We start from the raw sequence: 42,234 nt of genomic DNA, 5'->3' as shown, positions 1-42,234 counted from the left end.
CCGTCGTACTCTCAGAGGAGCCGTCTGATGCGCCGGCCTTACCTTCTAGCAACAGCCGCAGGACTCGCCCTTGCCTGTTCGCCGCTCATCGCTCATGCACAGTTTGCTCCCGCAGGGGCTGGCGGCGGAACCTTCCTCGTCAGTTCCTGGGCCAGGAAATGCGAGCGAGCCCACCGAAAACTCTCCGAAAAGTCAGAGCTACTTCGCAGGACCGTCGCCCTATATGCCCCGCAGGCTCCTGGCGTAAACGCAGCCAACCTGCCGGACATTGAGTCAATCGATCCCTCGCAGGTCCCGGCCATGGCTCCGCAGCAGAGTGCCAATCCGGCACGTGGAGACTGGGTTGCTTACGGACGTGACGATCATCAGACGCGATACTCTCCGCTTTCGGAAATCACGCCTGAGAACGCAAGCAAGCTCAAGGTCGCTTTCGTCTACCACACGGGGAGTTATCCGCGTCCGGGACAGGTGAACAAATGGGCCGCCGAAACCACGCCGATCAAGGTTGGTGACGGTCTCTACACATGTTCCGCCATGAACGACATCATCAAGCTGGATCCGGCTACGGGTAAGCAGATCTGGCGTCGGAACGTGGATGTCAAATACCACTCCATTCCCTATACCGCTGCCTGTAAGGGTGTGACGTATTTCACGTCCTCCGTGGTGCCGGAAGGCCAGCCCTGCCACAATCGCCTTATCGAAGGCACGCTGGATATGCGTCTGATTGCGGTTGACGCGGAGACAGGGGATTTCTGCCCTAATTTCGGTCATGGTGGTCAGGTCAACCTGATGCAGGGTCTGGGTGAGTCTGTTCCGGGCTTCGTCTCCATGACGGCACCTCCACCGGTCATCAACGGCGTCGTGGTTGTAAACCACGAAGTGCTCGACGGTCAGCGCCGCTGGGCTCCGTCCGGTGTGATCCGTGGTTACGATGCTGAAAGTGGCAAATTCGTATGGGCCTGGGACGTCAACAATCCGGACGATCACAGCCAGCCTACGGGTAACCGTCATTACAGCCGTGGAACGCCGAATTCCTGGGCTACCCTGACAGGCGACAACGAGGAGGGTCTCGTTTACGTCCCGACAGGGAACTCTGCTGCTGACTATTACAGCGCCCTGCGTAGTGATGCTGAAAACAAGGTGTCCTCCGCTGTTGTCGCCATTGACGTCAAGACGGGTTCTCCGCGCTGGGTCTTCCAGACGGCTCATAAGGACGTCTGGGATTATGACATCGGTTCACAGGCGACCCTGATGGATATGCCTGGCCCGGATGGCCAGACGGTTCCTGCTCTCATCATGCCGACCAAGCGTGGCCAGACGTTCGTGCTTGACCGTCGTACCGGCAAGCCAATTCTGCCGGTTGAAGAACGCCCAGCTCCGTCCCCTGGTGTTATTCCGGGTGACCCGCGTTCTCCGACGCAGCCATGGTCCGTCGGGATGCCGGCCCTTCGCGTGCCGGATCTGAAAGAGACAGACATGTGGGGTATGTCCCCCATCGATCAGCTCTTCTGCCGTATCAAGTTCCGCCGTGCGAACTATGTGGGTGAGTTCACACCACCGAGCGTTGACAAGCCGTGGATTGAATATCCGGGCTATAACGGTGGCAGTGACTGGGGCTCCATGTCCTATGATCCGCAGTCCGGCATCCTGATTGCGAACTGGAACATCACACCGATGTACGACCAGCTCGTAACCCGCAAGAAGGCAGACTCCCTCGGCCTGATGCCGATCGATGACCCCAACTTCAAGCCAGGTGGCGGTGGTGCCGAAGGTAACGGCGCCATGGACGGAACGCCTTACGGTATCGTCGTGACACCGTTCTGGGATCAGTACACGGGCATGATGTGCAACCGTCCGCCCTACGGTATGATCACAGCCATCGACATGAAGCACGGCCAGAAGGTTCTGTGGCAGCATCCGCTCGGAACGGCTCGCGCCAACGGTCCATGGGGTCTGCCAACAGGTCTGCCATGGGAAATCGGCACTCCGAACAATGGTGGTTCGGTTGTGACCGGTGGCGGTCTGATCTTCATCGGTGCGGCAACGGATAACCAGATCCGCGCGATTGATGAACACACTGGCAAGGTTGTCTGGAGCGCAGTCCTCCCCGGCGGCGGTCAGGCCAATCCGATGACGTATGAAGCCAATGGTCACCAGTACGTTGCCATCATGGCTGGCGGTCATCACTTCATGATGACGCCAGTGTCTGACCAGCTTGTGGTTTACGCACTGCCGGATGCCATCAAGCAGTAATTAAGTCCTGTGGCGGATGTGTCATGCATATCCGCCACACTCCATCGTCAGAAGGAGACTTTCGTGCTAGCCATGCAGGGAAGTCTCCTTTTGACGTTTTTGGCTCTTTCCAGCGAGCGGGCAGTCTGAAACGGGGCTTCGTCTGGCTCGTACTTTCAGAATGGCTCGTCGCACCCTCATGACTGCCCACTCCCCCGTTATCTTGCAGGTTCTGCCAGCCCTCAGCACGGGCGGCCTGGAGCGGGGAGCTATTGAAATTGCGGCTGCCATCACACAGGCTGGTGGCAAGGCCATTGTCGCTTCGAAGACGGGTCCTCTTCTTGTGCAACTCCGCCACGTCGGAGCAGTGCATGTGCCGCTGGATCTCAAATCGAAATCGCCGTTTTCTGTTCGGCGCCGTGCCCGTGAACTCCAGAAACTGATCCGGGAGCAGCAGGTTGATCTGGTTCACGCCCGGTCCCGTATTCCGGCATGGGCCGCCTGGCTCGCCTGCCGCCGCGAGAACATTCCTTTCGTGACAACGTGGCATGGCGTCCACGAGGCTGGCTGGTGGGGCAAGAAATTCTACAATTCGGTGCTGGCCCGGGGTGCAAGGGTCATCGCAATTTCGCACTACATTTCCGGGCGTCTTTCAGGGCAGTACGGCGTTCAGGCAGATCGTCTTCGAACCATTCCGCGTGGTGCCGATCCACTCCTCTTCAATCCCGCAGCCATCTCGGGTGAGCGCATCCAGAAGCTGGCCGAAACATGGACCATCCCGCATGGTGCCCATGTCATTCTGATGCCTGCGCGTCTGACGGCATGGAAGGGTCAACGCGTTCTGGTGGACGCATTGGCCCTCTTGAAGCAGACGGCTCTTGAACCCTGGATCTGTGTTCTTGCCGGGCCAGAAACGGACCGGAAGTTCGCACGCTCGCTTGGGCAGCGTGTAAGGGAACTGGGCTTGGAAGAGTGTGTCCGTTTTGGTGGAACCTGTCAGGACATGCCTGCAGCCTATGCGTTGGCAACGGTTGTGGTGGCTCCTTCCCTGCGTCCGGAGCCTTTTGGCCGTACTCTGGTTGAAGCCCAGATGATGGGAAAGCCTGTGATCGGGACGGCACAGGGCGCCATGATGGAGACTGTCCTTCCCGGCCAGACCGGGCTGGTTGTCCCGCCAGACAATCCAAAGGCCCTGGCGGAAGCTCTCGCGGCCACGCTTTCGATTGATGACGAGACACGGGCATACCTCGCCGAGAATGCCCGCCAGCACGTCTTGCAGAATTATACGATCCGGCAGATGCAGTCCGCGACGCTCGGTGTATATGACGAGTTGCTTGGAACGCACCTTCGAGCGTCTTTCGATGGACAGAATGATGACACCTGACAGCTCCGAAAACGATAAACAGCCCGTCCACCTGACGGACAAGGCAAAGGCCGCCCGGGATGCCCGTGCAGAGCGGGAAGCCAAAGCTCTTCGTGCCAATCTGCTGCGCCGTAAGCAGCAACAACGTATCCGTCCGGCAACGCCTTCGTCCTCCTCAGAAAACTGAGCCTGAGGGTGAAATTTCGTCTGGCAACTCCCACGCCGCAGGAACTGGCTCTGACAGGGGTGACGGCCCTGTGGGGCGGAACGTTTCTCGTTCTGCATCTCGCCATGCAACATAGCGGACCACTCTTCTTCGTAGGTGTGCGGTTTCTGATGGCTGCTTTTATGGTCGCCTGCCTGGCGGGAAAGCATATGGCTGGTGTGACCCGACGGGAAATCCGCTCCGGGTTCATCATCGGTATAGCGCTCTCGGTTGGATATGTGTTCCAGAGTGCTGGCTTACAGTTTGTCAGCAGCAGTCGATCGGCGTTCATTACGGCGCTTTATGTTCCCCTGGTGCCTCTGTTTCAGTGGGCAATCCTGCGCAAGCCTCCCCATTTCATGAGCTGGATTGGTATAGGTCTGGCTTTTGCTGGCCTGATTGCTCTGGCTGGTCCGGAGGCTCTGAATCTGACATTCAGCCATGGTGATCTTCTGACGGTTCTCGCAGCCTGCGCGGTTGCAAGCGAGATTGTGCTGATCAGTCTATTTGCTCAAGGCGTGGATAGCCGCCGAATCACGGTGTGCCAGCTTGCCGGAGGCGGTTTGTTCGCCCTGTTGCTCATGCCGATCATGGGAGAGCACGTCCCGGCTTTCTCGTGGATCTGGGTTGCGTGCGCCGCAGCGCTGGGGAGCCTCAGTGCATTGGTGCAGCTTGTCATGAACTGGGCCCAAAAATCCGTGCCCCCTTCAAAAGCCGCTATTATTTATGCTGGCGAGCCTGTCTGGGGCGGTCTGGTGGGCTGGATTGCGGGGGATCAGCTTCCAGCCACGACTCTTCTCGGGGCGGGTTTGATTGTCTGTGGGGTGCTGGCCAGCGAAATGAGACCGCGTTGGCTTGTCAAAAGGCAACAGCACCTCACGGAAAATGGCTGAACCGACACATTGCGTGATCGGGCTGCTATCGGTAGAGCAGATCGATCCCCACGCGTAGGAGTTAATGCGTCCATGCCGATCATGCCTGATACCTGGATCCGCCAGATGGCCAAAGAACACGGCATGATCGAACCGTTTGTGGAAAACCAGAAACGGGAAGGCGTTATTTCCTACGGTCTGTCGTCCTATGGTTACGATGCTCGCGTCGCTGAAGATTTCAAGATCTTCACGGATGTTGACAGTGCCATCGTGGACCCGAAGAATTTTGCAGCAAACAGCTTCGTAACGCGAACGGGGGACATCACGATTCCCCCGAACAGCTTCGCGCTGGCGCATACGGTGGAATACTTCCGCATCCCGCGGGACACGCTGGTTGTCTGCCTCGGCAAGTCCACCTATGCCCGCTGCGGCATCATCGTGAATGTCACACCGCTGGAGCCGGAGTGGGAGGGGCAGGTCACGATCGAGATCAGCAACACCACGCCGCTGCCAGCCCGCATCTACGCCAATGAAGGGATCTGCCAGTTCCTGTTCTTCCAGGGCGCGAGCCCCTGTGAAGTCAGCTATGCAGATCGTGCCGGTAAATACATGCGCCAGTCTGGCGTAACGACGCCTCGCCTGTAAGGAGCGCATAGTTATGGATCGTTTCATTATTCGCGGTGGCCGTCGCCTTGTGGGCGAAATCGAGATCGGCGGTGCGAAAAATTCCGGCCTCAAGCTCATGGTGGCCGGCCTGCTGACGGCCGAGCGCCTCGTCCTGTCCAACGTGCCGCAGATTGCCGACATCAAGACGATGCGCAACCTGCTGACACGTCTGGGCATTGCGGTTGACGATGCTGGTCCGCGCACGTTGTCCATTGGTGGCGAGATTGCCTCTGTCGAAGCGCCATACGACGTCGTTTCCAAGATGCGCGCCTCCATTCTCGTGCTTGGTCCGCTGCTGGCGCGTGCGCGTGAAGCCAAGGTCTCGCTCCCGGGCGGCTGCGCAATTGGAACGCGTCCGGTGGACATGCATCTCAAGGGTCTTGAGGCGCTGGGTGCTGAAATTCGTCTGGAAAATGGCTATATCAACGCGCGTGCTCCGAATGGCCTGAAGGGCGATCGGATCGTCCTGCCGTTTGCCAGTGTGGGTGCGACCGAGAACCTGCTTATGGCCTCTACGCTGGCCAAGGGGCGCACCGAGATCATGAATGCCGCGCGTGAGCCGGAAATTACCGATCTGGTGAACTGCCTGAATGCGATGGGCGCAAAAATCACGGGTGCCGGATCGGGTACGTTGATCATCGAAGGTGTTGAAGCCCTTCACGGTGCAGAATATGCCGTCATGCCGGACCGTATCGAATGCGGCACCTATGCCTGTGCTGCGGGCATCACCGGAGGCGATCTGCTGCTGGTTGGCGGCTGTGCAGATGATCTTGGCGCTGTTGTTCGCACGCTGGAAGAAACCGGCGTGGAAGTGACGGAAGAGGCTCGTGGTCTGCGCGTGCGTCGAACGGGCCGTCTTCAGGGCGTGGACATCATGACGGAGCCGTATCCTGGCTTCCCGACAGATATGCAGGCCCAGTTCATGGCCATGTTGTCCGTGGCTGAAGGCGCTTCCATGATTACGGAAACGATCTTCGAAAACCGCTTCATGCATGTTCCCGAACTGAACCGGATGGGCGCGCGGATCAATCCGCATGGCCGTTCCGCCATTATCCGTGGGGTGGAAAAGCTCTCTGGCGCGCCGGTCATGGCGACCGATCTTCGGGCGTCTTTCTCTTTGATCCTTGCCGGCCTGGCGGCTGAAGGGGAGACGCAGCTCAGCCGTATTTATCATCTTGATCGCGGTTATGAGGGTGTGGATCGCAAGCTTGCAGCCTGCGGTGCAGATATTGCTCGCGTTTCAGATTGATCTGACTGTAGCGTCTCAAAAAGGCCCCTATCCTGAAAAGGACAGGGGCCTTTTTTTTGTTTCTGACGCGCGGAGGTGCATGCACAAACATGCATCGGCATGAAACGTCTTTCCATCGTCATGCGTACTATTCTGACCAGACAGTCAGAAGGACCAGAATATGCCGATCCCGACACTCACCCTAAATGATGGTACCACGTTTCCAGCCATGACGTTCGGAACATACAAGCTGAATGGTGCCGCGGGTGTTGAGGCGATGAAAAGTGCCCTGAATGTTGGCTATGACGCGCTGGATAGTGCTTTTAATTATGAAAACGAAGGAGCCGTTGGTCGTGCCGTGAAGGAAAGTGGGCGTGACCGCAAGACGTTACGGATCGCTTCAAAGCTACCCGGGCGACACCATGCCTATGACGAGGCTCTGACGACGATTGAAGAGTCCCTGTATCGCGCGCAGGTGGACTATTACGACCTGTATTACATCCACTGGCCGAACCCGAAGCAGGGCAAATATGTGGAAGCCTGGAAAGCCCTGATTGAGGCTAAGAAGCGGGGGCAAATCCGCTCCATTGCCGTGTGCAACTTCCTGCCAGAGCATCTGGAACGCCTTGAAGCTGAGACGGGCGTGCTGCCGTCCATCAACCAGATCGAACTTCACCCCTATTTTCCGCAGGATGAAATGCGGAAATGGAATCATGATCATGGGATCGTCACGCAGGCTTGGAGTCCATTGGGGCGTGCCAATGATCTGCTGACCAACCCACTATTGGAGAAGATCGCAAAGAGGGTTGGAAAGGGTGTCGGTCAGGTCATCCTGCGCTGGCATCATCAGCTTGGGTCTGTTCCGATTCCCAAATCGGCAACACCGAAACGACAGATAGAAAACAGGTCCATTTTTGACTTCACCCTGACGGATGAAGACATGGCAGCGATTGCCACGCTGGCTCGCCCTGACGGGCGCCTCAAGAATCAGGATCCTGCTGTTTACGAAGAGTTCTGAGAACATGCGGGCTTCCAGAAACGGAAGCCCCTTTTTTGTTTTATCCGCGTGTCAGGGCGCGTTGAAACAGATTGTTCGTCCAGTTCATGGCCTGAAGGAAGAGGGCAGCATCAAAGCGCGGTGCGCCGTCGCGCAGGAAAGCATGTTGACCGTTGACCTCATGCCATTCCAGCGCAACGCCAGCGTCTTCCAGTCGATCCCGGATAATCCGGCGCCCCGCATAGGGGACATGAGGGTCAGACTGACCCCAGACCATCATCAGCTCACCCTTGATGTCCGTGGCCCTGGCAAGGGAATCATCGGACTTTCCTGCGCCGAGCGTTGCTGAGTGTAGATCCGTCGCATAGAAACAGGCCGTCGCGCGAATGGCAGGGTGAAGCGCTGCACGGTAGGCAAGATGACCGCCAAGACAGACGCCGAAAGCCCCGATGGCACCAGTGCAGAGAGGATTTTCCTGTAACCATGCAATGATTGCTGCCGTGTCACTGTCGAAGGCAGAAACTGGCTTGGTATATTTCAGGTTATTCCCCCGGTCCGTTCCTTCCTTGTCATAGGCGAGGGCCGTCCCGGCGGGTTCATACTCATGATAAACTTCGGGAATGGCGACGATATAGCCCTGACCCGCAATCATGGCACCAAGCCGTTCGATGGGGGCTGTCACCTGATAGATTTCTGAATACAGGATGACAGCGGGAAAACGCCCTTCCTGAACAGGGCGGAACACATGTACGCGCATGGAGCCGGTTGGCGTCTGAAGATCGACTGTTTCGTCAGTTTTGATGATCATGCGGCAATTCCGGTCCTGGAGATGGTTTCAGACAATCATGACCTGCTGCCAGGATATCAGGCAACAGGCCAGATCCTGTTCAGCGTGGAGAAATGACGTCTACCAGCGTCGCTGCTGTTCTACGATCCTGAAGGCTGATGCGCATTTCAACGAAGAGGCGCACGAACTCCGGATTGTCCGTCAGGCCCCAGCCTGCGAACACACTCATATCAAGCGCCTTGGCAGGGTCCGAAGAGCCAGCCAGCGCGCGGTCTTCTTTGCTGAGACGAGGCTCCGTGACCGGGAATTCCGTTCCCTTGTCATCAAACCCGCCGAGATAAGTGCAGTAGCAGGCCAACAGGAAGGCAATGCGGCGCATGTCGCCATTGTCTTGCACAACGGTCTCTGCTGTTGGGCGCACAAAGACGGGCAGCTTTGATGTGCTGTCAGAGGCAATTCGCAGAAGTTGGTCACTGACGGCCTTGTTGCGGAAACGCTGCAACAGGAGAGCGCCATATTCCGGCAGGCTCATCCCCGGCGGGGCGTTGAGCTGCGGTTCGGAATCGAAGCCGAGGAACTGCTGCAACAGGCGGAAGAGGTTCTCGTCCTCCATGGCTTCACTGACGAAGCGATACCCCATCAGCACGGCCGGAAGGGCCAGCATGGAGTGAGAGGCGTTGAGCATCCGGAGCTTTACCTGCTCGTAAGGCTCAACGTCATCCGTGAAGAGGACTCCAGTTTCCTCCCATGCCGGGCGACCTTCCGGAAACTTGTCTTCCACGACCCACTGAATGAAGTCTTCGCAGAAGAGGGGCGCGCGGTCTTCAATGCCGCTTTCCCGATCAAGGCGCTCGATGTCTGCCGGACCGACAGCAGGCGTGATGCGATCCACCATGCAGGACGGGAAGGCGACATTGCGTGAAATCCAGTCTGCCAGTTCGTCGTCTTTCAGACGTGCAAAGGACAGAACTGCGCGACGGGCTATCTCGCCATTGGAGGGAACGTTGTCACAGGACAGGATCGTGAAGGCATTCACGCCTGCCTCGCGCCTCAGGCGTAGGGATTCTGTCAGAATACCGAAGACGGTTTCCGGCACATCGCGCTTGAGATCATCGGTGATGGCGGGGTGATCGGTCATGAAGTGGCCGGCCTCATCCATGTAATAACCACCTTCCGTAATCGTCATGGTGACGATGCGAATGGCCGGATCGGTCAGGCGCTTCAGCGCTGCTGCACGGTCTGCGGGCGCGTGAATATATTCTACGAGAGACTTCACGACCCGGACGACATCAGCTCGGCCAGCCGGGCATTCCCGAAGCGTATAAAGACCGTTTTGAGCCTGAAGAGCCTCGGCTTTCTGCACTTCGGAAGGCACGTCCATCAGGCCGATGCCAACAATGCCCCAGCTTTCCTGACCGGGAAGGGCCAGGGCGCGATCCGTATAGACGGCCTGATGCGCACGATGGAAATTGCCGACACTGAGATGGGCAATCCCCGCAGTCACCTTCTGGCGATCATAGGGGGAGGTAAGAATGGTCTCTGGAAGATGAGCCAGAGTTTCCGAAGTCAGTTTCATGATGGTTCTTCCGAACGAAAGGCCCACCTCTTTTAAGAAGATGAAGTGATGAGGAAACTCTTTTTATTGAATATAAATTTTTTCTAATAATTCTCTCTATCTTGCGAGAATGATTTGAAAATAAATACTACTCAAATGCCACCTTCAGGTGCGTGCGGCATCGAAACAAACCCCGGAAGTGCTTCCACATTGTCAAGCCATTTGCGAATATTGGGATAAGGCTGAAGAGAAATTCCTCCTTCAGGAGCACGGGCCGTATAAGCGTAACAGGACAGATCCGCGAGCGTCGGTTGGTTGCCTGCCAGAAAAGACCGGTTGGCCAGTTCGCTTTCCATGAAAGGAAGGAGCTTTCCAGCTTTGGCCTGTGCGGGAGCAATCTCCTCCGGGCGCTTCCAGATTGTTGCAGCTCTCGCTATTGCCGGGCCATAGCGCAACTCCCCGGCCGCAATCGAAAACCATTTCTGGACATGCGCTGCACCCAGCGGGTCCTCTGGCAGCCAGTGACTGTCAGGTGCATAGGTTTTAGCCAGATACACGAGGATGGCATTGCTATCTGTGAGAATGATGCCCCCATCTTCAAAAACGGGAATCTGTCCCAGGGGATTGAGGCGCAGAACTTCCGGAGACTGCATGCTGGCCTCAACGAAGTCGTAGTCCAGCTTCAGAACAGACAGGAACAGCCTGACACGATGCACATGACCGGAAAGCGGAATTCCATAAAGGCGTCTGGTCATGATCTGCTCCTGCGTGTGAAAGAGCTGTAGTCTGCTGATCATGACGGATCAGTGCAACGGCTCTATGGTCTGCGTTCCTTTTTATGATTCAGGAGAGTCCAGCGTGAGTGCGCCTATCCATCGTCTGACCGTGGAAGATCTTCTGCCAACCGTGGAATCCGTCGTGTCTGCGGAAACGGACATGATTGCCAATATGGCCAACATCGCGGCCTTGCTGTTTGAAGCATTGCCGGACATCAACTGGTCAGGTTTTTATCTCTGGAAGGAAGATCAGCTCGTGCTCGGGCCATTTCAGGGGCGGTTGGCCTGCACGCGTATTCCGCCTGGGAAAGGTGTCTGCGGGACAGTCGCTCAACAGAAGACTACGCTTGTGGTCCCGGATGTGCACGCCTTTCCCGGACATATTGCCTGTGATGCCGCGTCAGCATCCGAAATCGTAATCCCGGTTCTCAAAAATGGTGCACTTGTGGGGGTTTTGGATATCGACAGCCCGATCAAGGACCGTTTTCAGGATGCCGACCGTATCCTGCTGGAAAAGATCGTCAGCGCCCTCGAAAAGACGCTGACAGCCTGATCTCTCAAGCCGGGACGTTTTCGCGCAGATGGCTCATCAGTTCGGGAACGTCTTCCACAACGGTGAAAAGTGAAAGCGTGTTCGAAGACGCAAAACCCTGTTCGACGGCATCGGTCAGGGTGCGGACAAGAGATTTCGCCCAGCCGCCGATATTGACGATGTAGATCGGGTCCTGATGCAGGCCGAGCTGCTTCCAGGTCAGGATTTCCATCAGTTCATCGAACGTGCCGAATCCGCCGGGAATGATGGCATACGCATCAGACAGCTCGAACATGCGGGCCTTGCGGCTATGCATGTTGGGGGTCACTTCAAGCTCCGTGACGCCCTTATGCATGACTTCCCGGTCGTGCAGGAAGCCGGGAATGACACCGATGACCTCCCCGCCGGCGTTCAGGGCTGCATCAGCCACCGTCCCCATCAAACCGACATGGCCGCCCCCGTAAATCAGCTTGATACCGTTCTGCGCCAGAGCTTTTCCAAGTTCGGATGCACCTTCTGCATAGACAGGGGAGTTGCCGAAGCGGGAGCCGCAGAAGACAGCGCAGGAGCGGATGGTCATGGAAGGCAGATCCTGTAACAAGCGGGCAGAACGCTCAGACGGCAGGCTTCCCTCTGAGCGAACGGCTGATGAGCACACCGACCAGACAGCACACCGCAGTCGTGCCGAACATGGTCTTGTAGCCAGCAAACTCGATGACCTGCCCGAGCACAAGGCCTGAACATGCAATCGCAAGATCAATGAAGATCGAATAGGCGCCCAGTGCCGCGCCACGGTTCTGCGGTCCAGCACTGTTAACGGCCAAAACGCCCAGTGCCGGGAAGAGCAGCGAGAAGCCGGCACCCGTTAGAGCAGCACCGATAAGAGCGGCACCCTGAGACGTGAAAATCGCCAGACAGGCCAGTCCTGCCGCCTCAATAAGCAGCGAGACAATGGCCACGAACACGCCACCACGTCGGGCAATCTGAGAGGCGAAGAAAAAGCGGATAACAACGAAGACGATGCCAAACACGGATAAGGCTGTTGCCGCACCTTCCCAGTGCAGAACGGCATAATAAAGCGCGAGGAAGGACGAGATGGCCCCGAATCCAATGGAACCGGCGGCAAGTGCCATACCATGCGGCAGAACCAGACGCAGGGCGCGGCTGAACGGAATTGGCTTCTCCGTCGTGGCCACGGGCTTCACCCCCTTGTAGAATCCGATCAGCGCCAGACCAATCAGCGGCAGGATGGCGGACAGGATGCCAACCGAGACGATCCCGCCATAGGGATGCGGCAGCAGGGACAGCTTGGCCCCGATTGGTGCGCCCAGCGCAATGCCACCGTAGGAACAGATTCCGTTCCAGGAAATGGCAATCGCTGTGTTCTCGGCCCCCGCGCGACGGATGTTCCATACAATCACACCGGTGGCCGCCCAACTCTCGGCCCAGCCGAGGAACAGACGGCTCAGAAGCAGAATTCCCAGCGAAAGAGCGGGAGTTTCGCCTGCCCATCCCGCGCCGAACATGAGAACACCTGAAATGAAACAGGTTACCAGACCACCAAGAACAACGGGCTTGGGGCCGATACTATCTACCAGTCGTCCCGCAGAGGGGCGGGCGGCAAACGTTGCCAGATACTGCAGGGAAAATGCCATGCCTGCGATTGCCGTGCTGTAGCCGAGAGTATGATGCACGAAGATCGTCAGGACGGCATTGGGAAGACCGATGACAATGTAGACCAGAAGATTGAAGAGGACGACGGTAAGAACTCGCTTCGTCGGTGAACTCACCGGCGTTTCTTCCGCACTCATGTCTTCAATCTCCTGTTCTGTTAAGTAACCAAATGGTTACATTACGTCCGACATAAAACAGTCTGGACCATTCGTCACGGTCAATGGACCCCTTAGGTCCAAAAAACAACATGATGTGATTCTGCAGGCGTCTCTACCCGCAGGATGTGCGTCTTAAAGCATGCCTTGCAGGCGGCTGGAGACCGTAGAGCAGACTTTCCGGCGGAGGGGCTCAGCCAGAGAGGACAGGGAATACTGCTGCGATGTGCTGGTCTGGTTGCTGATAGCCTGAAGAATGCCCTGCTGACCTGCACTGTAATCCGAACTTCCGGTCAGGCCCGGCTGCTGACTCGCCGTGGACAGGAGGCCTGAGGCTGCCCCGCCTGACGTGAGATTGTTCGTCACGCAGTAGTTCAGCACGCCGGCCAGATTGCCGGTGGACGTTGAAGACAGGTTCGGAAGACCCAGAGCCCCCGTGAGACCACCTGTTAGCTGAGAAGCGGTGCTCTGTGCAGCTGCTGTTGCAGCAGCCGTAGCGGCGGCCTGCGTTTCCGGGTTCTGGGCTGCGGATGTTTCAGAGGCACACCCTCCAAGAGACAGGGCGGCGATCGTCGCCAGCGCGCCAGCGGAGAGAAGAGCAGGCAGACGGAACGGAACCATGAATTTTCAACTCCTGTAAGAACAGCCAAGGAGCGCGGACAGGCCCCTTTTGCGTTCTAACAACGCTCAAAACAGGGAAAGTGAGCGAAAAACCTCAGGATTTTTGATGACCTCATTCTGAGGCTGTTCAAACAGAAGCTGCATTTGGGGAGTGGAGTCAGGAAGGGCGTCGTCCGTTCCTGCAAGGCTGGACATCGTCAGCCCCAGCAGGCGCACGCCCGGGGTAAGTGGGAAGAGGGGTGTGAACAGTGACTGTCCTACGTCAGCCAGAACAGCTTCGGAATTTACGGACGCAGGCAGGGTGCGAGCACGGGTAATCTGCCGGAAATCTGCGTATTTGACCTTGAGTGTGACTGTTCGGCCCGTGATCTGTTTCCGCTGGGCCTGCAGCCAGAGCTTGGTAGCAATCAGTCCGAGGGCCGTACGGGCTGCGTTCTCGTCCTTCAGGTCGCTCAGATAGGTCTGTTCCGTACCCAGAGACTTGCGTTCACGATTGACCACAACAGGCCGCTCATCAATGCCGCGTGAGATTCCATGATAGAACAGGGCCGATTTTCCGAAATATCGCGTCAGGGTCGGGAGGTCCAGCTTCCTTAGATCAGCTCCCGTTTCGATGCCCAGGGCCCGCATTTTTCGGGCAGTTGCGGGACCGATGCCATGAAATTGGTCTACTGCCAGACCAGCCACGAAGTCTGGCCCCATCCGCGGTGTAATCACGAACAGTCCGTCAGGTTTGCGGTAATCGGAGGCCAGTTTGGCTAAAAACCGGTTGTAAGACACGCCTGCTGAGGCGGTTAGCCCGGTTTCCTTGCGGATGTCTGTACGGATACTTTCGGCAACCAAAGTCGCTGATCCATACGCGCCCAGATAATCCGTCAGATCAAGATAGGCTTCATCAAGCGACAGCGGCTGAATGAGTGGCGTGTAGCGGGCAAAGATTTCATGGATCTGGGCGGAAACGGTACGGTAAACGTCAAAGCGTGCCGGTACGAAAACCAGATCCGGACAGAGCCGCTTCGCCGTCAGGGACGGCATGGCCGAGCGCACGCCGAAAGGGCGCGCCTCATAACTGGCGGCCGCAACAACGCCACGCGCTTCGCCTCGCCCGACCGCAAGGGGGCGACCTCGCAGGGACGGGTTATCTCGCTGTTCGACAGACGCGTAAAAAGCGTCCATGTCGATATGCACGATCCGGCGGGACTCCATCCCCATAGTGTCGCCGATCAACAGGAACGAAACAAGATCGGATCAGCCCATGAGCATCGAAGACGCCCGCCGCGCCGCCGGCTTCCAGACCGTTTCGACCCGTCTTGCCTACAGCAATCCATGGACGGCTGTGCGTGAAGACATCATCATTCATCCCAACGGCAAAAAGGGCCTGTACGGCATTGTTGAGCGGGGAGAGTTCGTCGTGATCCTGCCCATGCACGCCGATGGCCGCATCACGCTGATCCAGCAGTTTCGCTATCCTGTCGGGGAACGTTTGCTCGAACTGCCGATGGGCATGTGGGAGACGAAAGAGAACGTCGATCCCGTGGAGCTGGCTCTGGGTGAACTCAGGGAAGAAACCGGCCTGCGTGCTGGCGAGATGATCCACGCGGGAACGATGTATCAGGGTGCAGGCTATTCCAACCAGAAAGGCCATGTCTTTCTGGCGTCCAATCTCACTCGGGGCGAGACAGAGCTGGAAGAAACCGAGCAGGACATCACCACACAGGATATGACGCTGGCGGAGTTCGAAGCTCTGATCGCTCGGGGCGAGCTCAAATGCATGGTGTCCCTGGCGGCCTTCGCGCTGATTCGCGCGAAGGGCCTGATTTGAAAACCCGGTCTGAAAACCGGCTTCAGATCACGGGATCAAGGAACACGACCGTCGAGCCGCCGCCTTCAACCAGCGTCTTGATGGCCTGATTGAAGACGCGGCCATGCTCGGTCCCCATATGAGCCTTGAAGGCGTCTTCGTCGCGGTAGGTTTCCTCGACGTGAAAGACGTCCGGGTTGTCTGCCAGTGTGTGAACGACAAACCGCTCACATCCCGGTTCTGCCCGGACATCTGCGGCCAGGCCGACGAGAAGGTCACGGACTTTTTCGCGGTAGCCGGGGAGGGCTTTCATCGTAGCGTACAGGGATTTCGGCATGGATCTGGATCCGCTTCAAATGAGTGAGGCGCCTGTGGGCACGCCTCCTCAATGAGCCGCCTGCGTTCATCCTTCAAGACTAGACGCGTTCAACCTTTTTCGATCAGCTCCTGACAGCGCATGAACGAGAGTTTTTCGCGGAAAATGAACAGGACATAATAGTCCAGTTCACGGCTGCGGGTTTTCGTGGTGCGGGTATAGAATGGATACACGTCCAGCGGCCCCTGTAGCCCTGCGGGGGGTGGGTCCGCTTTCAGGATGCAGTCCACCCGGAAGAGCGGCATGTAAACCGCATCCTCGCCGGGGTTGCGGCGGACGTGCCAGAGATTGCGCCGGAATTTCTTCAGCCTGTCCGGCAGCACAAAAACCATGGATTTTTCAATAAAACCGGGCGGAAAGACATCCGGCCGGTAGTACTGCATGTCGTCTGGCATGTTGCAGAAGTAGGGGTAGTCCTGAACAATCATGACCACCCCTTAAGGCATCTGATCAGGCAGACGAAGGGGCCTCAGTTTTCTGAAGGCTTTTCGGCGTCGGCTTTACCGCTGATTTCGTCAGCAGCCCGGTGCAGGATCGTCACGATGCGACGAAGTTCGTCTCCACTCGCCCCACGACGGGACTTCAGGGCCATTTTCAGAGCCAGACGCGCTTCATGAAAGTCCTGTCCCAGACTCGGATCGAGGTCATTCACACCGCTGAATGCATCCCGGACTTCCGACATCCGGGCGCCGATCCGGGCCAGAACCTCGAGAATACGAGTCGCCTGTTCCCGATTGGCTTCGTAATGCGCACGACCCTCATCCGTCAGGCTGTAGAGCTTGCGATTACCGTCCTGTGTAACGGCCGTCAGACCAGCTTCTTCAAGATAGGTGAGGGATGGGTAAATGACGCCGGGGCTTGGCTTGTAAAAACCGCCTGAATGCTCTTCAAGGCGCCGGATCAGCTCGTAACCATGGGCAGGCTGGTCGTGCAGCAGGGCCTCAATCACAACCTGAAGCTCTTCCGCTGTCAGCTTGCGACCACGGCCAAAGGCTTCATCGCCGAATCCTCCGCCAAAGCGGCCACCGCCACCCCGTGAGCCACGGCCGCCGAAAAAGCCTCGTCCACCCCGTCCGCCGAAGCGTCGGTCTTCATGTCCCTGGCGGGAGCGTTCTTCACTGGACTCCGGGCGACCGCGCATTTTTTCTTCGTCACTGGCTGTTGTTTCGCCACGGATTTTTCTGCCTCCGTGATGCGTGTGTCTACCGAAGCCGAAACCCCGGGAGAACTTGGAGAAACCGCGCTCTGCACGGTGAGTATCATGTTTGAACATTCTGTTTTCTTTCATTCGATATGTCGTACGATATGATATCTTAAGATATATCTTCAAGAGATTCTTTTTCAAATTCTGGCGGCGCCATAGCCGCGGGCCGTTTCCGCTGGTATCCGGCGGAGATGGGTAGCCCGATCTCCACCCCTCCTGATCCCGGATTGCGACGCACGTTCCGTCAGCTCGTGCCGTGGCGCGCTGCCCTGACCATTGGGGCCATGCTGGTGTTCGTAGCCCTGTTGCAGCGCCTGCCTGTGATCCATCGTTTGCTGGAGAATGCACCCCACTGGCACGAGACGCCGTATGCTCCGCTCTGGTTTCTGTTGCTGGCGGTGCCGTATTGCGCGTGTGGCCTGCCCAGGCAGGCGCTTTGTATTGCGGCGGGTCTGGCCTTTGGAGTCTGGGGCGGTCTGGGGTTGTGTTCCCTGGCGTATATGATGGGGGCAATCGCGGCATATGGCTGGGCACGGGCACTTTCACCCATAAAATTCCGCCAGAGGTTGCATGATCGACTGCAAAAGAATTATGCAGCGCTGGCAAGAACGCTACATCGCAAGCCGTTCCGCGCAGTTCTGACCCTTCGGCTCATGCCTGTCGGGTCTGCGTTGCTGGTGTCCATGGCTGCGGGACTTTTTGAACTTTCAGTACCGGCCTTTGCGTTGGCCACTCTTCTCGGCGGCCTGCCCCAGAACCTCGTGTTTGTTCTTGTGGGGGCGGGAACCCGGATTGGTCATGTGGTCCAGCTTGGTCTTGCCGGGGGACTGTTTGTGGTCTCTGGCGCTCTTGGGGCGATGCTCCTGCGACATGCAGATGAATAAGCGTTCAGAAAGCGCAGAATTCTGAACGATTGGCCAGTTCTATCCGTTCGCGAGAAACAGGTTCTCTCTACATTTTCTGAACATCGCTTTTCACAGGCAGAAACGAATGACAGAACAGAGTATGGCGTTCCGGCGTGGAGACTCCATCCCAGGATGGTTGCCGCTCATGCTGGGTATTTTTACGGCTGTAGGCCCGGTTTCCACGGATATTTACCTGCCAGCCCTCCCCGAAATGGAACGCCAGCTTCATTCTGCTCCCGGCTCTGGCAGTATCACGATGGCTGCGTGGGTCATTGGTCTGGCAATTGGTCAGATCAGCATTGGCCCGATTTCTGACCGGTTTGGCCGTCGACTGCCGCTTCTGATTGGCATGATCGGCTATACGATCGGTGAGGTCGGCTGTGCTTTGGCCCCGAACATGACCGTCATGTGCATCTGGCGGGTCTTTTCTGCGCTTATGGCATCCGCCGGGCTGGTCGTGCCCAACGCCTGTCTGCGCGATCTGACGGAGGGCGATGCGGCCTCGAAGCTGATGTCCCGCCTGATTGTCGTTCAGGGTGTGGTACCGATTCTGGCACCGATGCTGGGTGGTTTCGCCCTGAAATTTGTGGACTGGCGCGCCATCTTCTGGGCGACGGCCATTTATGGGGCAATCTGTACCGTCATGCTTCTGACCGTCTTTCCAGAAACCCTGCCCGCGCAGGACCGGCGAGACATGCGGCCGCTCTCCATCATCGAGCGGTATATTTACATTCTGCGTACCCGCAGCTTCATCACGAATGGCCTTGTTTGGAGTTTCCTTGGTTTCGTGACCTTCACGTATCTGACGGCCGCACCTACGCTGTTTGAAGAGCGCTTCGGCATGTCGCCGTTCCATTACGGCATGCTGTTCGGTCTGTTTGCGATTTGCATGATCGGTGCATCCGCTATCAACGGGCTTGTGGTGGGCAAGGTCAGTACAACCCACATGCTTTTCAGTGCGCTCGGTATCAGTGTGACGGGAAGTGTACTGTTCCTGGCTCTCGCCGTGATTTCCGCGGTGGATCTGACGTCTGGGGGACAACTCCGGCCGTTCTTCCTGTGGCCACTCATCATTGCGCTGGTCATCACAATGGCGCCAACAGGCATCATTGGACCCAATTCCATGGTTGGCATTCTGTCCGAACAGTCCGAACGTGCAGGTTCGGCCTCTGCGCTGGCAGGAACAATGCAATACCTGTTCGGAGCGGTGGCCAGTGCGCTGTTCGGGCTGATGCCTGCGGGGACGGCTGTTCCGTTCGCAGGCTTTCTGGTCTTTGCCTTCTGTGCGGCAACATTCTTTGCCCTGCTGAGGCCAAAGCTTCCCCCTTCAGCGCTCTGATGGGAGTTGAGAGCGATGCAGGTTCTACTGGTTGAAGATGATGTGGCCGTGGCCCTCGTGGTGAAAACGGTTCTGCAGCGTGAAGGCTGGGACGTTCATCAGGTTGAGGACGCGGAAGCTGCCTTGGCGTGGGACGGGACGGCCGACCTTCTGGTGACGGACTATAATTTACCCGGCGTTCTGAATGGTCTGCTGCTCGCCCGGAAACTGCGGGAACAGAATGCCTTGCTGGCTGTCGTGCTCATGTCCGGTGACTTTGAGGAAGGCCAGTTGATGGGCGAAAGCGTGGCTGTTCTGCCAAAGCCGTTTCGCAGAAATGCCCTTCTGGAAGCCATTGATCAGGCCCGGAACGCAATCCGGGCTTGAGTTGAAGGGGAAGAGTCCCCTACATGGCGCGCTGTTTGTCATGCCCAGAAGAAAGCAGTGCCGTCATGTCGTTCAAGGAACCCCAGCCGCTTAACCTCAAGGACTATATCAGTGAGGTTCCGGATTTCCCGAAGCCGGGGATCCTGTTCTACGACATCTCCACGCTGATCCGTTCTGCTGAAGCCTGGCAGGTCGCAACAGGCCGGCTGGCCCGTATCATTTCCGCATGGCAGCCTGATCTTCTGGCCGGAATCGAAAGCCGTGGCTTCCTGACGGCCGCTCCGCTGGCGCAGCGCCTCGGCTGTGGCTTCACGATGCTTCGCAAGCCGGGCAAGCTGCCGGGCAAGACGATTTCCCTGAAATATGGCCTCGAATACGGCGAAGATGAACTGCACATTCAGGCAGACGCCATCAAGCCGGGCCAGCGCGTTGTCGTTCTCGATGACCTTCTGGCTACAGGCGGCACGCTGGCGGCGTCCATCGACCTGTTGCGTAAGGTTGGTGCAGAAGTTGTGGGCGCCAGCGTGCTGATCGAGCTTGCAGGTCTCAAGGGACGTGACAAACTGGATGTTCCGCTGAACGCACTCATTACCTACGAAGACTGAGGAACCCCCATGTCCGGCATTTCTTCCCTGTGGCAGACCCGTTATCGCACTGATGCCCCGAAAGACCTGCCGGACAATCCGGTTCTTGAAACCCTTCTGAAACACCATTCCGTCCGGGCCTATCTTCCGGATGCGCTGCCTTCCGGCACACTGGAAGCCGGAATCGCGGCAGCCTCCTCGGCGGCGACGTCCAGCAACCTTCAGGTCTGGTCCGTCGTCGCGGTTGAAAATCCCGAGACGCGCGCGAAGCTGGCCGAACTCAGTGGCAATCAGAAGCACATTGAAGTCGCGCCTCTGTTTCTGGCCTGGATCGTCGATCTGGCCCGTCTGGAGCGGATTGCAGAGCGTGCTGGAAAGGGTAGTGAAGCGCTGGACTATGAGGAGATATTCCTCATGAGCACGCTGGATGTCGGTATCGCTGCCCAGAATGCCGTGACGGCTTTTGAGTCCATGGGGCTCGGCACTGTCTATATCGGCGGTCTGCGGAACCATCCGGAAGACGTCGCCAAACTGTTGAACCTTCCTCCGAAAACGGTCGCGGTTGTGGGCATGTGTGTCGGTCGTCCAGATCCTGCCTACCAGAACGGGTACAAACCCCGTCTTGGTCAGGATGTGGTTGTCCATCGGGAACGGTATGACGTGACGCAGGAGCCGGAAGGCATTGCCGCTTACGATCACGTTGCCGATGCCTACCAGCAGGAACAGGGCCTCCCGTCCCGTGCATGGTCCGAGACTGTTGCGGCCCGCGTGGACAGCTATCGCGGTCTGAGCGGGCGACACGTCATGAAAGACGTTCTGAACCGGATGGGCTTTGCATTGAAATAACCGGTTCTCTGGCTATCCATCTGTCTTTCACGGGAGTTCAGTCCTGAGCGCGTTTTTTTCTCCGGACCTCCCGGTCACGGCCATTCTTCCAAATCTGCTGAGCGTTCTTGAACAGCAGCCCAATGCTGTTCTTGTTGCCCCGCCGGGTGCCGGTAAAACGACCCTGACTCCTTTGGCGCTGCTCGATGCGCCATGGCTTGCCGGGCAGAAAATCATTCTTGTCGAACCGCGTCGTGTTGCCGTGCGTGGTGCCGCGTCCCGGATGGCCAGCACACTCGGCGAACGTCCCGGCGAAACCGTCGGCTTTCGAACCCGCACGGATTCTGCTGTTTCCAGCAGAACACGTATCGAAGTCGTGACGGAAGGGTTACTGGTTCGCCGCCTTCTGGCGGACCCGACATTGGATAGTGTCGGGGCCGTTCTGTTCGATGAAGTTCATGAACGGTCTCTGGATCTGGATGCAGCGCTGGCTTTCTGCCTTGATCTTCAGCGCGAACTGCGGCCTGATCTTCGTATTCTGGCGATGTCCGCAACGCCGGATGGTCGCGCTTTTACAACACTGATGAATGCCCCACTTATAGAGAGCGAAGGGCGGCAGTATCCGATTGATGTTCGGCATACCCGCGACATTTCGCACCCCAGAGATCTGCCGGAGGCCTGTGCCCGAGCGATCCGACAGGCCTGGTCGGAAGAAGAAGGCGATATTCTCGCCTTCCTGCCGGGTGTTGGTGAGATTCGCCGGACGCTGGCGCTGCTTGGGGACTCTGTGCCTGTTTTCCCACTTCACGGCGAGCAGACAACGGAAGATCAGGACCGTGCCATTGCGCCATCCAGCGTCCGTCGCGTCGTGCTGGCAACGTCAATTGCGGAAACATCCGTGACGGTTTCGGGCGTCAGGATTGTCGTGGATGGGGGCCTTCGACGTGCGCCCCGTCTGGACCCGAACACTGGCCTATCCCGTCTGGAAACCCTGAAGATCTCCCGTGCGACGGCAACCCAACGGGCGGGACGTGCAGGCCGACAGTCGCCCGGTATCGCGATCCGGCTCTGGTCTGAAGTCACGCAGCGTGCGCTCCGTCCACAGGATGCGCCTGAAATCCTTGTCGCGGACCTCACGGATTTTGCCCTTGTGACCGCTGCCTGGCAGGACGTTATGGGAACGTCCCCTGATGCTCTGTCTCTTTTGGATGCACCGCCTGCCGGGGTTCTGAAGGGTGGCCGCGAACTGCTCCGTGAGCTCGGGGGCATCGACGTCGCAGGGCACATCACACCCCTTGGAAAACGGATGGCCGGATTGGGAACCCATCCGCGCCTTGCCGCCATGCTCTGTGCGGCAAAGACGATTCCGGAACGTGTTACCGGCGCCTGCCTTGCCGCGCTTCTGGAAGAGCGCGATCCGCTTCGCCCAAGACCGAACACACCCGCAGGTGCCTCGGCTGGAGCGGACATCCGCACGCGTCTGGCTCTTTTCGAACGCGATGACCCCCGTGCCGATCGCGCCAGCCTGTTTCACATGCGCCAGTCCGCCAAGCGCTTCCTGCGCCGGATGGGCGGGAAAGAACTGCCCCTCAGCCCGATGCCTTCGCACGCCGGCCCCCTACTGGCGGCCGGTTTTCCAGACCGTGTGGCGCAGGCCGCTGGCGAACTGGGGCGCTTTCGTCTTGCAGGCGGAGGAAGCGCGCGGATCTCGGCCAATGATGGTCTGGCGCGGGAAAAGCTGCTGGCTGCCGCTGCCTTCCACACCCGGACGTCCACGGAAATCACGCTGGCCGCGCCTCTGGATGCAGAAAACCTCCCCCAGACGCTGCTGGATCGGACGACTGAACAGGTGGAGACCAGTCTGGATGGTGCCTCCGGACGCATCATTGCCAGACGCAGACTTCGTCTGGGCGCGTTGATCCTGCGAGACCGCAATACAGAGGTGACGCCCGAGGAAGCGCAGATTCTCCTGCTCCAGCAGATCCAGTCTGATCTGCCCAGAGCCCTCGAATGGTCCGACGCGATCCAGCAGTTTCAGGCGCGCGTCGCCTATGCCCGGGCAACCTATGCACCACATTTGCCGGATCTGTCCGTGGAGGCTCTGGCTCAAAGTCTGGAATGGCTCGAACCCTATCTGGCGGGGTGTGACCGCCTGACGCAGGTCAAGGCGTTGGATCTTCTGTCCATTCTGCGTGCGCAACTGGACTACGCTGATCTGTCAGCGTTGGATCGAAAATTACCGCCCCGTTTGACGCTGAAAGCCAGCACCCACGATATTGATTACACCGGCGCGATTCCAACAGTCTCCGCTCGTGCGCAGGCTTTTTACGGAACAGCCACAACGCCTGTGCTGGCTGATGGTCAGGTCGCGCTTCAATGTGCGCTTCTGTCGCCAGCTGGTCGCCCGCAGGCGATCACGGCCGATCTGGCAGGCTTCTGGAAAGGAAGCTGGTCCGATATGCGCAAAGACATGCGCGGCCGTTATCCTCGACATGACTGGCCGGAAGATCCGGCGACTGCTGAGCCACCGAAGCCCAGGCCAAAGCGTTAGCCTATTCGCAGGACGGCGTTACGGAAGAGGGTCCTAACCGCTTCGGCGTTCACGTCCGTACAGACCTGAACGGAAGGGCGATGATCCCAGTCGCCCGTCGAATAGACGCGTCCATCAGCTTTCAGGATAGATTCTCCCAAAGCTACGCTTTCCGTGGCAACCCGTACCGATCCTTTCTGTGTTTCGAACAGTTCCGGGGCGATGACATAGGCGGCAGCTGAGGCGTCATTGACGTAAATGCCGTTCAGACCGAGCCCATGATGGAAAGTCATGTAAACGCGGGTGATGTCCCACAGGAACTGCCCCGATTTCCCGCCATGCTGGCGCAGATCTGTGAAATATGCATCCGTCATGATGGTTTGCGTCGTGACATCCAGCCCGACGATCGTGAGGGGCCAACCTGCGACACAGATTTCGTCTGCGGCGCGGGGGTCGCCATGGAAATTGGCCTCTGCGGCCGGTGTGACGTTCCCTCGCGCTCCATGATACCCGAACGCGCCGCCCATAAGCACGACTTCCCGAACCAGTCCGGCAATCTCCGGCGCTTTCCGCAGGGCGAGCGCCAGATTGGTCATATGCCCTGTCGCAACCAGCGTGATCTCGTGAGGGTTGGCCCGTACAACATCGATCATCAGGTCGTGGGCGGGACGGGGATCGAGCTTTTTCCGTATTGCGGGAAGAGGGATGTCACCCAGTGCGTTCCGCCCATGAATGGTGACGGGTGGTGAGGACGTTACGCCATCCAGGGACGTCCCCTGACCTTTTGCGACAGGAGCGGTTATGCCGAACCTGTCTGCCAGATACAGGGCATTGTGTGTCGTGGTTTCGATTAGGCCATTGCCTGCCGCTGTAGTGATCCCCACGATTGAAATACCAGGCGTGGCATGGAGCAGTAGAAGTGCCATGGCATCGTCGACCCCCGGATCGGTATCCAGAATGATCTTGCGGCCGGGCGCCTGTGCCTGAACCTGTATCGGCAAGGCCGCAAGAGACGCCAGTCCAACAGAGTGAGCAAGCAGGGAGCGGCGGGAGAGGCGCATGGCGGATCCTTGCGGATTGGATTAGCCGTTACTATCCAGGAATGACCTGTCTGCTGCAAGCGTTCAGCGCAGTCGAAGGGCGAAGCGTCCAGCTCCGGCAGGGGCAAGGATCAGAAGACCACCGGCAATGCTGATGTTTTTATAAAAATGGATCATCATGTCGTAGCGGAGCATTCCGGACATGGTCCAGAAATGGTGGCCGATCAGCCCTGTAATAACTGTATAAACAGCGAGAATAATCGCAACCGGTTCCACCAAAACACCCGCGATCAGCGCAAGTCCCGCGCCTAATTCTACGACAATGGCGAGTACGGCAGACAGAGTGGGAAGGGGTGCGCCTGTCTGCACCATGTAGGAAACGGCAGACTGAAAATCAGCCAGTTTCCCCCAGCCCATGACAAGGAAAAGCACAGCCATCAGCAGGCGTCCGGAAAGAAGGAGAGCATCGCGGGGAAGAAGGGAAGCAAACATGGGAGCATCTTTCAGAGGAGAAGAACTGCCGGAAAGATAAGTGATGCCAAATGAACGAAAAATAGAAATCATGGAATGATATGATTTCCATAAATGGCATAAAAGAAAGGTACGGGGGCCGTCCCAAAGGTCAAAAAACGCCCGTGTAGCGCTTCTTTTAGGAGCTTCGGCTATTTTGTGTTAGCAGCTGAAATATGACGATGTTCGTGACCTGTTTCCTATGAATCGCTCTCTTCAGGCCGCAGTAATCGGGGCAGGGACAGCGACTGTCGTAACAGTGGGGCTCATGCTCGCATGGCGCGCGCATGACAGCAGTTCACGCATTTCTTCACCCTCACGGCAGGCCTCTCCTTCAACGGTTCAGCAGCCCGTGGCCAAATCTCTGCCGCCCGTTGTTTCTGATGGTACTCTGGCCGGGGAAAGCACGGACTCACACGGAATCCCGACGCAGCCTCCGGTCCCCGCCGCAGCGCCTGCTCTTCCGCCGCTTCTGGTCAAATATGGTCCCCTGAGTTTTGCGCCGCTCGTCCGACAGGTCATTCCGGCTGTCGTCAATATCGCCATTACCCAGAACAGTCCCGACGGCCATGACCATGTTCCCCCGCAAATCAAGGGAACACCGCTGGAAAAGCGCTATCATGATCGCATGAAGCGTCAGCAGGATGAGATGGTCGGCGCGGGCTCTGGCTTCATTGTGGATGCGACAGGCATCATCGTCACGAACCGTCACGTTGTCGGCGGTGCTGACAAGGTGGTCGTGTCCCTCTCCAACGGCCACGAAATGCCAGCCCGTCTGCTGGGAGCTGATCCACTGACGGATATTGCCGTCATCAAGGTGGACAGTCCCGAGCCACTTCCGCACGTCACATGGGGCGACAGCCGGCAGACCGATATCGGAGACTGGATTCTCGTGGCGGGGAATCCGTTTGGCTTCGGGTCTTCCGTTACGGCGGGTATCGTTTCAGCCGTCGGCCGTGATCTTGGGATAGGCTCGCTGGATGATTTCATTCAGCTCGATGCGCCAATCAATCCGGGTAATTCCGGTGGCCCTGCCTTCAACATGCGCGGACAGGTCGTGGCTGTGAATGCGGCGATTGTAACACCGGCAGGCGGCTCGGTCGGGATTGGCTTTGGTATCCCGTCCGAAATCGTGGCACCCATTGTCGCGGAAATCGAAGCCACTGGTCATGCCGAACACGGCTGGCTCGGGATCACGCTGGATGACAGTGATACGAATGTCGGTATTGCAGGCGTCGATAATGGTGGGCCGGCTCAGAAAAGCGGTCTGCGGCGTGGTGATATTGTCCGTCAGGTGGATGGAACGCCGGTGATCAGTGCTCGTATGCTGCTTCGTAGCATTGCAGCGGCCAAGCCAGGAATGGTGCTGAATTTCGGCGTCCGCCGTGGCGATCAGGACGTGACACTCCCTGTTCATATTGGGCCGCGTCCCAAGAATGCGGATAACTGAACAACGCTTCACTTTGACCCACGGAAACAAGCCGGTATTCTGCAGCCCTGACACTGCGTCCAGCCGTCCCGAAAGAAGAGAGTAACACCCATGCGTATCCTGCTTGTCGAGGACGATTCCACAGTCCGCGCCTTTGTTCTCAAGGGGTTGCGCGAGGCGGGGCATGTCGTTGATGAAGCGGATAATGGCAAGGACGGTCTGTTTCTGGCGGTCAGTGAGAATTATGACGTCGTGATCCTGGATCGCATGTTGCCGGGCGGCATTGATGGTCTGCGTATTCTGGAAACGCTGCGCGGCCAGAAGAACGCCACGCCCGTCCTGCTGCTTTCCGCACTGGCGGACGTTGATGAACGGGTTGCCGGTCTGAAGGCTGGTGGCGACGATTACATGACGAAGCCGTTTGCGTTCTCTGAACTGCTGGCCCGTGTGGAAGCTCTTGGCCGCCGTGGGCGCCCGGAATCTGCTCCCCAGACGCGTCTGACGGTCGGGGATCTGGAAATGGACCTGCTGTCCCGGACGGTGAAGCGGGGCAATGAAAAGATCGATCTTCAGCCCCGTGAATTTCGTCTGCTGGAATTTTTGATCCGCCACGCCGGGCAGGTTGTGACCCGCACCATGCTGCTGGAGCGCGTGTGGGATTATCACTTTGATCCACAGACCAACGTGATCGACGTGCATGTTTCCCGCCTTCGCCAGAAGGTGGACAAGCCGTTTGCCACCCCACTCATCCACACCATCCGGAACGCCGGCTACATCCTGCGCGCGGACTGATCCGTGAAGATCTGGCGTGGGATCAGGCGGCTGGGAAAGCGTCTGCGCTGGCCGATCCGGTCTGCCGGATTGAACTTTGCGCTCGCTTACGGGCTGGTGTTCATCATTTCAGCGGGCGTGTTTCTGTCCTTTATTTGGTGGAACACCACGGGCCAGCTCGATCGCCAGGTCGAAGCCGCCGTTCAGGTGGACGCCCATGATCTGGCCCAACGGTGGGTTCATGGCGGCCCCGCTGCTCTGGCCCTCGCCATTCAGGATCGGCTGGATCAGAACGTCGAGGACGACGAACTTTACCTTCTCGTTGGGCCGGACGGTCGGAAATATGCGGGCAACCTACCGGGCTGGCCTGTTGTCATCACGCAGATGGATGAGTTCTATGAACTTGCCATTCGCCGGGATGGCTTTCGAACGCAAGCCAAGATGCATGCTTACCCGTTGTCGGAAGGGTTCCGCCTGATCGTTGGCCGGGATGTCCGGGGGCGTCAGGTTGTCCGGCATGTTCTGACCGATACGCTCATCTGGGCGTGGGTTATGGTGTCGCTGCTGGCAGCTGGCGGGACACTGGCAATCCGGCGGATTTTCCGGCAGGTCGTGCATTCCATTGCCCGTACGACATCTGCTGTGGCCCAAGGCGATCTCAGCCGCCGCATTCCACTGACAGGCAATGAAACCGATCTCGTAGCGCAGACGGTTAATACCATGCTGGAGCGTATCAATCGCCTCATGGATGGTGTCAGGCAGGTTTCGAATGCTATTGCCCACGATTTGCGGACGCCCATTGCCCGTGCGCGTGCACGGCTGGAAGATGCGAGCCTGACCTCAACATCCGAAGAGGAACTCCGTGCAGCGATTGACCGAGCTGTGCTGGATCTGGATCGGGTGACATCCATTTTCGAGGCATTGCTCCGGATTGCCCAGCTTGAAGCGGGCGCGCGGCGCGCGGCGTTTACGGTTCTGGATATGAAGCCGCTTCTGGAAGGCCTGACCGAACTTTATGAAGCCTCCATGGAAGAAGCCGGGCTGAAACTTGATCTCAAGGTTGGTCAGCTTGCTCCTGTGAATGGAGACCCTCATCTCCTGCAGCAGGCTGTTGCCAATCTGCTGGATAATGCGATCAAGTTTGCTCCTATCAACACCGCCATTACCCTTTCCGCAGCCACACAGAACGACAAGGTTTCAATCACCGTGGCGGATCAGGGCCCCGGGATGGATGAGCAGGACATGGCTCGCGCATCGGAACGCTTTTTCCGGGCGGAGGCAGCCCGCAATACACCAGGAGCGGGGCTAGGGTTGTCTCTGGTTCAGGCCGTCGTGCATCTCCATGGAGGAACAATGGAACTGGCCAATGGTCATCCGGGGCTACGCGTAACGCTGCTTCTCCCCGTCATTCAGAAAAAAGGCACACTGCCAGCATGACGGAAGTTTCATGCCCCCCTCACGCGTGGCTTAGGTGAGAAAGCCTAAAGAAGGCGAGATGCGCCTTCTGTCTCCTACTTCTGTCTGTCTTCTGGGTCTTGGCCTCATGGGAAGCCTGGCGGCCGCTCCGGCGACGCATGGCCCGGCTCAGCTGGCGCCTGTCAAACCCGTTGCAGGGAAAGAGGACGGAACCATCTCCGTGACGTCTGACAGTGCGGAATACTGTACTCAGTTGACCCAGAGCGTGGATCATCTTCTGGCCACGCCACACGGTATCCCCGTTGGGGCAATGGATGATGCGCGTCGTCTGCGGACGGAAGGAGACACGCTCTGCAGGCACCGTCATCTTCGGGCCGGGATCGCAAGGCTTCGTCGTGCGTTGGTTCTCCTTGAACACAGTCAGGAGCACTCATGAAGCGTTTATTCCGTCTAGCTACCCCTCTGGCCGTTTTGTCTCTGGCCGCCTTCTGTCAGGCTCGTGCCGATGATGCGTCGAATGGGACAGAGCTGGATTTCACCGTCACGGGAGAAGCCCACGCGGCACCCACGCTTCTGACTGTCCATCTTTTTGGACGCGCAGACAGTTCGTCTGCGACCGAGGCCCAGAAGACCCTGAACGCTCATATGGCCGATGCGATGAAGATGGCTTCTGGTCAGACGGGTATTGAGGCGCAGGCGGGTAGCTATTCACTGTCTGATCAGACGCCGGAACATGGTCCGACACGCTGGACGGCCCGTCAGGATCTTAGCCTGAGTGGCAAGGACGCCGTGCCGCTTCTGGATCTGTCCGGCAAGTTGCAAAGCCATGGTCTGATGATGGATGGTCTGGACTGGTCTCTGGATTCTGAAACCCGTGAAGTGCTGCTGGGTCAGGCCCGCATGCAGGCCCTTCAGAAAGTTCGCAAGGAAGCCGAAGAGAGCGCGAAAACTCTCGGGTTGCATGTGGCGCGTTTGAAGCAGATCCGGGTCTCATCCATGGAGCCAGGCCCACGCCCTGTGATGCTGATGGCTGCGCGTGCTTCAGCAGATTCCTTTACGCCTCCACAGGGCACACCGCAGGAGCAGACCCTGCGCGTGACAGTCAACGTGCAGGCCGAGCTGGCCCCCTGACGTGACACGGCTGACCGTCTGGCACGATGGAAGCTGCCCCTTGTGCCAGAAGGAAATTGCCCTGATGCGCCGGCTGGACCGGCGCGGAAACATCCAGTTCATTGATGCGACCAGCGAGACAGCAGACTGTCCGCTGGATCGGCGTAAACTTCTGGGACGTTTCCATGCGAGAGAAGGGGACCGCATGTATGATGGTGCTGCGGCTTTTGCGGCGATGTGGCGCGCGATCCTGGTTCTGAGGCCCCTTGGCGAAATTGCACGGTTCCCGCCGGTCCTTAAGGGGTTGGAATTTCTTTACGGCCATTTCCTGAAAGCGCGGCCTGTCCTTCAGCGCATTGTGCGGAAAATCGAGCGGTAAATTCTGTTTCCATTCAGAACTGTTTTGCTGATAGAAATTTACAGACATATTTTGACATGATTCACCAGAAGGGGATGTTTCATGCGGGTCTGGCTTTCTGCGGCGGCCCTTTTCTGCGCTATCAGTTTTGGTGCTCAGGCGCAGGAGCGTCTGGTCGTGAAAGGATATACGTCCGACCAGACCAATCATGCGGTTGAAGAAATCGTCCAGCCAAGGGCAGACCGCCAGATTGCCCGGTGGAACCAGATGGTATGCCCGCAGTTTGTGGGCTTCCCTGAAGATGTAGAAAAGCAGTTCGAGGCTCATCTGGAAGACCGCTTTGCGCGATACGGGATTCCGGTCAAAGCGCATTGCCCGATCCCGCAGCTCTTCATTCTGGCCACGACCCATGAAGACGATCTGATCAATCATATTCTGGAGCGAGATCCCTATCTGATGCAGGGGATCGACGTTTCGGCAGCTTTTGCAGACAATTTTCGTCTCCCTCCCTCAGACGTCAGGCATGCGATCCGGCAGGATTATCCTGTTCGCTGGTTTTCTGATGTCGGGATTGAGTACAACGGGCAGACTGGAACGCATCTTCTGAATGGGAATTTGCCCCCACGCTTTGGTGGAGGGAGGGCAACAGCGCTGTATATCGGCGAAATCCCGATGACGTCTTTTCTGGGGTCGATCCGGCGCGAAGAAATCAAGTACATGGCCATCACCGTGGACCTCTCCAAAATGGAAGGTGTCTCCTGGCTATCCCTGTTCGAGTATGTCTCGATGATCGCGCTTACCAACCCTCAGCTCAAGGACTACGATACATCCGAGACAATCCTTGGCAGCTTCGTGACGCACAGAAAGCCGCAGTCAGGTGAGTTCGCCATGACGGATCTGGATGATGCGGTGGTGCGCGAGTTCTATACGGATGACCGGGCAGAAGACGGCCGGTCCGAGACACGGAAAATCGCCTCGGACGTTACCGCCAGTCTACACCCCTGAGTCAGGTCAGGAGAGCGCCATCATGGTCGGATCGCCACAGAGAGCAGCCGTATTGACGGTGACAACGCGCTCTTCCAGCAGCCATTCAGGGCGCAGGCAGTCCAGCATATAAATGGGAATGATCCGCCCCTCACGGGCTGTCAGCGTTGAGGCGGCCTGTAAGGCACGCGTTGAGTGACGCTCCATGATCATGGCCGCACATTCCGGCAAGGCTCCCGGGTCAACACGCTGGATACGGTCAGTCAGCCCCTGCGGGAGACGATGCATCCAGTCCAGAGCGTGGTCAGGGCCAAGAACGAGCGCAGGGTTCCCGGTTCCCAAGGCCATGCCTACGGCCCTCAGAATGGCAGGCCAGCTTTCGCCTGCACACAGAACCGGCCCGCAGGGGGTGAGTGTCAGCGTGTTGGTTTCGCCGGAAGCCCCGGGAAGGGCCATGGAAAATCCGGTCATGGCATGCGCAATATCCTGACGGATCTGTCGTGCCGAGACAGCATCCCGGCTCTCAAGAAACGTGACAAGACTGTGCGCATGACGTGGGATCTGGCCGGGTGTGGCGTCTTGCGGAGGGAACCAGGGCCCGGTCTGTGTACTCATGCGACGCAGGGCAAACGGTCCACCCACTTTCGGGCCACAGCCTGACAGGCCCGAGCCACCAAAAGGCTGCGAGCCGATGACCGCACCCGTGATAGCACGGTTGACGTAGATGTTCCCTGCCTGAATGCGACGTGTCGCACGTTCGACGGTAGCCGGGATGCGGGAATGAACGCCAAAAGTCAGGCCATATCCCATGGAGTTCACAGCATCGATAACGCCATCCGCTTCGTTGCGGCTGAAGCGGCGCACATGGAGAATGGGGCCGAATACTTCATGCGGTATATCGGCCACACGCCCGATTTCAATAAGGGTCGGGGGGAGGAAATGACCGTAACGGCAGTTCTCTCCGAGTTCGGGAGACCAGATGGTCCGCCCGGCGCGGCGCATCAGTTCAATATGATCCAGTGCCTCAGTCCGGGCTTCTGCAGAAATGATTGGGCCGATATCCGTGGACAGGCGCGCGGGATTGCCGATCGCCAGATCCTGAAGGGCGCCTTTCAGAAGGTGAAGAATTTCCTCAGCACACTCTTCCTGAAGCAGCAGGATGCGCAGCGAGGAGCAGCGCTGGCCCGCACTGTCGAAGGCTGAGGTCAGAATATCCTGCACCACCTGTTCCGGCTGGGCAGAGCTGTCCACCAGCATCGCATTCTGGCCGCCTGTGCGTGTCACGATTGGAACGGGGGTGCCAGTTCGACCCTGACGGTCAAAAATCTGCCGGGAGACGGCTTTCCCGATGGGCGTTGAGCCGGTGAACATCACAGCATTAATGCGGTGATCCGTCGTAAGGCGTTCCCCTACGGACCCGTTGCCGGGCAGCAGATGCAGAGCGTTTTGGGGAATACCCGCCTCATGCAGAATCTGGACGGCCCGGCTTGCAATAAATGGCGTCTGTTCCGCTGGCTTGGCGAGAACAACATTTCCCGCCGCAAGGGAAACGGAGATCTGCTGAACGAAAGCCGCCAGAGGGCTGCTCCACGGACTGATACAGGCGACCAGACCCAAGGGCGCCGCATGAAGATGGTGATCCCGGCCCTGAAGCCGTTCTGCATCATGCCGCAGAATGCTGACGGCCTCTCGGACTTCATCCTGTGCGGCTGGAAGTGTCTTGCCAGCTTCCCGCACAAGGAGGGCCATTAGCTCGATCTGATGCGTCTCAATCAGCTCTGCGGCTTTGACCAGTGCTGTAATACGGTCTTCAGGTTTGCTCGCTGACCACGCAGGAAGGGCCTGTTCTGCGGATTGTAGAGCAGCAAGAAGGGTCTGCCCATCCGTTTCGACCACATCCCCTACAGGATCATGTCGATCAGCAGGATTATAGATCATGCGGGAACGACTGGTGCTGATATCAATACCGGGCGTTATGGGAGCCGCATGCAGGAAGGGCGCGTCCCCCTCCAGGACCGCATAAAGCGCTCGTAAAGTCTCTTCGCTGAACAGATCAACACCCGTCGCATTTCGTCGTCCCGGCAGGAACAGATCTGAAGGGGTCCTTACGGAACGGCTCGCGCGCTCTGTGGGGGGAATCAGGCGTGTTGCCACAACCGGATCAGCTGTGAGTGCTTCGATTGTGGCGGCGGGATCTGCATTGCGACGCAGACCCAGAGAGCCCGGACCATTCTCCATCAACTGACGGACCAGCCCCGGCATAAGAGCCTGGGATTCCCCAACCGGGGCATGGATGCGACAGGGTAAATTCAAGCCCTGTTTATCACGAAGAAACTGGGCCAGAGGCAATCCGAGACCCTGAAGACAGGCGAATTCGAAATCCCCCGGTTCTGGTTTGTCGGCAAGGGCCAGAATATGGCCAATCGTACGAGGATTATGGGTGGCAAACTGTGGGTAACTCGCGTCCAGCGCTTCCAGAAGCTGTCGGGCGCAGGCGATATAGCTGACATCCGTGTGGCATCGACGGGTAAAAACGGGAAAATCTGCCAGACCACTTTTCTGTGCCTGCCGAATTTCCGAATCCCAGCAGGCTCCTTTGACAAGCCTGACAAGAATGCGGCGCCCGGTGCGGCGCCCCAGATCAATCAGGAATGCCACTACCGCAGAGGCGCGACGGTCGTAAGTCTGAACGGTCAGCCCAAGGCCGTTCCAGCTTCCCAGTTCGGGAAGAATACAGAGCGCTTCCAGCAGATCCAGAGCGGTTTCAAGGTGGGTACTGTCTTCGGTGGAAAACAGAAGACCGACATCCAGATGGCGTGCCCGGATGGCCAATCGCTGCAATGTTGGAAGCAGTTCTGTCATGATGCGTTCGCGGCGGAACCGCCCGAAACGGGCCGACAGGGCAGGCAGACGCACGCAGAGGATCGGGCGCTCGTGGAAATCGCCGGTGATGCCAGCGTGCTGGCTGATGTCTTCCAGCGCATCTTCATAAGCTGTCAGAGCGTTCAAAGCCTGCTCGGCCGTCAGAGCGGTATTGACCTGGAGATCATAGGCATAGGTCAGGCCCAGCTTTTCGCCAGCCGCAGACGCCCGGAGTGCCATCCCAAGTGTGGATCCCAGAATGAAGCTGGTCCCGAGAGTGCGGACGGATTTTTCCAGTCCACGACGGATCATGGGCACCGAAGTCTGGAGCGTCAGACGCCGGAGGCTGAAGCCTTTGCTCTGGTTGAGACGCGACGCGAGCGAAAGGTTCAGAGCAATGGAATTTATAAGAGAAGACTGTCGCTTGCTGATATGGCGCGCCCAGTCCGCGTGCCCTACAAGGGACCGGATCAGTGCGTCCTGCGTACTGGAATCCGGAATACGCAGAAGAGCTTCCGCCAGACACAGGACGGCCTGACCTTCCGGCGCGGACAGAGGGAAAGTCTTCATCAGACTTTCGATCGCGTTCGTGGGTGCTTCACGAACAGTCTGGGCGACGAGATGCGCAATCCGGTTGGCCCGCTGATCCTGTTCGGTTGTCAGAGTGGCAACTGGCAGCAGGTCGTTCATGCAGTCTGCTTCAGAGCGGTAATGTGCGGTGGAAATGCAATCCCGATGGGCAGAACGTGGCGCGCGTGACAGCAAAAGTTCTGCGAAAGGAGCAGCAGGGCGTGAAGCCGGGTTTGTCGTCGGATGGGTCATGGGTCCATTCCAGGCGGGTTAAAGCCCGGGGAGGCCTTTAATTCAGAAGAGATTATGCGCTTCTAACGCAACCTGCCCGTCAAGACATCCGCTGACTGCGCTGAAAGAGGATTTAATTTCGGTTTCACTGCGCCGGGATGGAAAAAAGGCATCGTATTACAGCAGGGAAGCGTGAGATTTTTAGGAAGTTCTTAAGGCGGCATTCCTAAAAATGGGGCTGTAGGAGCCAGCATGACCCCCGTTGCCACCGATCCATTTCCGCCTGCTGCCAATCAATTTACAGCGTTTTTGCGTGCCGCTGTCAGCCTGGATAACGCCGGGCTGAGAGGAGAGGCTCTGGAAGCCTTGCAGGAGGCGGAAGTTCTCCTGCCAGATCGCCCTGAAAGCGCTTTTCTTCTGGGCGGTCTGTATGAGCGTTTCCAGTATTGGGCGAAGGCCGCAGTTTTTTACGGAAAAGCCCTTCAGTCCAAGCCGGAAGCGCCCCGCGTGTGGCATCGTCTGGGGATTGTTCATCTTCATGAGGGAGCGTTGCCGGAAGCGCTTGAGGCTTTGGAAGAGGCGGTGTCTCAGGCCCCGGAGGTTCCTGATTACGCCACGGATCTGAGCATGGTGCTTTCCAGACTGGGGCGGTTTGAGGAGGCTCTGGGTCTGGTGCGTGTTGCCCTCACTCTTCGGCCGGACGATATCCATGCGCTGAATAATGCGGGCCATGTCCTGCAATGCCTCAATCGTTCGGCAGAGGCCGTAGGGTTTTATGATGCGGCCCTTCTGCAATCGTCATCCCATCCCGTCATTCGCTTCGGACGTGCGACAGCCCTGCTGAAAGCAGGTTCGTTTTTGGAAGGGTGGCAGGAATACGAATGGCGCTGGCAGTCTTCCCGAATGGTCAGGACAGATATCGAGGCGCCTGTCTGGGAAGGAGAGGATCTTCAGGGACGAACCATTCTTGTTCATCATGAGCAGGGATATGGCGATACTCTGCATTTCATCCGCCTCGTATCTCTCCTTGCTGCCCGAGGGGCCTGTGTTGTGGTGCAGGTGCCAGTACCGCTTGTACGTCTCATGGAAAGGGTTGAAGGGGTCGACCGGGTCTTTTCTGTCATGCCGGCTGAAGAGCGCTTCGATTACCATTGCGCGATGATGAGTCTTCCTGCCCGGCTGGGTCTGGAGTCCAATGTTGTCGGCCCGGTACCTTATCTTTCAGTGCCGGATGACGAGATCATACGGCAGGGCAATGCACTGCGCAGTGTGGCGCAGGGAAATCCGGCGCGGCCAGACTTCATTGTCGGACTGGTCTGGGGGGGCGATCCTCGCCCTCATGATCTGCGCGCCACGCAGACAGATCGCCGCCGAAGCATCTCGCTGAAGACGTTGGAACCGTTATTCTCGGTCGATGGAATACGTTTCGTCAGTTTCCAGATGGGCATGCCCAGACATCAGATCGAGGTGACAGGATTGCCTTTGGTCGAGGGAACAAACGATATTCTTGATTTTCAGGACACCGGTGCCCGTTTGTATGGTGTGGATCTGTTGATTACGGTCGATACGTCTATTGCCCATCTTGCTGGTGGGCTAGGCCTCCCTGTCTGGATGCTGTCACGGGCGGATTCGTGCTGGCGCTGGGGGGAAAGGGGCACTCAGACCGGGTGGTACCCGACAATGCGAATTTTCCGCCAATCCAGATCAGGTGACTGGGAGAGTGTGGTGGAAACTGTGTGTGTGGCCCTTGAACGCCTGATGGATGTGTACCGTTCCTGTCAGGCAGCGTCGCCGGCGAGCTGATCGCGGGACATAAAAAAAGCAGCCACCCGAAGATGACTGCTTTTTCTGGATTCCGAGACGGATGTGGGTCTTAGCGCGGAGCTATGACCATCAGCATCTGGCGGTTTTCCATACGGGGCATCTGCTCGACCTTGGCCTTTTCTTCAACCTCGAGACGGATACGCTCCATCATCTTGGCGCCAAGTTCCTGGTGAGCCATTTCTCGGCCCTTGAAGCGCAGGGAAACCTTCACCTTGTCGCCGTCGTCGAGGAACGAATTGATGGCCTTGAGCTTGGTCTGGAAGTCATGCTCACCCGTACCCGGACGAACCTTCACTTCCTTGATCTCAATGACCTTCTGTTTCTTGCGAGCTTCGTTCTTCTTCTTCTGCTGTTCGTACTTGAACTTGCCGTAGTCCAGAATCTTCACAACAGGCGGAACAGCGGTCGGGCTGATTTCCAGCAGGTCAAGGCCAACCGAGAAAGCACGCATCAGGGCATCCCGGGTCGTCATGACACCTTGCATTTCGCCTTCTTCGTCAATCAGACGAACCTGCGGAACACGGATTTCCTCGTTGACGCGCGGCCCCTCACGGGTGGGCGCGGCCTGCATCGGCGGTCTAGCTATGGTCAGCTCCTGTCGTAATTCTCATGCGGAGATCAGCCCGGACATCACGTCCCACTCTTCACGAGGAAGAGCGGGATGCGGTCTTTGCCGATCCCGTTCCTTTTGCACATAGTCCCGCACCCTTCCGGGTGCAAGAGGATTACGCGCAATCCTGCGAAAAGCGTGCAATATCTGGCGGGGTTGCCTCGGTCGACAGGGTTTTGACGGCCTCGTCGAGTCCCAGGATTTCCTGTTGTGCCCCGCCAAGGCGGCGCATGGCGACCTTGCGCTCTTCTGCTTCGCGACGTCCGACGACCAGAATAACCGGAACACGGGCAAGGCTGTGTTCGCGGATCTTGGCGTTGATCTTGTCGTTGCGCACGTCAGTTTCAACCTGAAGACCTGCGGCTTTCAGCTTGGCGGCAACCTCCGTGGCGTAATCGGCAGCATCGGAAACGATGGAAGCCACGACAACCTGCGTCGGTGCCAGCCAGAGCGGGAACTTGCCGGCATATTGCTCGATCAGAATGCCGATGAAGCGCTCAAAGCTGCCGAGGATAGCGCGGTGCAGCATGACCGGGCGGTGACGCTGGCTGTCTTCGCCAATATAGGACGCGTCCAGGCGCTCCGGCAGAACATAGTCCACCTGAAGCGTACCGCACTGCCAGTCACGACCGATCGCATCGGTCAGGACGAACTCCAGCTTCGGGCCGTAGAAGGCGCCTTCGCCGGGGTTGTACTCATACTCAACACCAGCGATCTCGCAGGCCTTCTTGAGCGAGCCTTCTGCCCGATCCCAGACTTCGTCAGAACCAGCACGCGTCTCCGGACGGTCCGAGAACTTCACGCGGAAGCTTTCGAAGCCCAGATCCGTGTAAACCTCGGCCAGCATCTTCACGAATTTTGCCGTTTCATCCGCAATCTGGTCGTCTGTGCAGAAGATGTGGGCGTCATCCTGCGTGAAGCCACGGACACGCATGATGCCATGCAGCGAGCCGGAAGGTTCATAACGATGGCACGCGCCGAACTCGGCCATACGTAGCGGCAGCTCACGGTAAGACCGCAGGCCATGGCGGAAGATCTGCACATGGCACGGGCAGTTCATCGGCTTCAGGGCGAGGGTTTTGTCTTCATCCTCAACCTGAGCAATGAACATGTTCTCGCGGTACTTGTCCCAGTGACCGGAGGCTTCCCAGAGTGCGCGGTCAACAAGCTGCGGTGTGCGGACTTCTTCGTAATTGTTCCGGGACTGCGCGCGACGCATGTAGTCCTGAAGGACCGTGTACAGACGCCAGCCCTTATGGTGCCAGAAGATCTGACCCACGGCTTCTTCCTGAATATGGAAAAGATCCATCTCACGGCCAATGCGGCGATGATCGCGTTTTTCGGCTTCCTCCAGGCGCATCAGATGAGCGTCCAGCTCCTTTTTGTCGCGCCAGGCCGTGCCGTAGATACGGGTCAGCATCGGGTTGCGATGGTCGCCGCGCCAGTAGGCACCCGCCACGCGCATGAGCTTGAACGCCGTTCCGACGTCTGCCGTGCCGCGCAGATGCGGGCCGCGACAGAGATCGAGCCATTCACCCTGACGGTAGATCGAAATCTGCTCGTCTTCCGGCAGGTCGCGGATCAGCTCGGCCTTGAAGTTCTCACCCTTCTCTTCGAAGAAGCGGATGGCTTCGTCACGATCCCACACCTCACGGGTGAAAGGCGCGTTGGCCGCCACAATCTCGCGCATCCTGGCTTCGATGGCTTCGAAGTCATCAGGCGTAAACGGCTTCTCGCGGGAGAAGTCGTAATAAAAGCCGTCCTTGATGCTCGGGCCAATCGTGACCTGTGTTTCCGGCCAGAGCGACTGCACGGCTTCGGCCAGAACATGGGCGGCGTCATGGCGGATCATCTCAAGAGAGGCGTCGTCCTTCTTCGTGACGAACTTGACGGCCGCATCGTCTGCAATCTCGGTTGCGAGATCGACGAGCTTGCCGTTCACCTCCATGGCCAGAGCGGCTTTTGCGAGCCCCGGACCGATGGAGGCGGCGATAGTCGTGCCCGTCACGGTCCCGTCGAACGTGCGGACGCTTCCGTCGGGGAGTGTGATGGCGGGCATGGGATCGCTCCTCTGCGATGGCTCCCGGCAGCCCTCTGCCGGGAAAAAGACACGCGTAAATGGCCCCAATCCGGCATGGGCCGCAAGCCCTGCACCGGAGAGAAGGCGGATTTATCGGTCGTTAGTCGCTGTCTGAAGGGTAAAAGGTGCCAGTCCGGCGCCATTCGGAAGGCGGCCCTCGCGCCATCCGGCATCCATATAATGGATCAGGGGCCAGATGCCGTAGAACGCATCCTTCACCACATCCGCGTTCTCATGAGCGTAAAACAGTGGATCGAACAGGACGTATTCGTGCTGTGATCCGTCTCCAAGGCGCCGGTGTGCCAGAAAATTCTGTGGAATGTGCGCCGGGAGCTGTGGCGCGGTTTTGTCTCCAAGAAGGGGGGCGGGATCTACGCCCAGCGCCTTGAAATGCTCTGCGATGACCGGCGCATAGATATCAGGTGTGTGCAGGTAGCTTCGGAGGAATTCTTCCTGACTGGCCTGAAAGTAATATCGGAGGTGATAGCCTTCCTTGGGGTTTGTTGGCGTGATCTGACCTGGCTTGGGTTTCTCCCCAGGGATGGCACCGGCGATATGAGACAGCTTCTGCCGGGCGTAACGCCGGATTTCTTCATAATCCGGACGGTTATGCAGATGAATATGTATGAAAGGCGTCCGGACGCAGCGTTCCCGATAGATGGTCTGGGGTGCATGCAGGCCCCGGTCCAGGCCGACAATTGTATGAGCCTTGAATAAGGCCCGTGGGACGGATTGCGGGCGATAATAGTTAGGCGCATCTGGTACGTTCAGGAACAGCCGGTCCGTAATCAGGGTTGCCTGTTCATCTTTCAGGAGTTCGAACTGTGCCCGGATTTCGGCCGGATCTACCGAGAGGCGATCCAGAAAGAAAGCAAGAAATTCATCGCAATCCATGGGGAGAGCGAAATCGCAGGCATTCTCGGCATCCCAGCCTCGGATGATCTCCGTGAAGATTTCCCCTTTGCGCAGGAAATCCTTGTGGGCCCGGTACTTGCGAATGATCTGGACGCCCTGCGCTTCGTAACGCTTCTGCACATCCTTGACGTGAGGGTCAGTAGAGCCGTTGTCGATAACTGTCAGATTGGAGAGACCAAAAATGGCCCCATGCCAGAGGATCCACGGCTCAAGCAGTGTGGCCTCGTTTTTCTGCATCGTGACGCAACGGATAACTGTCATGCAGGGAGTAGAGCCTCTATCCGGGATGCAGGCAACAGTGCGAGATCCGGAACGTCCAGAATGGTCGTTCTCCCAGGAGTTAGTGCCAGCGGGGCCGTCAGGCGAGGGTCACTGTCCTCGGAAAACAGGGCGATGATCGGCCTGTCCATGGCAGCAGCCAGATGCATTGGCCCGGTATCGTTTCCAATAACCTGTTCTGCCCGGTCAAGCACGCCACCCAGTTCGATCAGGCTGGTTTTTCCCGTGAGGTCTACTGCCTGTGGGCAGAGGCTACGGATCTGCTCAGCCAGAGGGGTTTCTGTAGCGCTTCCCACGATGATCGGTGTGATCCCGCGTCGGAACAGGGTCTGGGCCACTTCTGCAAACCGTGTGACAGGCCAGCGCTTCTGAGGACGATGGGGCGCAGCACCGGGAACCAGAACGACATACCGTCCCTGAATTTTTGGCCCGTGCCCTCGAAGCCATTCGGGTACTGTGCGATCGAGTGGCTTTACACCTGCCGCGCGAAGCTGGTCATCCAGACGTGCGAGTGTATGCATCTCATTGCGGGACGGGTTGGCGTGGGGGTGACAGCAGCCACTGGAAATTCCAGACCAGTTTCTGGGTCGGCCCGCAAGCCGGAAATAGGTTTTTGAGCGACCGGATGTCTGAAGATCGAAAATACGATCGAATCCATGCAACGTCCGCGACAGTCGGAACAGGGCAACCGGATGTTTCAGGGAGGGGCGCCGGTCTGTCGTGACCTCGTCGAACCACGGCGCGGCCTGAGCAAGCTCCGCAAAGGGAGGCGTGGTCAGGAGCGTGATATGATCATTCGGAAACGCAGCCCGAATGGAAGCAAAGGCTCCGAAAGCCTGAACGAAATCGCCCAGAGCACCGAGCTTGATGACGAGAATACGACTCATGACCCTGATTTCTAGCAGGGTCTGACGGAACGCCAACTGCCAGAGCTGACGTTCCGCAAAAGAAATCCTGTTTGAAGCAGGATTGGGTCTTAAAATTAGACCGTGGTATCGAGCCCCGGAGAAGCCTTGGCGGCATCGGCTTCTGGTGTTCCCTTGGCGACCACAACCATGGCTGGCTTCAGCAGGCGGCCCTTGAGAAGCCATGCTGGCGTCCAAGACTGCATGACGTGGCCCGGCGTATGCTGATCGGAAGGCTGTTCCGCCATCGCCTGATGCAGATTGGCATCGAACGGCTTGCCGGTCGGATCCTCGCAGGTGATGCCGTGGCGTTCCAGGATGTTGATGAAGGAGCGTTCCGTGCCTTCAATCCCTTCACGCAGCTTCGTAATCAGGGTGTCTTCACCTTCAGTCTTTGCCGGAATGGAGGCAAGGCCACGCTGAAGATTTTCAGCAGCCTCGACAACGTCACGGGCAAATTTCTGGATGGCATACTGACGCGCATCTTCCACATCCCGCTTGGCGCGGGCGCGGATGTTCTGATTTTCCGCTTCGGAGCGGACCCAGCGATCCTTGAGCTCTGCAACCTCAGCTTCAAGAGCCTCGATGCGCGCTTCTGGCGTGGTTTCTTCCAGCGTTTCGCCGCCGGTTTCGTTCATACCGGGTGTCTCGACGCCCTGCTCAGGCGCGTCGTTCACTGTTTCCGGCGTAGTCTTCTGGTCTGGCATGTCACGACCTTATCTTGTGGGACGGGCCATCCCGTGGCCC

At 58.1% G+C, this 42,234-nt stretch carries 40 protein-coding genes and 1 pseudogene; 23 read left to right on the top strand and 18 right to left on the bottom strand.

The genetic code is table 11. The features are described from left to right. The first annotated feature begins 27 nt into the window (after nt 1–27). From B7444_RS06775 to B7444_RS06750, 7 genes and pseudogenes are all read left to right on the top strand, one after another. Nucleotides 28–2,253: pseudogene (locus B7444_RS06775) on the top strand (pyrroloquinoline quinone-dependent dehydrogenase). Nucleotides 2,254–2,413: 160 nt separating this feature from the next. After that, the gene (locus B7444_RS06770) at nt 2,414–3,616 is read left to right on the top strand and encodes a glycosyltransferase family 4 protein (RefSeq protein ID WP_007281751.1); all 1,203 of its coding nucleotides are present in this window, start codon (nt 2,414–2,416) and stop codon (nt 3,614–3,616) included. Beyond that, entirely contained in the window at nt 3,603–3,782 is a 180-nt protein-coding gene (locus B7444_RS16340) for a hypothetical protein (protein ID WP_146911251.1), read from the top strand. The genes B7444_RS06770 and B7444_RS16340 overlap by 14 nt, the downstream gene beginning before the upstream one ends. 8 nt (nt 3,783–3,790) lie before the next feature. Then, nucleotides 3,791–4,693 carry a DMT family transporter gene (locus B7444_RS06765; protein ID WP_007281749.1) on the top strand — a complete coding sequence of 301 codons (903 nt, stop codon included), beginning with the start codon at nt 3,791–3,793 and terminating at the stop codon, nt 4,691–4,693. 72 nt (nt 4,694–4,765) lie between these two features. Further along, nucleotides 4,766–5,317, top strand: a complete 552-nt coding sequence (dcd, locus tag B7444_RS06760; protein WP_007281748.1) for a dCTP deaminase — start codon at nt 4,766–4,768, stop codon at nt 5,315–5,317. Between the two features lie 13 nt (nt 5,318–5,330). Continuing rightward, the gene (murA, locus tag B7444_RS06755; RefSeq protein WP_007281747.1) at nt 5,331–6,587 is read left to right on the top strand and encodes a UDP-N-acetylglucosamine 1-carboxyvinyltransferase; all 1,257 of its coding nucleotides are present in this window, start codon (nt 5,331–5,333) and stop codon (nt 6,585–6,587) included. A 160-nt stretch (nt 6,588–6,747) separates the two neighbouring features. Then, entirely contained in the window at nt 6,748–7,584 is an 837-nt protein-coding gene (locus B7444_RS06750) for an aldo/keto reductase (RefSeq protein WP_007281745.1), read from the top strand. Between the two features lie 40 nt (nt 7,585–7,624). On the opposite strand, the gene B7444_RS06745 is transcribed toward B7444_RS06750, so the two are convergent. From B7444_RS06745 to B7444_RS06735, 3 genes are all read right to left on the bottom strand, one after another. Continuing rightward, nucleotides 7,625–8,371, bottom strand: a complete 747-nt coding sequence (locus B7444_RS06745; protein WP_035729422.1) for a dienelactone hydrolase family protein — start codon at nt 8,369–8,371, stop codon at nt 7,625–7,627. A gap of 79 nt (nt 8,372–8,450) precedes the next feature. After that, nucleotides 8,451–9,926, bottom strand: coding sequence for a mannitol dehydrogenase family protein (locus tag B7444_RS06740; protein ID WP_035729420.1), 1,476 nt, complete (start codon nt 9,924–9,926; stop codon nt 8,451–8,453). Between the two features lie 131 nt (nt 9,927–10,057). Then, nucleotides 10,058–10,702 (bottom strand): glutathione S-transferase family protein, encoded by a 645-nt coding sequence (locus B7444_RS06735; RefSeq protein ID WP_007281741.1) that lies wholly within the window; start codon nt 10,700–10,702, stop codon nt 10,058–10,060. A 61-nt stretch (nt 10,703–10,763) separates the two neighbouring features. On the opposite strand from B7444_RS06735, the gene B7444_RS06730 reads away from it, so the two are divergent. Next, nucleotides 10,764–11,234, top strand: coding sequence for a GAF domain-containing protein (locus tag B7444_RS06730; RefSeq protein WP_029495729.1), 471 nt, complete (start codon nt 10,764–10,766; stop codon nt 11,232–11,234). A 4-nt stretch (nt 11,235–11,238) separates the two neighbouring features. On the opposite strand, the gene B7444_RS06725 is transcribed toward B7444_RS06730, so the two are convergent. From B7444_RS06725 to dinB, 4 genes are all read right to left on the bottom strand, one after another. Beyond that, nucleotides 11,239–11,793, bottom strand: a complete 555-nt coding sequence (locus B7444_RS06725) for an LOG family protein (protein ID WP_016737876.1) — start codon at nt 11,791–11,793, stop codon at nt 11,239–11,241. 34 nt (nt 11,794–11,827) lie between these two features. Beyond that, nucleotides 11,828–13,024: an MFS transporter gene (locus B7444_RS06720; RefSeq protein ID WP_007281738.1), complete on the bottom strand. Its 1,197-nt coding sequence runs from the start codon at nt 13,022–13,024 to the stop codon at nt 11,828–11,830. Between the two features lie 153 nt (nt 13,025–13,177). Beyond that, nucleotides 13,178–13,663, bottom strand: a complete 486-nt coding sequence (locus B7444_RS06715) for a DUF2501 domain-containing protein (RefSeq protein ID WP_007281737.1) — start codon at nt 13,661–13,663, stop codon at nt 13,178–13,180. A 66-nt stretch (nt 13,664–13,729) separates the two neighbouring features. Then, nucleotides 13,730–14,869 (bottom strand): DNA polymerase IV, encoded by a 1,140-nt coding sequence (dinB, locus tag B7444_RS06710; RefSeq protein ID WP_007281736.1) that lies wholly within the window; start codon nt 14,867–14,869, stop codon nt 13,730–13,732. A 49-nt stretch (nt 14,870–14,918) separates the two neighbouring features. Here dinB and B7444_RS06705 point away from each other — a divergent pair, with 49 nt between their 5' ends. Beyond that, nucleotides 14,919–15,485: an NUDIX domain-containing protein gene (locus B7444_RS06705; protein ID WP_007281735.1), complete on the top strand. Its 567-nt coding sequence runs from the start codon at nt 14,919–14,921 to the stop codon at nt 15,483–15,485. A 22-nt stretch (nt 15,486–15,507) separates the two neighbouring features. Here the strand turns inward: B7444_RS06705 and B7444_RS06700 are convergent, their stop codons facing one another. From B7444_RS06700 to B7444_RS06690, 3 genes are all read right to left on the bottom strand, one after another. Continuing rightward, nucleotides 15,508–15,801, bottom strand: coding sequence for a putative quinol monooxygenase (locus B7444_RS06700; protein WP_007281734.1), 294 nt, complete (start codon nt 15,799–15,801; stop codon nt 15,508–15,510). A gap of 89 nt (nt 15,802–15,890) precedes the next feature. Next, complete coding sequence (locus B7444_RS06695) at nt 15,891–16,268, bottom strand: hypothetical protein (RefSeq protein ID WP_035729417.1); 378 nt, start codon at nt 16,266–16,268, stop codon at nt 15,891–15,893. 41 nt (nt 16,269–16,309) lie between these two features. Then, nucleotides 16,310–17,113: a PadR family transcriptional regulator gene (locus tag B7444_RS06690; protein WP_035729413.1), complete on the bottom strand. Its 804-nt coding sequence runs from the start codon at nt 17,111–17,113 to the stop codon at nt 16,310–16,312. Between the two features lie 122 nt (nt 17,114–17,235). Here B7444_RS06690 and B7444_RS06685 point away from each other — a divergent pair, with 122 nt between their 5' ends. From B7444_RS06685 to hrpB, 6 genes are all read left to right on the top strand, one after another. After that, a complete protein-coding gene (locus B7444_RS06685; RefSeq protein WP_007281731.1) occupies nt 17,236–17,928 on the top strand; it encodes a TVP38/TMEM64 family protein in 693 nt (230 codons plus the stop codon). 106 nt (nt 17,929–18,034) lie between these two features. After that, entirely contained in the window at nt 18,035–19,288 is a 1,254-nt protein-coding gene (locus B7444_RS06680) for a multidrug effflux MFS transporter (RefSeq protein WP_007281730.1), read from the top strand. A gap of 15 nt (nt 19,289–19,303) precedes the next feature. Continuing rightward, complete coding sequence (locus tag B7444_RS06675; protein WP_007281729.1) at nt 19,304–19,654, top strand: response regulator; 351 nt, start codon at nt 19,304–19,306, stop codon at nt 19,652–19,654. Between the two features lie 65 nt (nt 19,655–19,719). Further along, nucleotides 19,720–20,259: an adenine phosphoribosyltransferase gene (locus B7444_RS06670; protein ID WP_016737873.1), complete on the top strand. Its 540-nt coding sequence runs from the start codon at nt 19,720–19,722 to the stop codon at nt 20,257–20,259. Nucleotides 20,260–20,268: 9 nt separating this feature from the next. Then, complete coding sequence (locus B7444_RS06665; protein ID WP_007281727.1) at nt 20,269–21,084, top strand: NADPH-dependent oxidoreductase; 816 nt, start codon at nt 20,269–20,271, stop codon at nt 21,082–21,084. Nucleotides 21,085–21,127: 43 nt separating this feature from the next. After that, nucleotides 21,128–23,614, top strand: coding sequence for an ATP-dependent helicase HrpB (gene hrpB / locus B7444_RS06660; protein ID WP_186810550.1), 2,487 nt, complete (start codon nt 21,128–21,130; stop codon nt 23,612–23,614). Here hrpB and B7444_RS06655 read toward each other — a convergent pair. Together B7444_RS06655 and B7444_RS06650 are read right to left on the bottom strand one after the other, a co-directional pair. Beyond that, entirely contained in the window at nt 23,611–24,654 is a 1,044-nt protein-coding gene (locus tag B7444_RS06655) for a nucleoside hydrolase (RefSeq protein WP_007281725.1), read from the bottom strand. The two genes, hrpB and B7444_RS06655, sit on opposite strands and share 4 nt — an antisense overlap. Before the next feature lie 63 nt (nt 24,655–24,717). Then, nucleotides 24,718–25,197 (bottom strand): DoxX family protein, encoded by a 480-nt coding sequence (locus B7444_RS06650; protein ID WP_007281724.1) that lies wholly within the window; start codon nt 25,195–25,197, stop codon nt 24,718–24,720. 148 nt (nt 25,198–25,345) lie between these two features. On the opposite strand from B7444_RS06650, the gene B7444_RS06645 reads away from it, so the two are divergent. From B7444_RS06645 to B7444_RS06615, 7 genes are all read left to right on the top strand, one after another. Further along, nucleotides 25,346–26,593 carry a S1C family serine protease gene (locus B7444_RS06645; RefSeq protein ID WP_007281723.1) on the top strand — a complete coding sequence of 416 codons (1,248 nt, stop codon included), beginning with the start codon at nt 25,346–25,348 and terminating at the stop codon, nt 26,591–26,593. Between the two features lie 90 nt (nt 26,594–26,683). Next, nucleotides 26,684–27,364 carry a winged helix-turn-helix domain-containing protein gene (locus tag B7444_RS06640; protein WP_007281722.1) on the top strand — a complete coding sequence of 227 codons (681 nt, stop codon included), beginning with the start codon at nt 26,684–26,686 and terminating at the stop codon, nt 27,362–27,364. Nucleotides 27,365–27,367: 3 nt separating this feature from the next. Continuing rightward, nucleotides 27,368–28,780, top strand: coding sequence for a sensor histidine kinase (locus tag B7444_RS06635; protein ID WP_007281721.1), 1,413 nt, complete (start codon nt 27,368–27,370; stop codon nt 28,778–28,780). Nucleotides 28,781–28,838: 58 nt separating this feature from the next. Next, entirely contained in the window at nt 28,839–29,195 is a 357-nt protein-coding gene (locus B7444_RS06630) for a hypothetical protein (RefSeq protein WP_007281720.1), read from the top strand. After that, nucleotides 29,192–29,890, top strand: coding sequence for an SIMPL domain-containing protein (locus B7444_RS06625; RefSeq protein WP_007281719.1), 699 nt, complete (start codon nt 29,192–29,194; stop codon nt 29,888–29,890). Before B7444_RS06630 ends, B7444_RS06625 begins: the two co-directional genes overlap by 4 nt. 1 nt (nt 29,891) lies before the next feature. Then, nucleotides 29,892–30,248, top strand: a complete 357-nt coding sequence (locus tag B7444_RS06620; protein WP_007281718.1) for a thiol-disulfide oxidoreductase DCC family protein — start codon at nt 29,892–29,894, stop codon at nt 30,246–30,248. Between the two features lie 81 nt (nt 30,249–30,329). After that, nucleotides 30,330–31,232, top strand: a complete 903-nt coding sequence (locus B7444_RS06615; protein ID WP_007281717.1) for a hypothetical protein — start codon at nt 30,330–30,332, stop codon at nt 31,230–31,232. Nucleotides 31,233–31,238: 6 nt separating this feature from the next. Here the strand turns inward: B7444_RS06615 and putA are convergent, their stop codons facing one another. Then, on the bottom strand, nt 31,239–34,895 hold the full coding sequence (putA, locus tag B7444_RS06610) for a bifunctional proline dehydrogenase/L-glutamate gamma-semialdehyde dehydrogenase PutA (RefSeq protein WP_007281716.1): 3,657 nt from the start codon (nt 34,893–34,895) through the stop codon (nt 31,239–31,241). A 231-nt stretch (nt 34,896–35,126) separates the two neighbouring features. On the opposite strand from putA, the gene B7444_RS06605 reads away from it, so the two are divergent. Further along, nucleotides 35,127–36,677, top strand: coding sequence for a tetratricopeptide repeat protein (locus B7444_RS06605; protein WP_007281715.1), 1,551 nt, complete (start codon nt 35,127–35,129; stop codon nt 36,675–36,677). A gap of 70 nt (nt 36,678–36,747) precedes the next feature. On the opposite strand, the gene infC is transcribed toward B7444_RS06605, so the two are convergent. The 5 genes from infC to B7444_RS06580 form a co-directional block, all read right to left on the bottom strand. Beyond that, nucleotides 36,748–37,269, bottom strand: coding sequence for a translation initiation factor IF-3 (gene infC / locus B7444_RS06600; RefSeq protein ID WP_007281714.1), 522 nt, complete (start codon nt 37,267–37,269; stop codon nt 36,748–36,750). Between the two features lie 154 nt (nt 37,270–37,423). Then, nucleotides 37,424–39,367 (bottom strand): threonine--tRNA ligase, encoded by a 1,944-nt coding sequence (gene thrS, locus B7444_RS06595; protein WP_007281713.1) that lies wholly within the window; start codon nt 39,365–39,367, stop codon nt 37,424–37,426. Nucleotides 39,368–39,478: 111 nt separating this feature from the next. Further along, nucleotides 39,479–40,564 (bottom strand): glycosyltransferase family 2 protein, encoded by a 1,086-nt coding sequence (locus tag B7444_RS06590; protein WP_007281712.1) that lies wholly within the window; start codon nt 40,562–40,564, stop codon nt 39,479–39,481. Continuing rightward, a complete protein-coding gene (locus B7444_RS06585) occupies nt 40,561–41,469 on the bottom strand; it encodes a glycosyltransferase family 9 protein (RefSeq protein ID WP_016737872.1) in 909 nt (302 codons plus the stop codon). Before B7444_RS06585 ends, B7444_RS06590 begins: the two co-directional genes overlap by 4 nt. Nucleotides 41,470–41,564: 95 nt before the next feature. Next, on the bottom strand, nt 41,565–42,194 hold the full coding sequence (locus B7444_RS06580; protein WP_007281710.1) for a nucleotide exchange factor GrpE: 630 nt from the start codon (nt 42,192–42,194) through the stop codon (nt 41,565–41,567). Between the last annotated feature and the right edge of the window lie 40 nt (nt 42,195–42,234).

It is taken from the genome of Gluconobacter thailandicus F149-1 = NBRC 100600 (assembly GCF_000964465.1).
GTDB lineage: Bacteria > Pseudomonadota > Alphaproteobacteria > Acetobacterales > Acetobacteraceae > Gluconobacter > Gluconobacter thailandicus.
This window is presented reverse-complemented; position numbering and strand designations above follow the sequence as displayed.

Bases quoted from the DNA above. Each gene is read 5' to 3' on its own strand.
- B7444_RS06770 (WP_007281751.1), top strand. From the start codon at position 2,414: ATGGCTCGTCGCACCCTCATGACTGCCCACTCCCCCGTTATCTTGCAG.
- B7444_RS16340 (WP_146911251.1), top strand. From the start codon at position 3,603: ATGATGACACCTGACAGCTCCGAAAACGATAAACAGCCCGTCCACCTG.
- dcd (WP_007281748.1), top strand. From the start codon at position 4,766: ATGCCGATCATGCCTGATACCTGGATCCGCCAGATGGCCAAAGAACAC.
- murA (WP_007281747.1), top strand. From the start codon at position 5,331: ATGGATCGTTTCATTATTCGCGGTGGCCGTCGCCTTGTGGGCGAAATC.
- B7444_RS06750 (WP_007281745.1), top strand. From the start codon at position 6,748: ATGCCGATCCCGACACTCACCCTAAATGATGGTACCACGTTTCCAGCC.
- B7444_RS06745 (WP_035729422.1), bottom strand. From the start codon at position 8,371: ATGATCATCAAAACTGACGAAACAGTCGATCTTCAGACGCCAACCGGC.
- B7444_RS06740 (WP_035729420.1), bottom strand. From the start codon at position 9,926: ATGAAACTGACTTCGGAAACTCTGGCTCATCTTCCAGAGACCATTCTT.
- B7444_RS06735 (WP_007281741.1), bottom strand. From the start codon at position 10,702: ATGATCAGCAGACTACAGCTCTTTCACACGCAGGAGCAGATCATGACC.
- B7444_RS06725 (WP_016737876.1), bottom strand. From the start codon at position 11,793: ATGACCATCCGCTCCTGCGCTGTCTTCTGCGGCTCCCGCTTCGGCAAC.
- B7444_RS06720 (WP_007281738.1), bottom strand. From the start codon at position 13,024: ATGAGTGCGGAAGAAACGCCGGTGAGTTCACCGACGAAGCGAGTTCTT.
- B7444_RS06715 (WP_007281737.1), bottom strand. From the start codon at position 13,663: ATGGTTCCGTTCCGTCTGCCTGCTCTTCTCTCCGCTGGCGCGCTGGCG.
- dinB (WP_007281736.1), bottom strand. From the start codon at position 14,869: ATGGAGTCCCGCCGGATCGTGCATATCGACATGGACGCTTTTTACGCG.
- B7444_RS06705 (WP_007281735.1), top strand. From the start codon at position 14,919: ATGAGCATCGAAGACGCCCGCCGCGCCGCCGGCTTCCAGACCGTTTCG.
- B7444_RS06700 (WP_007281734.1), bottom strand. From the start codon at position 15,801: ATGCCGAAATCCCTGTACGCTACGATGAAAGCCCTCCCCGGCTACCGC.
- B7444_RS06695 (WP_035729417.1), bottom strand. From the start codon at position 16,268: ATGATTGTTCAGGACTACCCCTACTTCTGCAACATGCCAGACGACATG.
- B7444_RS06690 (WP_035729413.1), bottom strand. From the start codon at position 17,113: ATGTTCAAACATGATACTCACCGTGCAGAGCGCGGTTTCTCCAAGTTC.
- B7444_RS06685 (WP_007281731.1), top strand. From the start codon at position 17,236: ATGGGTAGCCCGATCTCCACCCCTCCTGATCCCGGATTGCGACGCACG.
- B7444_RS06680 (WP_007281730.1), top strand. From the start codon at position 18,035: ATGACAGAACAGAGTATGGCGTTCCGGCGTGGAGACTCCATCCCAGGA.
- B7444_RS06675 (WP_007281729.1), top strand. From the start codon at position 19,304: ATGCAGGTTCTACTGGTTGAAGATGATGTGGCCGTGGCCCTCGTGGTG.
- B7444_RS06670 (WP_016737873.1), top strand. From the start codon at position 19,720: ATGTCGTTCAAGGAACCCCAGCCGCTTAACCTCAAGGACTATATCAGT.
- B7444_RS06665 (WP_007281727.1), top strand. From the start codon at position 20,269: ATGTCCGGCATTTCTTCCCTGTGGCAGACCCGTTATCGCACTGATGCC.
- B7444_RS06655 (WP_007281725.1), bottom strand. From the start codon at position 24,654: ATGCGCCTCTCCCGCCGCTCCCTGCTTGCTCACTCTGTTGGACTGGCG.
- B7444_RS06650 (WP_007281724.1), bottom strand. From the start codon at position 25,197: ATGATTTCTATTTTTCGTTCATTTGGCATCACTTATCTTTCCGGCAGT.
- B7444_RS06645 (WP_007281723.1), top strand. From the start codon at position 25,346: ATGAATCGCTCTCTTCAGGCCGCAGTAATCGGGGCAGGGACAGCGACT.
- B7444_RS06640 (WP_007281722.1), top strand. From the start codon at position 26,684: ATGCGTATCCTGCTTGTCGAGGACGATTCCACAGTCCGCGCCTTTGTT.
- B7444_RS06630 (WP_007281720.1), top strand. From the start codon at position 28,839: ATGCGCCTTCTGTCTCCTACTTCTGTCTGTCTTCTGGGTCTTGGCCTC.
- B7444_RS06625 (WP_007281719.1), top strand. From the start codon at position 29,192: ATGAAGCGTTTATTCCGTCTAGCTACCCCTCTGGCCGTTTTGTCTCTG.
- B7444_RS06615 (WP_007281717.1), top strand. From the start codon at position 30,330: ATGCGGGTCTGGCTTTCTGCGGCGGCCCTTTTCTGCGCTATCAGTTTT.
- putA (WP_007281716.1), bottom strand. From the start codon at position 34,895: ATGACCCATCCGACGACAAACCCGGCTTCACGCCCTGCTGCTCCTTTC.
- B7444_RS06605 (WP_007281715.1), top strand. From the start codon at position 35,127: ATGACCCCCGTTGCCACCGATCCATTTCCGCCTGCTGCCAATCAATTT.
- infC (WP_007281714.1), bottom strand. From the start codon at position 37,269: ATGCAGGCCGCGCCCACCCGTGAGGGGCCGCGCGTCAACGAGGAAATC.
- thrS (WP_007281713.1), bottom strand. From the start codon at position 39,367: ATGCCCGCCATCACACTCCCCGACGGAAGCGTCCGCACGTTCGACGGG.
- B7444_RS06590 (WP_007281712.1), bottom strand. From the start codon at position 40,564: ATGACAGTTATCCGTTGCGTCACGATGCAGAAAAACGAGGCCACACTG.
- B7444_RS06585 (WP_016737872.1), bottom strand. From the start codon at position 41,469: ATGAGTCGTATTCTCGTCATCAAGCTCGGTGCTCTGGGCGATTTCGTT.
- B7444_RS06580 (WP_007281710.1), bottom strand. From the start codon at position 42,194: ATGCCAGACCAGAAGACTACGCCGGAAACAGTGAACGACGCGCCTGAG.